Annotated in this window: 56 protein-coding genes and 1 riboswitch (1 of these 57 running past the window's edge); of the genes, 53 read left to right on the top strand and 3 right to left on the bottom strand. The window is 47.8% G+C overall.

Features of this window, described 5'->3' with window-relative positions; all coding sequences use genetic code 11:
* Nucleotides 1–453, top strand: partial view of a tRNA1(Val) (adenine(37)-N6)-methyltransferase gene (locus AMS66_RS00295; protein ID WP_053778938.1) — the 3' portion only. 327 nt of this gene lie to the left of the window's left edge; only the last 453 of its 780 coding nucleotides appear in the window; the start codon falls outside the window, past its left edge; the stop codon is at nt 451–453.
* Entirely contained in the window at nt 454–1,335 is an 882-nt protein-coding gene (gene rsmI / locus AMS66_RS00290) for a 16S rRNA (cytidine(1402)-2'-O)-methyltransferase (protein WP_053778937.1), read from the top strand.
* Nucleotides 1,336–1,619: 284 nt separating this feature from the next.
* Here rsmI and AMS66_RS00285 read toward each other — a convergent pair whose 3' ends face one another.
* Nucleotides 1,620–1,874, bottom strand: coding sequence for an AbrB/MazE/SpoVT family DNA-binding domain-containing protein (locus tag AMS66_RS00285; protein WP_024633700.1), 255 nt, complete (start codon nt 1,872–1,874; stop codon nt 1,620–1,622).
* A gap of 318 nt (nt 1,875–2,192) precedes the next feature.
* On the opposite strand from AMS66_RS00285, the gene AMS66_RS00280 reads away from it, so the two are divergent.
* The 13 genes from AMS66_RS00280 to AMS66_RS00220 all read left to right on the top strand — a co-directional run bounded on the left by AMS66_RS00280 (nt 2,193) and on the right by AMS66_RS00220 (nt 15,183).
* A complete protein-coding gene (locus tag AMS66_RS00280) occupies nt 2,193–3,473 on the top strand; it encodes an HD domain-containing protein (protein ID WP_053778936.1) in 1,281 nt (426 codons plus the stop codon).
* A gap of 331 nt (nt 3,474–3,804) precedes the next feature.
* Complete coding sequence (locus tag AMS66_RS00275; protein ID WP_181014074.1) at nt 3,805–4,575, top strand: TatD family hydrolase; 771 nt, start codon at nt 3,805–3,807, stop codon at nt 4,573–4,575.
* Nucleotides 4,576–4,816: 241 nt separating this feature from the next.
* A riboswitch (cyclic di-AMP (ydaO/yuaA leader) is annotated at nt 4,817–5,070 on the top strand.
* A 273-nt stretch (nt 5,071–5,343) separates the two neighbouring features.
* Entirely contained in the window at nt 5,344–6,528 is a 1,185-nt protein-coding gene (locus AMS66_RS00270) for a 3D domain-containing protein (RefSeq protein WP_053778935.1), read from the top strand.
* Between the two features lie 155 nt (nt 6,529–6,683).
* Nucleotides 6,684–7,229: a ribonuclease M5 gene (rnmV, locus tag AMS66_RS00265; protein ID WP_053778934.1), complete on the top strand. Its 546-nt coding sequence runs from the start codon at nt 6,684–6,686 to the stop codon at nt 7,227–7,229.
* Nucleotides 7,230–7,233: 4 nt separating this feature from the next.
* Entirely contained in the window at nt 7,234–8,136 is a 903-nt protein-coding gene (gene rsmA, locus AMS66_RS00260) for a 16S rRNA (adenine(1518)-N(6)/adenine(1519)-N(6))-dimethyltransferase RsmA (RefSeq protein ID WP_053778933.1), read from the top strand.
* A gap of 59 nt (nt 8,137–8,195) precedes the next feature.
* The gene (gene yabG / locus AMS66_RS00255) at nt 8,196–9,092 is read left to right on the top strand and encodes a sporulation peptidase YabG (protein ID WP_053778932.1); all 897 of its coding nucleotides are present in this window, start codon (nt 8,196–8,198) and stop codon (nt 9,090–9,092) included.
* Nucleotides 9,093–9,245: 153 nt separating this feature from the next.
* Nucleotides 9,246–9,521, top strand: coding sequence for a biofilm formation stimulator Veg (veg, locus tag AMS66_RS00250; protein WP_053778931.1), 276 nt, complete (start codon nt 9,246–9,248; stop codon nt 9,519–9,521).
* A 245-nt stretch (nt 9,522–9,766) separates the two neighbouring features.
* The gene (locus AMS66_RS00245) at nt 9,767–9,943 is read left to right on the top strand and encodes a small, acid-soluble spore protein, alpha/beta type (RefSeq protein WP_053778930.1); all 177 of its coding nucleotides are present in this window, start codon (nt 9,767–9,769) and stop codon (nt 9,941–9,943) included.
* A gap of 149 nt (nt 9,944–10,092) precedes the next feature.
* Complete coding sequence (gene ispE, locus AMS66_RS00240; protein ID WP_053778950.1) at nt 10,093–10,947, top strand: 4-(cytidine 5'-diphospho)-2-C-methyl-D-erythritol kinase; 855 nt, start codon at nt 10,093–10,095, stop codon at nt 10,945–10,947.
* Between the two features lie 98 nt (nt 10,948–11,045).
* Nucleotides 11,046–11,873 (top strand): pur operon repressor, encoded by an 828-nt coding sequence (gene purR / locus AMS66_RS00235; RefSeq protein ID WP_053778929.1) that lies wholly within the window; start codon nt 11,046–11,048, stop codon nt 11,871–11,873.
* 188 nt (nt 11,874–12,061) lie between these two features.
* A complete protein-coding gene (gene spoVG, locus AMS66_RS00230) occupies nt 12,062–12,346 on the top strand; it encodes a septation regulator SpoVG (protein WP_017691372.1) in 285 nt (94 codons plus the stop codon).
* 390 nt (nt 12,347–12,736) lie between these two features.
* Nucleotides 12,737–14,128 (top strand): bifunctional UDP-N-acetylglucosamine diphosphorylase/glucosamine-1-phosphate N-acetyltransferase GlmU, encoded by a 1,392-nt coding sequence (gene glmU, locus AMS66_RS00225; protein ID WP_407944513.1) that lies wholly within the window; start codon nt 12,737–12,739, stop codon nt 14,126–14,128.
* Between the two features lie 101 nt (nt 14,129–14,229).
* Nucleotides 14,230–15,183 carry a ribose-phosphate diphosphokinase gene (locus tag AMS66_RS00220; protein ID WP_053778927.1) on the top strand — a complete coding sequence of 318 codons (954 nt, stop codon included), beginning with the start codon at nt 14,230–14,232 and terminating at the stop codon, nt 15,181–15,183.
* A 107-nt stretch (nt 15,184–15,290) separates the two neighbouring features.
* Here the strand turns inward: AMS66_RS00220 and AMS66_RS00215 are convergent, their stop codons facing one another.
* The gene (locus AMS66_RS00215; RefSeq protein ID WP_024633712.1) at nt 15,291–15,491 is read right to left on the bottom strand and encodes a hypothetical protein; all 201 of its coding nucleotides are present in this window, start codon (nt 15,489–15,491) and stop codon (nt 15,291–15,293) included.
* A gap of 139 nt (nt 15,492–15,630) precedes the next feature.
* On the opposite strand from AMS66_RS00215, the gene pth reads away from it, so the two are divergent.
* The 37 genes from pth to AMS66_RS00030 all read left to right on the top strand — a co-directional run bounded on the left by pth (nt 15,631) and on the right by AMS66_RS00030 (nt 56,111).
* On the top strand, nt 15,631–16,191 hold the full coding sequence (gene pth / locus AMS66_RS00210; RefSeq protein ID WP_053778926.1) for an aminoacyl-tRNA hydrolase: 561 nt from the start codon (nt 15,631–15,633) through the stop codon (nt 16,189–16,191).
* 98 nt (nt 16,192–16,289) lie between these two features.
* On the top strand, nt 16,290–16,520 hold the full coding sequence (locus AMS66_RS00205) for an anti-sigma-F factor Fin family protein (protein WP_024633714.1): 231 nt from the start codon (nt 16,290–16,292) through the stop codon (nt 16,518–16,520).
* A 278-nt stretch (nt 16,521–16,798) separates the two neighbouring features.
* Nucleotides 16,799–20,326: a transcription-repair coupling factor gene (mfd, locus tag AMS66_RS00200; protein WP_053778925.1), complete on the top strand. Its 3,528-nt coding sequence runs from the start codon at nt 16,799–16,801 to the stop codon at nt 20,324–20,326.
* Nucleotides 20,310–21,455: a peptidylprolyl isomerase gene (locus AMS66_RS00195; RefSeq protein ID WP_053778924.1), complete on the top strand. Its 1,146-nt coding sequence runs from the start codon at nt 20,310–20,312 to the stop codon at nt 21,453–21,455. Before mfd ends, AMS66_RS00195 begins: the two co-directional genes overlap by 17 nt.
* A 320-nt stretch (nt 21,456–21,775) precedes the next feature.
* Complete coding sequence (spoVT, locus tag AMS66_RS00190) at nt 21,776–22,318, top strand: stage V sporulation protein T (protein WP_053778923.1); 543 nt, start codon at nt 21,776–21,778, stop codon at nt 22,316–22,318.
* Between the two features lie 173 nt (nt 22,319–22,491).
* Entirely contained in the window at nt 22,492–24,192 is a 1,701-nt protein-coding gene (locus AMS66_RS00185) for a putative polysaccharide biosynthesis protein (RefSeq protein ID WP_053778922.1), read from the top strand.
* A gap of 254 nt (nt 24,193–24,446) precedes the next feature.
* The gene (yabN, locus tag AMS66_RS00180; protein ID WP_053778921.1) at nt 24,447–25,940 is read left to right on the top strand and encodes a bifunctional methyltransferase/pyrophosphohydrolase YabN; all 1,494 of its coding nucleotides are present in this window, start codon (nt 24,447–24,449) and stop codon (nt 25,938–25,940) included.
* A 425-nt stretch (nt 25,941–26,365) separates the two neighbouring features.
* A complete protein-coding gene (locus tag AMS66_RS00175; protein ID WP_017691362.1) occupies nt 26,366–26,638 on the top strand; it encodes an HU family DNA-binding protein in 273 nt (90 codons plus the stop codon).
* Complete coding sequence (locus tag AMS66_RS00170) at nt 26,638–26,916, top strand: RNA-binding S4 domain-containing protein (RefSeq protein WP_024633720.1); 279 nt, start codon at nt 26,638–26,640, stop codon at nt 26,914–26,916. The genes AMS66_RS00175 and AMS66_RS00170 overlap by 1 nt, the downstream gene beginning before the upstream one ends.
* A gap of 178 nt (nt 26,917–27,094) precedes the next feature.
* A complete protein-coding gene (yabP, locus tag AMS66_RS00165; RefSeq protein WP_053778920.1) occupies nt 27,095–27,379 on the top strand; it encodes a sporulation protein YabP in 285 nt (94 codons plus the stop codon).
* Entirely contained in the window at nt 27,376–27,945 is a 570-nt protein-coding gene (yabQ, locus tag AMS66_RS00160; RefSeq protein WP_053778919.1) for a spore cortex biosynthesis protein YabQ, read from the top strand. Before yabP ends, yabQ begins: the two co-directional genes overlap by 4 nt.
* Before the next feature lie 12 nt (nt 27,946–27,957).
* Nucleotides 27,958–28,293, top strand: coding sequence for an FtsB family cell division protein (locus AMS66_RS00155; protein ID WP_053778918.1), 336 nt, complete (start codon nt 27,958–27,960; stop codon nt 28,291–28,293).
* Between the two features lie 198 nt (nt 28,294–28,491).
* On the top strand, nt 28,492–29,022 hold the full coding sequence (locus tag AMS66_RS00150; protein ID WP_053778917.1) for a S1 domain-containing RNA-binding protein: 531 nt from the start codon (nt 28,492–28,494) through the stop codon (nt 29,020–29,022).
* Nucleotides 29,023–29,524: 502 nt separating this feature from the next.
* Complete coding sequence (gene spoIIE, locus AMS66_RS00145; RefSeq protein WP_181014073.1) at nt 29,525–32,032, top strand: stage II sporulation protein E; 2,508 nt, start codon at nt 29,525–29,527, stop codon at nt 32,030–32,032.
* Nucleotides 32,033–32,117: 85 nt separating this feature from the next.
* Entirely contained in the window at nt 32,118–32,870 is a 753-nt protein-coding gene (locus AMS66_RS00140; protein ID WP_053778916.1) for a vWA domain-containing protein, read from the top strand.
* Nucleotides 32,854–33,801: a serine/threonine protein kinase gene (locus tag AMS66_RS00135; RefSeq protein ID WP_053778915.1), complete on the top strand. Its 948-nt coding sequence runs from the start codon at nt 32,854–32,856 to the stop codon at nt 33,799–33,801. Before AMS66_RS00140 ends, AMS66_RS00135 begins: the two co-directional genes overlap by 17 nt.
* A gap of 44 nt (nt 33,802–33,845) precedes the next feature.
* Nucleotides 33,846–35,285: a tRNA lysidine(34) synthetase TilS gene (gene tilS, locus AMS66_RS00130; protein ID WP_053778914.1), complete on the top strand. Its 1,440-nt coding sequence runs from the start codon at nt 33,846–33,848 to the stop codon at nt 35,283–35,285.
* Nucleotides 35,286–35,338: 53 nt separating this feature from the next.
* Nucleotides 35,339–35,878 carry a hypoxanthine phosphoribosyltransferase gene (gene hpt / locus AMS66_RS00125; RefSeq protein ID WP_024633729.1) on the top strand — a complete coding sequence of 180 codons (540 nt, stop codon included), beginning with the start codon at nt 35,339–35,341 and terminating at the stop codon, nt 35,876–35,878.
* Nucleotides 35,879–35,979: 101 nt separating this feature from the next.
* On the top strand, nt 35,980–38,025 hold the full coding sequence (ftsH, locus tag AMS66_RS00120) for an ATP-dependent zinc metalloprotease FtsH (protein WP_053778913.1): 2,046 nt from the start codon (nt 35,980–35,982) through the stop codon (nt 38,023–38,025).
* 296 nt (nt 38,026–38,321) lie between these two features.
* Nucleotides 38,322–39,260, top strand: a complete 939-nt coding sequence (nadA, locus tag AMS66_RS00115) for a quinolinate synthase NadA (RefSeq protein WP_024633731.1) — start codon at nt 38,322–38,324, stop codon at nt 39,258–39,260.
* Nucleotides 39,261–39,296: 36 nt separating this feature from the next.
* Nucleotides 39,297–40,916: an L-aspartate oxidase gene (nadB, locus tag AMS66_RS00110; RefSeq protein WP_053778912.1), complete on the top strand. Its 1,620-nt coding sequence runs from the start codon at nt 39,297–39,299 to the stop codon at nt 40,914–40,916.
* On the top strand, nt 40,913–41,779 hold the full coding sequence (gene nadC / locus AMS66_RS00105) for a carboxylating nicotinate-nucleotide diphosphorylase (protein ID WP_053778911.1): 867 nt from the start codon (nt 40,913–40,915) through the stop codon (nt 41,777–41,779). The genes nadB and nadC overlap by 4 nt, the downstream gene beginning before the upstream one ends.
* Before the next feature lie 6 nt (nt 41,780–41,785).
* Nucleotides 41,786–42,556, top strand: coding sequence for a type III pantothenate kinase (locus AMS66_RS00100; RefSeq protein WP_024633734.1), 771 nt, complete (start codon nt 41,786–41,788; stop codon nt 42,554–42,556).
* A 95-nt stretch (nt 42,557–42,651) separates the two neighbouring features.
* Nucleotides 42,652–43,542: an Hsp33 family molecular chaperone HslO gene (hslO, locus tag AMS66_RS00095; protein ID WP_269084516.1), complete on the top strand. Its 891-nt coding sequence runs from the start codon at nt 42,652–42,654 to the stop codon at nt 43,540–43,542.
* Between the two features lie 24 nt (nt 43,543–43,566).
* On the top strand, nt 43,567–44,517 hold the full coding sequence (locus AMS66_RS00090; protein WP_053778910.1) for a peptidyl-prolyl cis-trans isomerase: 951 nt from the start codon (nt 43,567–43,569) through the stop codon (nt 44,515–44,517).
* A 340-nt stretch (nt 44,518–44,857) separates the two neighbouring features.
* On the top strand, nt 44,858–45,796 hold the full coding sequence (gene cysK, locus AMS66_RS00085; RefSeq protein ID WP_053778909.1) for a cysteine synthase A: 939 nt from the start codon (nt 44,858–44,860) through the stop codon (nt 45,794–45,796).
* 141 nt (nt 45,797–45,937) lie between these two features.
* Nucleotides 45,938–47,509, top strand: coding sequence for an anthranilate synthase component I family protein (locus tag AMS66_RS00080; RefSeq protein ID WP_053778947.1), 1,572 nt, complete (start codon nt 45,938–45,940; stop codon nt 47,507–47,509).
* Between the two features lie 66 nt (nt 47,510–47,575).
* Nucleotides 47,576–48,151, top strand: coding sequence for an aminodeoxychorismate/anthranilate synthase component II (pabA, locus tag AMS66_RS00075; RefSeq protein WP_053778908.1), 576 nt, complete (start codon nt 47,576–47,578; stop codon nt 48,149–48,151).
* A gap of 2 nt (nt 48,152–48,153) precedes the next feature.
* Complete coding sequence (locus AMS66_RS00070; RefSeq protein ID WP_053778907.1) at nt 48,154–49,038, top strand: aminotransferase class IV; 885 nt, start codon at nt 48,154–48,156, stop codon at nt 49,036–49,038.
* Nucleotides 49,035–49,898, top strand: a complete 864-nt coding sequence (folP, locus tag AMS66_RS00065) for a dihydropteroate synthase (RefSeq protein WP_053778906.1) — start codon at nt 49,035–49,037, stop codon at nt 49,896–49,898. The genes AMS66_RS00070 and folP overlap by 4 nt, the downstream gene beginning before the upstream one ends.
* 102 nt (nt 49,899–50,000) lie before the next feature.
* Nucleotides 50,001–50,363: a dihydroneopterin aldolase gene (gene folB / locus AMS66_RS00060; RefSeq protein ID WP_053778905.1), complete on the top strand. Its 363-nt coding sequence runs from the start codon at nt 50,001–50,003 to the stop codon at nt 50,361–50,363.
* 9 nt (nt 50,364–50,372) lie between these two features.
* Nucleotides 50,373–50,921 carry a 2-amino-4-hydroxy-6-hydroxymethyldihydropteridine diphosphokinase gene (gene folK / locus AMS66_RS00055; protein ID WP_053778904.1) on the top strand — a complete coding sequence of 183 codons (549 nt, stop codon included), beginning with the start codon at nt 50,373–50,375 and terminating at the stop codon, nt 50,919–50,921.
* A complete protein-coding gene (locus tag AMS66_RS00050) occupies nt 50,873–51,076 on the top strand; it encodes a helix-turn-helix domain-containing protein (RefSeq protein ID WP_053778903.1) in 204 nt (67 codons plus the stop codon). Before folK ends, AMS66_RS00050 begins: the two co-directional genes overlap by 49 nt.
* 129 nt (nt 51,077–51,205) lie before the next feature.
* Entirely contained in the window at nt 51,206–52,225 is a 1,020-nt protein-coding gene (gene dusB / locus AMS66_RS00045; protein WP_053778902.1) for a tRNA dihydrouridine synthase DusB, read from the top strand.
* 243 nt (nt 52,226–52,468) lie between these two features.
* Complete coding sequence (gene greA, locus AMS66_RS00040; RefSeq protein ID WP_053778901.1) at nt 52,469–52,945, top strand: transcription elongation factor GreA; 477 nt, start codon at nt 52,469–52,471, stop codon at nt 52,943–52,945.
* A gap of 121 nt (nt 52,946–53,066) precedes the next feature.
* Entirely contained in the window at nt 53,067–54,584 is a 1,518-nt protein-coding gene (gene lysS / locus AMS66_RS00035; RefSeq protein ID WP_053778900.1) for a lysine--tRNA ligase, read from the top strand.
* 189 nt (nt 54,585–54,773) lie between these two features.
* Complete coding sequence (locus tag AMS66_RS00030; protein ID WP_053778899.1) at nt 54,774–56,111, top strand: TrkH family potassium uptake protein; 1,338 nt, start codon at nt 54,774–54,776, stop codon at nt 56,109–56,111.
* Between the two features lie 161 nt (nt 56,112–56,272).
* Here AMS66_RS00030 and AMS66_RS00025 read toward each other — a convergent pair whose 3' ends face one another.
* Nucleotides 56,273–56,872, bottom strand: coding sequence for a TetR/AcrR family transcriptional regulator (locus AMS66_RS00025; RefSeq protein ID WP_053778898.1), 600 nt, complete (start codon nt 56,870–56,872; stop codon nt 56,273–56,275).
* 77 nt (nt 56,873–56,949) lie between these two features.
* On the opposite strand from AMS66_RS00025, the gene AMS66_RS00020 reads away from it, so the two are divergent.
* Complete coding sequence (locus AMS66_RS00020; protein ID WP_330219271.1) at nt 56,950–57,507, top strand: hypothetical protein; 558 nt, start codon at nt 56,950–56,952, stop codon at nt 57,505–57,507.
* Nucleotides 57,508–57,671 lie beyond the last annotated feature (164 nt).

The raw sequence follows: 57,671 nt of genomic DNA, 5'->3' as shown, positions 1-57,671 counted from the left end.
CTTGTGAAAGAAACAGGCCATGCGGTATACGATGCTATAACGGTTAATCCTCCTTATATGCCGCTGAATGGAAGTGATCTTAAGATGAACAATCATCAGGCAATGGCGCGCCATGAAATCGGGTGTACGCTGGAGGAAGTCATTCAGGCCTGCAATCGTCTGGTACGCAATGGCGGTAAAGTATCCATGGTTCATCGCCCGCAGCGTCTAGGCGAGATCATCTCTCTGATGCGTGAGTATAAACTTGAACCGAAACGGATTCGGATGGTACATCCCCGTGCTCATTTGGAAGCCAACATGGTGTTGATTGAAGCACTGAAGGATGGGAAACCGGAGGTACGCATGCTTCCACCACTGATTGTCTACAATGAAGAGGGGAAATACTGCGAAGAAATCATGGACATATATTACGGTGCACAGCCTGCACAACGTACAACGGAAGGAGGGCTATAGATGACATTGCATATTCAGAAGAGCTACGCGGAGCAGTCAGGTGACGCCGGGAAATTATATCTGGTAGGAACACCGATCGGTAATCTGGACGATATGACATTTCGAGCAATCAAGACATTGCAGAGCTGTGACATCATTGCGGCGGAAGACACACGCCAGACCCGAAAGCTGCTCACCCATTTTGAAATCACACCATCGATGTTGTTCAGTTACCATGAGCATAATAAGGGAGCCAGTGGGCCTGAACTAATACGCTATATAATAGAAGGAAAAAATTTGGCGCTTGTCAGTGATGCCGGTCTGCCGGCCATTTCAGACCCTGGTTCCGATCTTGTAAAACTTGCACTTGAAGCTGGAATTACGGTCATACCCATTCCTGGAGCCAATGCAGCGTTATCAGCTCTGATCGTATCCGGTTTACCGACGGAGCGTTTCACATTCGGCGGTTTTTTGCCGCGGGAGAAAAAAGACATGCGAAAAGTGATGGAAGCTTTTAATGAGTCTAACGGTACTTTACTATTTTATGAGTCCCCTCACCGTATTCGCAAAACTTTGGGCTATCTCGAAGAGATTCTCGGTGATCGGTCGATTGTACTGGCACGTGAGTTGACGAAACGTCATGAGGAGTTCGCAAGAGGCAGTATCCAAGAGTGCATAGACTGGCTTGAGGAACATCCGCCACTTGGGGAATATTGTTTGCTTATAGAAGGTATCAGGGAAGAAGAGCGTAAGGCGGAGCGGGAAGCCTGGTGGCAACTGCTGTCTTTGGAGGATCATGTGAGCCATTATGAGAATGAAGGACTTAGTCGGAAAGATTCGATGAAGAAAACAGCAACGGATCGGGGTTTGACGAAACGAGATGTATATAACGCTTTAATCTAATAACGAATCAACAAAATATGCTGGAATAGGGAACATAAACTTAAAGGAACCTTAGATCCAATCTTAATGGAATATTAAAACGAGTAGAGCGGAGAAAAAATATTACGAACGTCACCGCTCTTTTTTTGGAGTTAAACAGACTCGAAGCTGGATCTTTTGGGTAATGAAAACCAATAAAAGCAAAAAAAAACCTTCCAGCGGTGGGGTTCACACCGGGAAGGCGATCAAGGAATATAAAAAGGTTAGAAATAACAATTTAATAAGACCATTATACCTGGAATTTCTTATTTTGTCACAGGTGCAGGGATTTCGGAAATACATTCGTTACAAACAATTTTACCTTTGAAATAAGTAACGTTCTCTGCATTGCCACAGAAGATACAAGCTGGCTCGTATTTTTTCAACATGATGCGCTCGCCATCAACATAGATCTCAAGAGCATCTTTTTCACCAATACCGAGCGTACGGCGCAATTCAATTGGAATAACTACCCGTCCCAGTTCATCCACTTTTCTTACAATACCTGTTGATTTCATCATTATAATCAGTGCTCCTCTCAGCTAACGATCATTGTCATTATTCGACATTATTTTATGTTTTATGATACTCATCATACCAACGATTCCCAAAACAGTCAACCTTAAAATTAGCTTAAAATAAAGGCTGTTTTTGATAAGATTACGAGTGGTAAGGGATTGGAAGCCGTTTTTCGTATTTAAACATGAATGTCAGCTTTGTCGATTTGGAAAACGACAAAACTACCTTATTCGACAAGATTCGTCAAAGAATGTCGAATCCTTGGTGGTATTATACTTAAAAGCGACAAATACAAACGATATTTAAAGGAGTGAATAGACATGGAACAGCGTTTAACGGAAGAAAAGGTGTTTAAAGATCCGGTACATAATTATATCCATGTGCAAGATCCGATTATATGGCAGTTGATCAACACGCCCGAGTTTCAACGTTTACGTCGAATCCGTCAATTGGGAACATCATTTCTTACTTTCCACGGTGCAGAGCACAGTCGCTTCTCACATTCCTTGGGTGTCTACGAAATTACGCGTAAGATTATTTCCCAATTCGAAAGAAGTCACTATTCAGATTGGCCAAAGGAGGAAAAAACGGTAGCCCTTTGCGCAGCATTGCTCCATGATCTTGGACATGGGCCATTCTCTCACTCTATAGAAGAAGCTTTCGATATGAATCATGAGGATTGGACTTGTAAGATCATTACAGGTGATACCGAAGTAGGGGCGATCTTAAGACGGTATGCTCCTGATTTTCCCGAGAAAGTGGCTTCTGTTATTCAAAAAACGTATGAAAAGCCCATTGTCGTTAATTTGGTCACCAGTCCGCTGGATGCGGACCGCATGGATTATTTGCTGCGGGATGCCTACTTTACAGGTGTCAACTATGGGACGATCGACCTTGACCGCATCCTGCGTATGCTGCGTCCATATCACGGACGAATCGTGGTTAAGGAGTCGGGCATGCACGCCGTGGAGGATTACTTGATGTCCAGGTACCAGATGTACTGGCAAATTTACTTTCATCCGGTCACCCGAAGTTCGGAAATTATATTGCGGCAAATCTTTAAGCGGGCGAAAAGTCTCATACAGCAAGATTTTCAATTCCGCTTCATGATCGATCCACTACCCCAGTTATTCAATGGAGATCTATCGGTGGATGAATATTTGCAACTGGACGAAGCTCTGATTCAGACGGCATTTATGCAGTGGCGCAAAGAGGACGATGCTGTTCTAAGTGAGTTATGCGAACGTTTTATAGATCGCAAATTATATAAGTATGTAGAGATTGAACAGATCGACGTAAACATGATTGAAGAGATTCGGGAAGCCTTCACCTTAGCAGGTCTCAATCCCGAGTATGATCTTGAAATTGATTTTCCAACGGATAATCCGTATGATGTGTTTCGTCCGGATGAATCGACGGACAAGCAGATCCTATTACTTGATCGGCAAGACAAGTTACATGAGTTGTCAGAGGTGTCCGACATCGTCCGTTCAATCAGTGGCCTTCACCGCGGAAAGCATCACTTGTATTATCCGCAAAATAAGGTAGATGCGATTGTCCATGAATTACCGTCCCATATACGCCCCTATTTCTCACATTAAATGATATGCAATGCTGTTTATGAGTCATGATGCAAAAAGCTTTCTAAAAGAGCTATTTTTCATAATACAGTAATCTGCTTTAATGGAGAGTACATGTAGATCGACATAATTTTGTAATCAGAGCAATTAGAATACAACCCGAGAGACTAAAAATAAGCAACATATAGATAAGAAGGAACTTGTTCGCTCTACATGTTGTGCTCAATGAACTAATGGAATGAAATATAGAAAAAAGCATGATCCATTTAGTAATATTTATGTTCTGGTTAAGATCTGCAGGATAGATTAAAAAGAGATAGTCGTTTATTCGACATGAAGGGAGAAATACAGCATGATGTTATTCGACACACATACCCACCTGGATGCACCACAATTCGACGAGGACCGCGAGGAAATGATTCAGCGTGCTGTGGATGCAGGCGTTGGCCGCATGATTAACGTGGGCTTTAACCGGGAGACTATCCCATCCACGATGAAGCTGGCTGAGACCTATGATTTTATATATGCTGCGGTAGGCTGGCACCCTGTGGATGCAATCACGATGCAGGAGGGTGATCTGGAATGGATTGCATCTTTATGCAAGCATGAAAAAGTGGTAGCCATCGGTGAAATTGGTCTAGACTATTACTGGGATACTTCACCAAAAGAGGTTCAACATCGCGTATTGCGACAACAGATTAGTCTGGCCCGGGAGTTGAATATGCCAATCGTCATTCACAACCGGGATGCGCATGAGGATATTGTGAGGATTCTGCGTGAAGAGAAGGCCGGAGAAGTAGGCGGTGTCATGCATTCGTTCTCTGGCAGCTGGGAAACGGCGAAAATGTGCCTGGATCTGGGCTTTCATCTTTCCTTCGGAGGGCCAATTACGTTCAAAAATGCGAAGCAGCCGAAAGAGGTGCTTGAGAAGGTTCCTATGGACCGATTTTTCATTGAAACGGACTCTCCTTATTTGACACCCCACCCTTATCGTGGAAAACGTAATGAGACAGCGCATGTACGTCTGGTTGCAGAAGCAGCTGCGGAAATTAAAGGCATTTCGGTAGAGGAAATTGTAGCAATAACGACCAAAAATGCCATGGAACGATTTGGGATTCGTTAAAATATCGAGCAAAACGGGTGAAAAAGTGAGTAAGGCGGAGTTAATTTGCTTTTTGACCTAAATAAATCAAGAATATTACAATATTTTAACCAAATATTTAGAAAAACGTACTTGAACAACGCTTTACAACATGCATAGAAACAGGATATCATCTTTTCAGTGAATTGTTGTGCGGAAAATTGGACAGATGTTCGGGGGATGAACAAAGGGACACTTTCCGATGAAACAACATTACTTTCATGAATCAGTCTCGCTGAGTCTCCGTTAACGGAGAGCGGGGGAACCAATAGGGCTTAAACATCGGTGATTGCAGCCGATGCGCAACATGCGCTGACCCAAAAGCAGCGTATGAATCTGCGAAGTCGTATTTGATTTCTTCTTTGGGTCTCGGGGTGAATTCAAGGGCGTCCGCCATGAGCGGATGACCGGAGATAGGGCGGCTCTCTTTCGCCCGAACCCGACAGCTAACCTCGCAAGCGGAAAAAGAGAGGCAACCTCGTGCATGAATTTCCGATATTCAGAATCATTCGGAAGCCACGAAAGAGTTCCTCTTAAACTCTTTCTTTGGCTTTTTTGTTTTTGAATAAAAGAAATACTGTCATCATACGGTAAGTATTCAGGAGGATGACATCATGTTGCGAAGAGTGATTCATGGTGCAGAACCGGATTATGTTGGTCCGATCTGTGTTCTGTAGAAAATTTGGTATAGTCGCGTCAAAGACATCATGCATTACTTTAGACGGCGAGGCTATGAAGGAGGACGGAGAAGTGGGCACATTCCAACCAGAAGAGACCCATGAGTCACGATCATCCAGTAAGTCTTTCGCGTTGCGGTGGAAGCATGAGAACTTGCGTCAAATGGCATTGATCGCGATTTTCTCAATTGCGCTTACAATCATGATCTTGTTAGTCGTTTACGGTCAGGCCGGGAAACAAATTTCACTGGTTATTGATGGCAAAGCTCAGGCGGTAGAGACTCGTACAGGAATGCTTCAGGAAATGCTGGAGGAGCAGTCAATCACAGTCAGCCCTCACGATCAGGTATCCATGCCCTTGAACGGGGCAATCACAGATGGAGACCGCATCGTTATTGAGCGGGCCGTTCCAGTTAAGATTACGGCAGACGGAGACACCAAGACTCTGTATACAACCGATTCTTCGGTAAAAGATGCGATTCACAAATCAGGTATTCAGATTGCAAGTGAAGACAAAGTATATCCTGCGCTTGGAACCACTATTGAAGCGGATATGAAAATCCGTGTAGTGCGCGTAACAAAGCGTACGGTGGAAGTGGAACAGCCAATTGCTTATAAAGTGATCAAAACGGCTGACCCTAGCTTGTACAAAGGCGACAATCGTGTCGTTGTGAGCGGTAAAGAAGGCACACTTGTACAGCATATTGAAAAGGTGTTCCAGGATGGAGAATTGGTCTCCAAAAAAATGGTCGGCAAATCGATTGCAACGAATCGCGTCGATAAAGTTATCGCCGTTGGTACCAAAGCCAAACCTGTTGTGAAAGAGCCGGTGATTCAGACAGTATCGGCGCAGACTTCCACGACAAAAACAGCAACAACCACGAACTCGAAGAAAACCGCTGCCTCGGGCAGCAAAGTAATTACCGTCTCAGGCAGTTCTTTTAAATATTCTAAAGTTTTGAAAAATGTATCCATGACGGCATACTCTTCTGAAGAGCCCGGTATCGGCACAAAAACAGCATCAGGTACTCGGGTAACCGAGGGACGTACCATTGCGGTTGATCCCAAAATCATTCCGATTGGCTGGTGGGTGTATATCGAGGGCCTTGGCTTCCGGCGTGCGGAAGACACAGGTGGTGCCATTAAAGGCAACAAAATTGATGTGTATTATGATAGTGTGAAACATGCCCTGAACTTCGGACGGAAGAAAGGCAAGACGGTATATGTGATTGGTCCGGTGAAGCCGGAAGCGAACTAAAATCGTTTTACTTTGATATGGGAATGCTATAAAATATAAGCATGAATGATTCATGCGGAATATGCGGCGGAGGGGTCTGAATTCAGTCTCCCCCGCCGTTTGGCAGAGAAGAGGATATTCCTCTTCTTTTTGCGTTAGAAAGGAAGAAATGGAACATGATAAAAGAAGTGATCGTGGTGGAAGGCCGTGACGACACCGTAGCCATTCGCCGTGCGGTACAGGCAGATACGATCGAGACCGGTGGGTCAGCCATCAATCAGCGTATTCTAAAGCGGATTGCACTTGCTCAAGAGAGACGTGGTGTCATCGTGCTAACAGATCCGGATCATGCGGGTGAACGTATTCGTAAAATCATCGCCAATAAAGTACCTGGTTGCAAGCATGCTTTTATTCCGGAGGCGGATGCTACGCGTAAAGGCGACATCGGAGTGGAGAATGCCTCACCGGAGGCCATTCGTCATGCACTGGCACGTGTGCACACGTCTTATGAAGGCGCACCAAGTCTGATTGATTGGGAGGATCTGATTGCAGCGGGACTGATTGTGCACCCACAGGCTGCTGCACGCCGTATGGAGATAGGCAATCTGCTGGGCATAGGGTATTGCAACGGCAAGCAGTTCCACAAGCGGTTGAGTGTATTCCAGATTACCCGGGAAGAATTCTCCGAAGCATTATCGCAAATTGAACGTGAAGGATTGTGAGCGTATGAAGGGCATGGAAGAAACCGTAGAGATCGCAACACCCAAACGAACCAAAGAAATTATTCAAAGACACGGATTTTCATTTAAGAAGAGCCTAGGTCAGAACTTTCTGATCGATCAAAATATATTGAACAAAATTGTAAATGCAGCTGATTTGGACGAGTCCAAAGGCGCACTTGAGATCGGACCGGGTATTGGCGCACTCACAGAACGTCTGGCTCGGGTAGCCGGGCCTGTAACGGCTGTAGAGATAGATCAGCGACTGTTGCCGATTCTGGGGGAAGTGATGCAGCCTTATCCGAACGTTCGTGTGCATCACGGGGATGTACTGAAGCTGGATCTGGCTGAGTTATTCCGCACGGATTTTGGAACAGTAGATAAAGTGAGTGTTGTAGCCAATCTGCCTTATTATGTAACGACACCAATCATGATGAAGTTGCTCGAAGAGAAGCTGCCTGTGGACAGCATTGTGGTCATGATCCAGAAGGAAGTGGCTGAACGTATGGCTGCTGCACCAGGATCAAAGGACTATGGCAGTCTGAGCATTGCGGTTCAGTACTACAGTACGCCGGAATTGGTCTGTATTGTGCCGCCTACAGTCTTTATTCCGCAGCCTAATGTGGAATCGGCTGTAATTAAGTTAAAGGTGCGTGAGCAACCGCCGGTTGAAATTCCCGACGAGGCACATTTCTTCGAAGTGGTACAGGCTTCTTTCGCTCAGCGTAGAAAAACGATCTCGAATAATCTGAAAGCTCGTTTCTTCACGAAGGAGAACAGAGAACAGGCTGATCAGCTATTGGAGCAGGCCGGTATTCAACCTTCGAGACGAGGAGAAACATTGAGTCTGCAGGAATACGCGACACTCAGTACCGTAATGTGGGAAGCTGGGGTACGCGCAGCTCTGTAAAATTCGGATGAACCAATCCGGGTTTCTGCCCATACGATGGGGTAGAGGTGATTATGTTGATGAATATCGGAGACTTGGTCGTTCGAAAGTCATACGGAGGAGATGTGACTTTCCGGGTGGAAGGCCTCCAGTCGGACGGTGCCATCATTAAAGGGACCGAGTTCCGGCTGTTAGCCGATTCCCCTGTGGACGATTTGATACAGGTTCCTTATGAACCGCAGAGTGCCAAGACAAGGCAGGCCCATGTGAAGGCACATCAGACGCTCTCACGCCTGCAGCAGAATCGGATGGAACAGGCCGAGCGCAATCGTGAAGGTATAGTTCAGGAATGGTCTGTTCAACAAGACCCGGCTTATTTCGAGATGCCTGGCAAAGTGCTGCACCTAGATGGTGATCCTAATTATTTGAAAAAAAGCATGAACCTTTATGAGCAACTTCGTGTTCCCGCAGAGGGGCAATATGTGCACGAGGCTGCCATGGCGGACACTTTATATCGTCTGCTGCCCAAAGTTCGTCCGGATATTGTCGTCATTACTGGCCATGACGGGGTACTCAAAACTCGTCAGCCCTATGACTTATATAGTCTGGGAAGCTACAAAAATTCACAAAACTTCGTATCAGCTATTCAGGTAGCTAGGCAATATGAACGTCATCTGGATGCGCTCACGATTGTAGCTGGCGCGTGTCAGTCCCACTTTGAGGCCTTACTACGGGCTGGCGCGAACTTCGCCAGTTCACCAGGCAGAATTCTCATTCATGCCTTAGATCCAGTCTATGTGGCAGCCAAGGCGGCCTTCACGTCGGTGCGAGAAACGGTGAACATGAACGACGTTCTGCATAACACGATCAGTGGTAGCCAGGGTGTGGGCGGCGTAGAGACACGGGGAAGTTATCGGGTAGGTCTACCGGGATTGAATGATTTATCCACGTTAAAAGTGAATCCGTCAGCCGTCTGAAGATGACGGAATAAAGTCCCATTTAGTGGCTTTTTTTCTTCGCAAAAAAATTCATTGACAACAACTTTTTGATACTGATATAATAATTAGTTTTGATTTGACAATGACTGTAAAATCCGGTATAATGGACAAGAAAAGAGGTGGTCGTCGACAATGGCTAAAAATACGCTATTGGATATCAAACGCAATCTCGATGCACATATTGGTCAGAAAATTATGCTGCGGGCTAATGGTGGCCGCCGTAAGACCATTGAGCGTACGGGTGTATTGGAAGAAACGTACCCTTCTGTTTTTATTGTCAAGCTTGATGAGGAGCAAGAAACTTTCAAGCGAGTATCCTACAGTTATGCTGATATACTTACGGAATCGGTGGAAGTCATGGTATTTGATCCAGGCAGCCAGACGCATAGCTCCTACATGGAGACGTAAGTATCGATTTACGCGATTCTGCCCTTTGGGCAGAGTCGCTTTTTTTATTTTTTTGGAAGTCACCCTTGATTCAAGGGGAAGCCATATATGATCAGGAATGAGTCTGGGGAAGAAGCGGCATACTATTTGGACAGGTTTAAGGCATTTTCCTGGGGTAGATCAAAGGAATGAGCTTGGCCTGGGGGCAAATAGTCCCGGATACGAATGGACTTATCATGAATGAACATTTTGGAGGAGGATGATCCATGAGCCGGAGAAGAAGAAGTGTAATGTCGGATGAACTCAAGAATGAACTGGCAAAAGACCTGGGGTTCTATGATACCGTTCAGCAGGAAGGTTGGGGCGGGATCAAAGCAAAGGATGCTGGCAATATGGTGAAACGGGCCATTCAACTTGCGGAAGAAGCGGCACGCAAATCATAATCCGGTTCAATCGGTTTGGAGAGCGGGGCAATCCGGCAGGAATGACCTCGCTTTTTCCCCATGGATGCGGAATAGAAATGACTTGACAGCCCCATTTTGATATAATATGTTAAGTTGTCTTAGGGAAAAGGTGAGGACGGGTGAACGCCTTGAAAATTTACGAAAAAGCGCCTGCTAAAATCAATTTGATGCTAGACGTTTTACATAAAAGAAGAGATGGATTTCACGAAGTTGAGATGATCATGACGATGGTTGATCTTGCCGATCGACTGGAGATGTCTGAGCTTCCTCGTGACACGATCTTTATCTCCAGTCAGGCGGGATATATTCCCCTGGATGAGAAGAACTTGGCTTTTCAGGCAGCCAGGCTCATTAAAGAGCGTTATGACGTGAGAACCGGAGTTCATATTCATCTGGACAAAAAAATCCCGGTGGCCGCTGGACTTGCTGGTGGCAGTAGTGATGCAGCAGCAACGCTCCGTGGATTGAATCGCCTCTGGCGTCTCAACATCCCGGATCAAGAGCTGCAGGAGCTCGGAGCCGAACTGGGCTCTGATGTGCCTTTTTGCATTACAGGTGGAACAGCACTCGCCACAGGCCGCGGGGAGAAGCTCACACCGATGCCCAATCCCCCGCAATGCTGGGTGATCTTAGCCAAGCCGCCGATTAATGTGTCCACAGCCGACGTATATGGACGTTTCCGCAGCGACAAGATTGTTCGACATCCGAGTGCTGCCAAAATGGAGCAGGCCATTCGCAACCAATCCTTTACCGAAGTGTGCGGACAGATGGGGAATGTTCTTGAAGACGTAACATTGAAGCTGTATCCGGAAGTCCAGCATCTGAAAGATGCCATGATTCGGCTCGGAGCAGACGGAGTATTAATGTCAGGTAGTGGTCCAACCGTGTTTGGGCTGGTCTCCAAGGAGTCCAAAGTTGCCCGGATCTACAATGGACTACGAGGCTTCTGTAAAGAAGTGTATGCTGTACGTATGCTAACTTAAAATTCGCTTTTATAATGTACAAACACGTATAAAGGTGGTATATTTTTAAATAATTATTCGGATTTGGATGTTTTCCGTGATCGTGAGGATGGATCTCTGTGAAGAAATTAAAACGAAGCGCAAGGCTGGTTGAAATGACGCAGTACTTATTGTCTAGACCGCATACGGTTATTCCGTTGACTACATTTGCCGAACGCTATGGAGCTGCGAAGTCGTCGATCAGTGAAGATTTGGCGATTATCAAGGAAGTGTTCGAAGAAGGTGGTTCGGGAGAACTGCATACACTGGCTGGAGCAGCCGGGGGAGTAAAGTGGATTCCAAAGGTGTCCAGGGAACTGGCACTGGCTTTTGCAGAACGACTTTCTACCCAGCTCGCGCAGCCAGATCGGATACTCCCTGGTGAATACCTGTACATGTCCGACCTGCTTGGACAGCCCGCATTGATGAATGAAGCCGGCAAGATTTTTGCAACGGCCTTTGGCAATATGGATATTGATGTGGTGATGACGGTCGAGACTAAAGGGATTCCGCTTGCTTATGCGACCGGAGCCCAGCTTAACCTGCCTGTTGTGCTCGTGCGCAGGGACCATCAGGCTACGGAAGGATCGGCCGTAAGTATCAATTATGTATCCGGGTCCCATAAAAGCCTACATACCATGTCCCTATCTCGCAGGGCAATGCGTGAGCACTCCAGAGTGCTTATTGTAGATGATTTTATGAAAGCCGGGGGAACCGTGCAAGGGATGATCGACCTATTGGCCGAGTTTAATGCAACAGTGGCCGGGGTAGGCGTATTAGTAGAATCTGGTTCGGTTGATTCGGAAGAACGACTGCTGACGGATTACATATCTCTGGCAAAGCTGACGGCGGTTGATGCGAAGAGCAGACACATCTCCGTCAAGCCTGGCAACTATTTCGACCTGTAGAACCATGACGAATTACATGTCGGGAAAGGTTCTTTTTCATCGACCTGGCACTAACGTTGTCGAATTGTGTATTAAATAAAAAAATTCCTGAAATTAGGACATTTTTGTGGTTATAAAAAGAAGGAGTTCGTATAGGCTGTGTGGAATTATACACCAAGTTCTGATGGAAAAAGGTGGTGAACACACACATGCAAATTACGGATGTCAGACTCCGCCGTGTTAACTCTGAGGGGAGAATGAAGGCTATCGCATCCATTACCATCGATAACGAATTCGTCGTTCATGACATTCGCGTCATCGATGGCAATAACGGAATGTTTGTTGCTATGCCGAGCAAGCGGACTCCTGACGGAGAATTCCGTGATATCGCCCACCCGATCTCTTCCGGTACTCGCGAGAAGATTCAAGCAGCTGTTTTGACTGAGTATGATCGCGCAGCAACTGAGGAAGAAGTCATTGAAGAAGGTGCCTGAGAACATTATTGGGGTTCGAAGGAAAAGAGAGCCATGTCTTATGGCTCTCTTTTCTTTTTGACCGGAATAAGATATATTCAGTATTGAGTTTATTCACAGAGGAGCATTTTCGCAGCTTGAATGTTGCAAAATGTTGAAAGAACAAAAAGCGCAGCGTGCGCTTGGTAACAGGGCGGCATCTTAGGAATCATGGGATTCGGTTAAGCTCGCAGGTACACGGCGTATACATATAGGTCACGATTTGTTGGTGTCCGCTGTTACGCGTGATTACAGAGACAGCAGGCGATGAACAAGACCGGCAAAAGCCGGCTGAACGTTACTCATCGGATATATACAGGTAAGGTCAAACGATGGGTTTTTCAGAACAGGAGGTCGTAAATTTTGAAAAGAATGGCAATCGTTCTTGCAGCAGGACAAGGCAAACGGATGAAATCGAAATTGTACAAGGTACTGCATCCCGTATGCGGTAAACCGATGGTGGGTCACGTGCTGGATGCAGCTCTTCGCGCAGGCGTTGAACGCAGCGTCGTCGTGGTCGGCCACGGTGCCGAAGCGGTGCAGTCATTTTTGGGTTCCAGAGCAGAGTACGTGCTTCAGGCCGAACAATTGGGAACAGGACATGCGGTAAAACAGGTTAAATCCCTACTTGGCAGTGAATCAGGGTCAACCATTGTTGTCTGTGGAGATACACCACTTGTGACCAGCGAGACGCTGGAAGGACTGATGAAGCTTCATGAGAGTCGCGGAGCAGCAGCAACGGTACTCACAGCTGAACTCGATAATCCCAAAGGGTACGGCCGCGTCATTCGAGGAGAAGATGGTTCTGTACAGCGTATTGTGGAACAGAAGGATTGCACGGAGCAGGAAGACGCTGTGAATGAAATCAACACAGGTACGTACTGCTTCGATAATGCCAAGTTGTTCGCTGCATTGGAGAAAGTGACGAACCAGAATGCGCAGGGAGAGTATTATCTCACTGACGTCGTTGGTATTTTCCGTAATGATGGAGAAGTGGTAGAAGCCTATATGTCAGATGACATTGCGGAATCCATCGGGGTTAACGATCGGCTTGCTCTTTCACAAGCAGAAGCGTTCATGCGTGAACGTTTGGCGGTAAGACATATGTTGAACGGTGTTACGATCATCGATCCGGCATCGACATATATCGGGGCGGATGTTACCATTGGATCAGATACGGTATTGTATCCGGGTACCATACTCAAAGGTATGACTACCATTGGTGAAGCATGCCATATTGGTCCGCAGGCAGATATCGAAGATAGTATCATTCAGGATGGGGTTACAATCAAACATTCTGTACTGTCACAGGCTGAGGTTGGATCAGAAGCAACCGTAGGTCCATTTGCTTATTTGCGTCCAGGCACCAAACTGGGCCGCAACGTAAAAATTGGTGACTTTGTTGAAGTGAAAAATGCTACAATTGATGAAGGCTCCAAAGTATCTCATCTCAGTTATATTGGGGATGCTAAAGTTGGGAAAAACGTAAATGTTGGATGCGGGGCAATAACGGTGAATTATGATGGATATAATAAAGCTGTAACGACGATTGAAGACGATGCGTTCGTAGGCAGCAATGTCAATCTGATTGCACCTGTCACGGTAGGAAAAGGCGCATATGTTGTTGCGGGCTCTACCGTTACCCATTCTGTTCCCGACAACGATCTTGCGATTGCCCGCCCACGCCAGGAGAACAAACCTGGGTATGCGGAGAAAATTCGCGGTCGTGCCAAAGCCAAGAAACAAAATGCCAAACCCGAATAAGGGGTATTGATATTAAGAATTGCCTTCCGAACATCGGGGGGTGCCGACATGTCGCAGACGCTTATAGATTCCAATGAACCAGCACGGAGGGTTTTTATTTTATGACTTATTTTGATTCGAAATTAAAAATATTTACTTGCAATTCTAACCCCAAGCTTGCCCATCAAATTGCTGATTATATCGGAATTCCTATGGGTGAATCTCACACGACCAGCTTCAGTGATGGTGAGATCCAAGTGAAACTCTCTGAGAGTGTTCGGGGCTGTCACGTCTATATCGTGCAGTCTACTTGCTTGCCGGTTAATGACAACCTGATGGAAATGCTCGTTATGATTGATGCGCTTAAACGGGCATCTGCCAAGACGATTAACGTCGTCATTCCGTACTATGGTTATGCCAGACAGGACCGCAAGGCCCGTTCGCGTGACCCGATTACAGCCAAACTGGTTGCCAATCTGATCGAAAAAGCGGGTGCAACCCGTGTAATTGCGATGGACTTGCATGCAATGCAGATTCAGGGATTCTTCGACATTCCAGTCGATCATCTGCTCGGCGTGCCGATTTTGGCTCAATATTTCCGCTCGAAACAGATCGAAAATCCGGTTGTTGTATCACCTGACCACGGCGGCGTAGTGCGCGCTCGGAAACTGGCGGACTTCCTGAATGCACCTCTCGCAATTATCGATAAACGTCGTCCAGAGCCGAACGTCAGCGAAGTGATGAACATTATCGGTAACATCGAAGGTAAAACAGCAATTCTGATCGATGACATCATTGATACAGCGGGAACGATTGTACTGGGAGCGAATGCTCTGATGGAAGGCGGCGTGAAGGAAGTATACGCTTGCTGTACTCACCCGGTATTGTCCGGACCTGCGATGGAACGCTTGGAGAATGCACCGCTGAAGGAAGTCATCGTAACGGATACCATTCCGATTACGCACGCTAACCCGACAAGCAAACTTACAGTGTTGTCTGTAGCACCTTTGCTCGGAGAAGCCATTATCCGGGTTCATGAGGAATTGTCAATCAGCAAGTTGTTTGAAATTGAATAAGGATGTCTGCATAAAGTAGTAGAGGGGTTACGTTTTCCGGATCAACGGAAAATGTAACCCCTGTCGGCGTGCCGTTATATGAGAAGTGAAACAGTGCCTGCCGAATTTCAGTATCCGGGGCGGGAGATAAAACGGAACCGTCGCCGATGAAAAAGAGTGTCGGCAATTTCGACAAATTGATTATCGAAACGTGTGATTAGTCCGATCTCAATATGGGTGTCGCGGTCATATACCTGTACAGGTACGTGATATTCCAGATGATAGATAAAATCGCTATGTTGAGTCAGTTGTCCGTTGTCTTCGCGCAAAACCCGCTCACCTTCCTGGGTTGATGAATAAAAGCTGTGAAAATGACCGTAAACAGGAACTTCACTTTGTTGATATTATATGAAATATAACAATCGAAGTCTATGCTTCACCTTAGGCTGATCCGAAGGAGGGAACAAGATGAAGTGGATTGTCGGCCTCGGGAATCCAGGCCCGAACTACGCTAAAACCCGTCATAATATCGGCTTTATGGCACTTGATCGACTTGCAGATCGTCATAATATCTCCATAACGCAGAGCAAATGCAAGGCGCTGATTGGAGAAGGTGTAATTGGTGGCGTCAAAACGGTGCTGATTAAACCAATGACGTTTATGAACCTGTCCGGCGAGTCGGTAAGGGCTTATATGGATTTTTATAAAGTTAGTCTGGAAGACCTGATTGTCGTCTATGACGACATGGACACGGAAACAGGAAAAGTCAGATTGCGATACCAGGGCAGTGCAGGTGGTCACAATGGAATCAAATCCATTATCCAGCATACCGGTACACAGCAGTTTAACCGGGTACGGATGGGAATATCCCGACCGGAACCGGGACATGCCATTGTAGACTATGTACTTTCGAAATTTATGAAGAATGAAAAGGAAGCGCTCGATCAAACGATCGAACAGACTTGTGATGCATTGGAGCATAGTTTGGATCATACGTTTGAGCAAACAATGGCCAAGTTCAATGGGTAAACCGCTGCAAGTGACGTTGGAAAAATGATCAAGATTCGGGTTCGATTCGGTCTTAATGGGCATACTGAACGTATAAACCATGTTCAGGAGGCATAAACATGTCAGTGAATTATGTGTGCAGGCATTGCCGTACTTTTATTGGACGAATCGATTCTGCCCGGATAACGGAAGCGCAACTGGGCTTTCATTTCTTGACCCCCGACGAGCGGAGGGATATAATAGCGTATAATTCCGGTGGCGATATTACTGTCCGGATTACATGCGATTATTGCAAAGAAGCTCTGGAATTCAATCCTGAGCTGAGTCTGCTTGCGAGTCCGCTTCAATAGCTATCTCGCACTGCAGCAAGAACTTATGACAGATGATGGCGGCTGCGGAATACCGCTCCACCTTTATAGCCTTGGCAGCCTGCTGAGGCTTCTTTTCAGTTGGAACGAAACCTGACTATGTTTAAATTCGCGCTCAGCCACATCAAACCGATGTGGCAAAGTAGCGATTAATCCTTTATGATGAAACAGGACAAAAAGGAATTTGTATCCAATTTTAATATGGTAAACCTGCGCGCAGGCGTGAGATACTCAAGTAAGTTATAAGAGAGGTGCCCCTTTTGTTACAAGCACTTATACAGGCTTTTTCCAAAGATCCGGACTTCGGGTCCATTACGTCCGGAATTACATCCGGCATGAAGGAGCAATTGGTTTCGGGCTTATCCGGATCGGCGCGTCAGATTATGCTGGCTGCCCTACATCAGGAAATGAACCGACCCCTGCTCGTTGTGACACACAATATGTTTTCCGCTCAAAAAATCGCAGAAGATTTACAGGAAGCGCTTTCACCCAATCAGGTACTGCTCTATCCTGCCAACGAACTTGTTGCCGCAGAAGCTGCGGTATCCAGTCCGGAAACATTGGGTCAGCGTATTGATGTGTTGGTCCGTTGCGCCCAGGGATTCAGGGGCGTTGTTGTTATTCCATTTTCCGGGGTACGGCGCTATGTTCCACTTCCGGAAGTGATGGCTAATGCTCAGATTACAATTAAACAAGGCAACACGCTTGAGCTGGATTCATTCCTGTTGGAGATGGTGAAGCTCGGATATGAACGCGTGGAGCGTGTAGAGTCACGCGGCGAGATGAGTGTACGTGGGGGGATTATTGATTTCTATCCAGTCACATCGTCCATTGCGTATCGTGTGGAATTATTCGACGATGAGATCGATTCCATTCGGACATTTGATCCGGCAGACCAGCGTTCCATTGAACGAATTGAGGAAGTTACGGTACTGCCGTGCAAAGAGTTAATTGCAGATCGTGAACGCATGGAGAAGGCTGCGGATGCAGCCGTTATTTTGCTTGACCAACAGTTGGAGAAAATGACGGACCGGCAGGCGAAGCTGCGCCTGCGAGAAGAAATTCATCGCGAGATCGAACTTCTGCGGGAGCATGTGTACTTCTCCGAAATGTATAAATATATTTCACCCCTCTATCCGGAGAATAAGACGATTTACGACTACATGCCAGAAGATACGTTGCTTGTACTCGACGAGCCAGCAAGGCTGGCGGAGACATCGAAACAGCTTGACCGGGATGAGTCGGAGTGGAATCTGCATTTGATGCAAAATGGGAAGACCCTTCCTGATCTGCATCTGTCGGCCGATGGGGATGATCTGATATATGAACGTCCTTTCCAAACGCTGTTTATGTCCATCTTTTTGCGTCAGGTTCCTCATATCCAACCACAGAACATCCTCAACTTTATCAGCCGCGGTATGCAGGACTTCCATGGTCAGATGAACGTGCTCAAAGCAGAGATGGAGCGCTGGCAGAAAGCCGGAGTTAAGGTGCTCATGCTGGCCAACGGTGAGGAAAGACTCGATCGCATGCGCCGGGTACTCATGGATTATGATATACCTGAGCCGGAAATGCTGATTGGCCATTTGCAAACCGGATTTGAGATGCCCTCTATTCATCTGGCTGTCGTTACCGAAGGCGAGATGTTCTCGCAGAAGCAGCGCAAAGTGCGCAAACCGATTCGCAATGTGGACAATGCTGAACGAATTAAATCCTATAGTGAGCTGAAAGTGGGCGATTATGTCGTTCACCAGAATCACGGGATTGGTAAGTATCTCGGGATCGGCACACTTGAGGTTGGCGGTATTCACAAGGACTACATGCATATTCTCTATGCGGGTGGAGACAAACTGTCTGTACCGATTGAGCAGATTGATCTGATTCAGAAATATGTCGGTTCAGAAGAGAAAGAGCCGAAAATATATAAGCTGGGCGGCAATGAGTGGACACGGGTTAAAAATAAAGTCCGCACATCTGTACAGGATATTGCTGATGATCTAATCAAGCTTTATGCGGAACGCCAGACGTCCAAAGGTTTTGGCTTCGACAAAGACTCTGCGGAACAGCAGGAGTTCGAGGACATGTTCCCTTATGATGAGACACGTGATCAGGTGCGTGCAATCGAAGAAATCAAGAAGGATATGGAACAAAATCGTCCGATGGACCGTTTATTGTGTGGAGATGTCGGTTACGGTAAAACCGAGGTCGCTATTCGTGCTGCATTTAAGGCTGCCATTGAAGGGAAACAGGTTGCTGTGTTAGTCCCTACAACCATTTTGGCACAGCAGCATTATGAAACGTTCCGTGAGCGATTCTCCGGTTATCCATTCAACATCCATGTACTTAGTCGATTCCGTTCACGTAAAGAACAGAATGAGACGGCCAAAGGTATTAAGGCAGGTACCGTCGATATCGTCATCGGTACTCATCGATTATTGTCACAGGATCTGGTCTTCAAGGATCTTGGATTGTTAATAGTAGATGAAGAACAGCGCTTCGGTGTAACACACAAGGAAAAACTGAAAAAGCTGAAAACAAACGTGGACGTGCTGACACTGACAGCGACGCCGATTCCGCGTACCCTTCACATGTCCATGTTGGGCGTTCGGGATCTGTCGGTTATCGAGACACCGCCAGAAAATCGTTTTCCGGTGCAGACTTACGTTGTTGAACACAGTCAGGCGCTTGTTCGCGAAGCTATTGAACGTGAATTGGCTCGCGGCGGTCAGGTCTACTACCTGTATAACCGTGTGCAGGGAATTCAGGAGATGGCCGCGGAGATATCTGAGTTGGTTCCTGAAGCCAGAGTTGGTGTGGGACATGGCCAGATGTCGGAAACGGAGCTGGAGAAGACCATTCTGGACTTCCTGGATGGTGAATATGATGTGCTCGTCAGCACAAGCATCATTGAGACCGGGGTGGATATTCCAAACGTAAATACCCTGATCGTGCATGACGCAGACAAAATGGGGCTCTCCCAGCTGTATCAGCTACGCGGACGGGTAGGTCGTTCCAACCGGATTGCGTATGCCTATTTCACGTACCAACGGGATAAAGTGCTGACCGAAGTCGCTGAGAAACGTCTGCAATCGATTAAGGAATTCACCGAACTGGGTTCCGGATTTAAGATCGCAATGCGCGATTTGTCGATCCGCGGCGCGGGAAATCTGCTCGGAGCTGAGCAGCACGGCTTCATTGCTTCCGTCGGATTCGATCTGTATTCTCAGATGCTGGCAGAGGAAATCAACAAACGCAAAGTTACGATGCTTGGCGAAGAGCCAGTGCCATCCGATCAGTGGAATACAACGCTGGATCTCAGTATCGATGCGTACTTGCCGTCTGATTATATTTATGACAGTATTCAGAAGATTGAGATTTACAAAAAAGTGGCGGTTATCGCCTCCTTCGATGATGCGATGGAACTGGAAGATGAATTGGTTGACCGATTCGGTGATCTTCCAGAAGCCGTGATTAATCTGCTGGCAGTGGCCAGACTGAAAGTCTATGGCAAGATCTACGGCATTGAGTCGATTTCCCAACGCGGTGACGATCTAACAGTGAAGTTCTACGAAGGCCGTGAACATGCCTTTGAGCTCTCCAAAATTGCGCACATTGGAAATCAGTTCGAAAGACGTGTACAATTTGAACAAGGACCCCATATGCTTATTCATGTCAAAGGCAAAGGGCTTGGGGACAAGCAACTGATGGAGCTGGTAGAGAAATTTCTAGAGTCCATGAAAAGTGCTTTTAAATCAAAGGGGGAACTAAAGGATGTTAGCAAAGTATAAAAAAGTAGGGAAAGTACTGTCTGTGAGTATGGTCGCAGTACTGTCCTTATCACTTCTTGCTGCGTGTGGCAAGAAAGAAGAAGCGAAAGCACCGGAAACGAAGGATACAAGCGCTGTAGTCGCAACGTATGATGGCGGTACAATTACAGCCAATGAATTTGACATGGAGCAACGGGTCATGAAATTCCTCTATCCGGAATATGCACAAATGATGGATATGGATGATTTCAAGGAATACCTGGTGAAACAGGAAGTTGCTTATGAATATTTGAGTGGAAAAGCAAGTGATGCAGCCAAAACCGAGGGTGCCAAAACAGCGACAGAGCAATTCGACAAAATGAAAGCTTCTGTTCAAGCTGATCAATGGACTGAGATGCTGAAAGCTCAGAATCTTACAGACCAGAACATCAAGGATTACATGACTCGCATCATGACGGTAATTAAGGACAAAGAAACTGGCGTTACGGAAGATGCGATTAAAGCTGAATTTGAGAAAAATAAAGATCAGTTCACAACGGCTTCCGTTCGTCACGTACTGATCAACTTTACTGATCCAAAAACGCAAAAAGAGCGTAAAAAAGAAGATGCACTGAAACTTGCGAAAGAAGTGAAAGCAAAATTGGATGGCGGAGCAGACTTTGCTGAAATTGCGAAGAAATACTCCGAAGATACAGGTTCTGCAGAAAACGGCGGCTTGTATGAAGATACACCTGTAGCCAGCTGGGTAGATGCGTTCAAGGAAGCGGCCAAAACGCTGCCATTGAACAAAATCAGTGATCCTGTAGAGACTGAATATGGTTATCACGTCATGAAGGTAGAGAAACGTACAGAAGCGGATTACACGAAATTGACTGCTGAACAAAAAGAAACACTGAAAAGTCAATTGGCTGCTGCTGAGATCGACACATTTATGACCAGCGAACTGGACAAAATCGTAAAAGAAGTAAACCTGCCGAAAACAGACAAGGCTGAAGAAGGCACGACTGAAGGTACAACCGGTACAGGAACGGAAAAGGGTACTGAGGGTGAAAAAACCGATGCGGGTACAGATACCAAAACGGATCAAGGAACAACTGGAACTGAAAAGGATACAACAACAGGTGAAGGTACAGATACAAGCGGCAAGTAAAGATAGCGGGTGCATACATTCAGCAAATACGTTTGTCTGAGTGATACACTAAACTGTTCAAATATGGACAACCATACAGAAAAGCAAGGGGGGGACTAAAGGCCTCCCTCTTGCTTTTCCTTGTATCTATGGAGCGAAGTGGGTACATGGTCGCCTTCTGTGGAAGTTTACACAACTATATTCTCCAAAGTATGTATAAGGAAATGGGAACAGATGAATACTATTGTCAAGATATCACACTAAACGTTCTGGGACTTTCCTCTACCCATTAAGGAACAGTAGTTGAAAAATCTTCTCGAGAAAGTGGGGCAACATGTGAAATGAAAGCTACTGGTATTGTCCGCCGTATTGATGACCTCGGTCGAGTGGTCATTCCGAAAGAAATCCGCCGTACGTTACGTATCCGTGAAGGCGATCCACTTGAGATTTTTGTGGACCGCGATGGAGAGGTTATTCTTAAAAAATACTCGCCGATTGGCGAACTTGGTGATTTTGCCAAAGAATATGCAGAATCGCTGTATGAAAGCACAGGCCATGTAACGATGATCTCTGACCGTGATACGATTATTACGGTGGCAGGTGGCTCCAAGAAAGAGTATCTGGACAAGCAGGTAGGGCCACTGCTGGAGAGTTGCATGGAAAATCGCAAGACGATCATGGAGACCAACAATGGTTCTTATGAGCTTAGCAAAGATCATGACGAGACGTTATCATCGTTTGTTATTGCCCCGATCATTTCGGGTGGTGACCCCATCGGAACGGTTATCCTTTTCAACAAGGATGAATCGGTGAAGATGTCTCAGATGGAAATCAAAATGTCCGAGACGGCTGCCGGGTTCCTTGGCAAACAGATGGAGCAATAAATAGCAGATCAACTCCTGGTGCCCTGAGGGTATACAGGAGTTTTTTGCATTTTAGGAAAGCTGTAGACATTCTGAGTGATATCCTGAAGGGTTAGTCTGTGTGCCTTTGGACAGGTATAATAGTTAGGTATACGTTGAAGGGAAGAATGCATGGACATAAGCAGGAGGGACATATGAATCAGTCGTCTACAGGCTCAAGATTACTTCATGGTGCATTTGTGCTTGGGCTTGCCGCCATTATATCCAAAATCATTGGTGCTTTTCAGAAGATTCCGCTACAGAATCTGGGGGGAGACGGTGTTTTTGGCATCTACAATACGGTGTACCCGTTCTATATGCTCATCATTACCGTTGCTGCTGCCGGGCTGCCTGTGGCTGTATCCAAATTCGTAGCTGAGCAGAATGCTCTTGGCAGACCGGAGGAAGGCAGAAGAATTATCCGTTTGTCCTCGATGCTGCTCGGTGGGATTGGACTGGTCTTGGCTTTATTGATGTATACAGGCGCACCGCTTATTGGCAAATGGATTGGTAACGGAAGTGTCGTTACGTCTATTCGGGCAGCTTCTATGGCTTTGTTGTTTATACCGGTGATGACAGGGCTACGCGGATATTTTCAGGGTTTGCAGAAAATGGTGCCTACAGCAGTATCCCAGGTGGTGGAGCAGACCGTTCGGGTCGCCGTGATGATTGTTCTGTTGTTGTGGCTCATGGGGCGGGATGCTTCATTGGAGACCATTGCAGCTGGAGCCATGATTGGCTCAGTGGCAGGCGGGTTTGCCGGATTAGTTACGATGCTTGGATATGTGTACCATCATCGACGAAAAAATGGCGAACGGCTCGCAGTTATGCAAGGTGCTAAGACAGCTGAGCAAGTAGAAAAAACCAAAGAACACCGAAGCGGGGGAAGCAGCCTTCTGTCCGAGGAGCGGCGATCCAACGGAGAATGGGTTCGGACGCTGTTAATCTATGCTATTCCGGTCTGTCTCGGATCACTGGCTGTGCCATTGATGAATCTGGTGGATACCTTTACGGTGCCTCGATTGTTAAGAAGAGAAGGGCTGGATGAGCTTCAATCCATGGTGTCCTTCGGAATTTACAACCGTGGCTTGCCGCTGGTTCAGTTGGTGACGATGCTTGCCACATCGCTGTCTGTGCTCTTTATTCCGGCGATGGCCGAAGCCCGGCTGAAGGGAGGGCCAGAAGCCGTGAGACAGCAAGCAGGCCTCGCGCTGCGCTGGTTCTGGTTGATCGGTCTGGCGGCATCCGCAGGTCTGGCGGTGCTGGCAGAGCCGATTAACCGCATGCTGTACGGGGATGCCGCAGGCACCGAAGCTCTGCGGTACATGGCGCTGACGGCTGCAGGCAGCACCGTCAGCATTATTGCGGCGGCGCTGCTGCAAGGCCTCGGCGCCGTGCGCGCACCCGCGTTCAGCATGCTGGCCGCCGCAGGCGTCAAGGCGTTGCTGAACGTTATGCTTGTGCCGGCGCTGGGCATCAGCGGCGCGGCCCTGGCAGGCGCAGTCGCCTATATGCTGGCGGCTGGCCTGAATGTAGCGCTGCTGGCGCGGCTTGTCGCCCTGCGCCCGGCCCCTGGCGCCGTCCTGGCGAAGCCGGCGCTGGTGATCGCCGCCATGAGCCTGGCGGCGGCAGGCATGGCCTGGGCCGCCGAAGCAGTGCTCGGCGGCATCGGTATCGCGGCCGATCGCCGGCTGGCCGCGATGGGCGTGAGCCTGCTTGGTATAGCCTCAGGCTCGGCCGTGTTCTTGCTGGTAGCGGCCCGGACGGGGCTATTGACCGCCGCAGAGCTGGCGGCCGTGCCCAAGCTGGGGCCGCTTCTAACCAAGCTGCTGCGCAGACTGCGTGTTCTGCGCTAGATCTTACGCCGCTCGCTGCTACACTTAGCACCTGGCGCTCATGATCCATTCATCCCAATTGGCACAGTCTTAAGCTGTGCGGCGGGCTTTGATGGATCTAGCAGGGAAATATGCAATTATAGGATAACGTCTAATTCTGGTATAATACGTGTAATTATAGAGCCCTGTTCTGCATTGTGTATGGCCCAAAGCTATTGGTTATGTTCAAGGGTGGGCACGTCGGAACAGGAAGGTTCGGATGGAGGCTTATAAAGATGAGTGCAGCTTTGACAGTAGTCGGTCTTGGATCTGGAGATGCAGATCAGCTGACGGTAGGAATCATTAAAAAAATGAAACATGCAGCGACGCTGTATGTGCGCACACTGGATCATCCCGTATTGAATGATCTGAAGCAGGAAGGGCTGGAGATGACATCCTTTGATGCCATCTATGAGGCGAAGGATTCTTTTCCGGAAGTGTACGACGAAATTGCAGACCGGCTGATTGAGGCCGCACGTAAGGGCGAGCAAGGTACCGAGATCGTTTATGCCGTGCCAGGACATCCCATGGTCGCTGAAGCGAGCGTACGCCTGTTGAAGGAGCGCTGCCCACAAATGGGAATTTCGCTGCGTGTCATGGGTGGGGAGAGCTTCCTCGATGAAGCGTTTATTCGTCTTGGATTCGATCCTATTGAAGGTTTTCAGCTTCTCGATGCCAGCAGTCTCAATACGGAACTGGTGCAGCCACAGCTTCATACCTTGATTGGACAAGTATATGATGTGTTTACCGCTTCTGACGTAAAACTGTGTCTGATGGACGTTTACCCTGACGATTATCCGGTATTTGTCGGACATGCCTTGGGTGTACAGGGACAGGAGACCATTCACAAAGTACCTCTGCATGATCTGGACCGGATTGACGGGTACGGTAATCTCTCATTGATATATGTTCCGAAAAATACGGATGACGCGCTTCGTCGGCGCTCCTTCGCACGACTGCATGAAATCGTGAATATCCTTCGCAGTCCAGGCGGCTGTCCATGGGATCAGGAGCAGACCCACCAGTCGATTCGCAAAAACCTGATTGAGGAAACCTATGAAGTCATTGAAACCATTGATGAAGATGACCCTGATCACATGAAGGAAGAGCTAGGTGATCTCCTGTTGCAGATTTTGCTGCACTCCCAGATGGAAGAAGAGGTTGGCACGTTTAACGTGTACGACGTTATTGAAGGATTGAACGACAAGCTAATTTTCCGTCATCCGCATGTATTCGGCGAACAACAGGCAGAGAATGCGAATGAAGCGTTGCAAAACTGGGAACAGATGAAGGCAGAGGAGAAAAAGCGCAAGGGACAGGATCTGCAGCAGACTTCCGTGCTGGACGGTATTCCCCGCGACTTGCCTGCCTTGATGAAAGGGTACAAATTACAGAAAAAAGCGGCCAAAGTGGGCTTCGATTGGGATGACGTAGAAGGTGTCTTTGCCAAGATTGAGGAAGAACTGGCAGAGCTAAAAGAAGCGGTACAGCATAATCAGTCGGCTGAAGAGCGGAAGCTGGAACTGGGCGATTTATTGTTTGCAGCTGCCAATGTAGCGAGATTTATTGATACAGATCCGGAGGAGGCGCTTGCCGCCACGAATCGGAAATTCATTCAGCGTTTCCAGTATATCGAGGAGCGTCTGCGTGAACAGGGAAGAACTCCGTCAGACAGCAATGTCGATGAAATGGAGCAATACTGGCAGGCAGCGAAGAAATCTGGATTGTAAAGGGCTCTGGCATTTTGGGCTCTGATCCGATATCATTCACATAGGTGAGCATTTTGCATAAATCTAAAGAGCGTCTTTCAATCAGCAAGATATAGATCGAAATGCTTATATTCGTCTATATCTTGTACCCGGGAGCGAGATGATTCGAATTATGCAAAATTGCATAGTGCATCATGCGTTTCGTGTCGTCGAAGCATCTCGGGCGGGTTGCACGAGAAAGCGTGTGATTAGCGGAGAGGTGTTTCGGGTACTGGACTTAGACTGTTCTTGGGCAGGACCGACAAAAAGTGAAAAAAGTCGAAGACCGAGGCAGGATTTCAGATGCCAAGCCAGAATACATGTGTAGTAACCTTGCGCGAGCCAGCAGCAGATGTGTTGTCACGGATTCGCAGATACTTTTTTTTCAATTTGGGAGGCTTTTAAAAATGAACAAAACAGATCTGATTAACAACATTTCCACCAAAAGCGGTTTGACTAAAAAAGACGTTGAGTCCGTATTGAACGGCTTTTTGGGAGAAATTACAGATGCACTTGCCAGCGGAGACAAAGTACAACTGATCGGCTTTGGCACTTTTGAGACCCGCAAACGTTCCGGTCGTACCGGACGTAACCCGCAAACAGGGAATGAAATCGTGATTCCTGAGTCCACTGTTCCTGCGTTCAAAGCAGGCAACAAACTTAAAGAAGCCGTAAAATAATGCGTCTTGATAAATTCCTGAAGGTCTCCCGCCTGATCAAACGCCGCACTGTAGCCAAGGACGTCTCCGAACAGGGACGTGTGCTGGTGAACGGACGTGAAGCGAAGCCCAGCGCCGCTGTCAAAGTGGGCGATGAGCTGACGGTTCAGTTCGGTCAAAAGCTGGTCACCGTGAAGGTGGAACGTCTTGCTGAGAGTACCAAGAAGGATGAGGCGAGCAGCCTCTACACCTTGGTTAAGGAAGAGCCGATCGCCAAGGATAACGGGCTGAACTGGTAACAGGGATGCCTGATATACTTTTGTACCCATTCATTGCAAAATGAAGAGAAACGCCTTTCCCGTACAGGGAAGGGCGTTTTTGGTTGACTCGTTATCCAGACATTCGCTTTCATCCAACCTTGGTTCTATTCTGCACTTCTGATCCATAAGCTAGGGTTAAGAAGGAGGGGTACATGCCATGGTTGAGCAAAGTAAGACGAAACAGCATCATCTGAGCATGCAGAATAGGAAACTGCTGGATCTGACGGGTGTCTCCAATGTGGAGAGCTTCGACAGTGAGGAATTTTTGCTGCAAACTGAACTTGGGCATCTGACCATCCGGGGGCACAATTTACATATCAAAAACCTGAGCCTGGAGGACGGTTTGTTATCCATCGAGGGCACAGTCAGTTCTCTCCAATATCTGGACCCCGGTTCCCAGTCCAAAAACGGTAAAGGCCTGTTCGGCAAGATGTTCCGATGAGTCCGGATACTCAATGGATCACATTGATGTGGATGCTGATGTCGGGAGCCGTGATGGGGATGGCCTACGACAGTTACCGGGTACTGTCCGGTCAGCTGCGGTTCCCGAGATGGAGCGTCCACACGCTAGATCTGTTGTATTGGGTCGCTTCCGCGCTGTTCGTCTTCCGGATGCTGTATGCCGGGAACCACGGACAGCTGCGGTTTTATGTCTTTTTGGGGCTGATTATAGGGGTTTGCTTCTATTTTTGGCTTTTAAGTGTTACAACCCAGCGTTTTGTGGTAATGTTAATTAAACTCGCAAGAACGCTGATTCATTGGTGTGGACATATCCTTAACATCCTGATCGTTATGCCCGCTAAAGGACTTTACAAGTTAGTGCGCGTATTAATTGGTTTTGTACTCGCCATACTGTTATTCCTGGGTAAGCTGGTGCTGCAATGTTTGGTACCTTTCGGCAAGTTGTTCCGCTGGATGTTTAGGCCAATCCTGAAACATTGGGTTACGCCACGTTGGATGATCCGTGCGGGTTCAAGTATCGCAGCGATGTGGAAACGCTGGTTTTAAGGAGGTCCGATAATGGGTAAAACACCTATGAGCAAATCAAAAGCTCCAGCAGGCCAAGGAAAATCTGCAGGTGCCAAAAGGCGTCTCATGCTCTGGATGACTTTTATGGTAGTGTTTATCATTTGGGCAGGATATACGTTCCTTGTGCAGACTGCGCAAATTTCGGACAAGAACTCTCATCTGGCTGCCCAGCAATCTTCAAAGGAAGAGACATTGAAGAAGCTGGATCAATTGAAATATGAAGTCAGTCGGTTGAAGGATCCCGAATACATAGGACAGCTGGCTCGAAAAAAAGGATACTATCTGCCTGAGGAAACACCAATTCAGGTTGAAGAGTCAGGGAACTGATGTAATTTGGCTCATTATCGAGCAAGGATTGTTATCTATATGTCTGAAGCCGTTATACCGGAAAAAATAGGCTGCCTTAAGGGGTAGTGCTCAGTTGACCTTGGTTTGCGGCATAAGGTATAATTAAATTAGCACAGCATTGATTTTGGCATTCAAAAAATCGGGTTGTATATTTTTAAGGGAGGATCATTTTATTCTATGGCAATTGAAGTGGGCACCAAGTTAGAGGGCAAGGTGACAGGCATCACGCATTTTGGAGCATTTGTGGATCTGTCAGGAGGTGTCACGGGTCTCGTTCACATCTCGGAAATCGCCGACAATTATGTCAAAGATGTCAACGACCACCTGAAGCTTAATGACCTCGTTACCGTTAAGGTCATCAACGTTGACAAGGATGGCAAGATTGGGCTTTCCATTAAGCAAGCTGTTGACAAACCGGTTGAGCAACAAACACAGTCCAGACCCCCAAGAGCTCCTAGACCGGAACGCAGTGGAGGAGATCGCGAACGATTCAGCGGCGGAGGCCCAAGTGGTGGCCAAGGTCGTGGCGGCGGTGGTGGTGGTGGATTTAACCGTGACCGCGGAGGCCGTTCTTTCAAGCCCGCAGCAGGCAAACCTTCATTTGAGGATAAAATGTCACGCTTCCTGAAAGATAGCGAAGAACGGATTTCTTCGTTGAAGAAGAACACAGAAGGCAAACGTGGTGGCCGCGGAGCCAAGCGCGTGTAATCTGTATCAACCTGATTAAAAATATAAGAAAAACCGTTAGCCTTGGGGCTGGCGGTTTTTTTGCGTTTGTTTTTGATTTTGGAGTTTAATGGGTCAGTTATAGACAATAGACCGGATTCATAGCCGTTTTTGTAAAGTGAAGCTCCATATCCCCAGCTTTTCTGCACAGGAAAAAAATTACATAAGAACATTTGTCGTCTACCATTTTTTACCGACAGGTTTCCGTGGCATTCCACAGGTATCCTGCTCAAATCGTGGCGAAGACGAAAGGCTTCCAGTTCAAAATCAGACAAGTGCCTTGTCGGCGGGGTATCTGCCAAATGGATGAAACCACAATAAGGCCGGGGGTTCCGCACCACCGCGCCGCGTCTGTTTCTTTTGTCGTAAAGTTTTTGGAGCCTGCCCACCAATTCTGACAAACTACGTCTTCTAATCTATCTATAATCAGAACCATCGAGAACGAAACACGAAAATTAAATTAATCGAATGGGGTGCCTTGAGGATGATGGAAAAGTGGAATGTCATTCAATTTCCGGGAATGAAAGCTGGTAAAGGAGGTACGGAAGCTCGGGAGGAGCTGTCGGTACGTCTCAAACAGTGGATTATCTCCCGCAAGGCCATCCAGATCGTAGCTGCACGTAAATGGGTGCTGCTTCTCACCTTTATGGGGTTTTTGCTGGGAAAGGCCATGATTCTGAATGAATTATCGCCCTTTGCGATTGCTTACTTTGCGGTAATAGCCTTCATGCGCAGGGATTACATTATTCCGGTAGGTGCAGCGTTGCTGGCAGGCAGTCTCTTCGCCCCGTTTCCAGTTCCACTGATTGTTGCTTCGGAGATCGCCATCTTCTATCTGCTGTTCAGAGGACTGGAATCTTATGACCGCGCTGAATTATCTTATGCACCAACGATGGTGTTTACGACTACTTTTATGGTCAAATTATTCGCCGTCGTTATTGGGCCGTCTTTCAGCTGGTACGCCATGCTAATGCTCACTATGGATTCCGTACTCAGCTTTGTGCTTACTCTGGTTTTCATACAGGCCATACCGATCTTCACGTATCGCAAAAAAAAATTCAATCTAAAGAACGAGGAGATCCTCTGTCTGATCATCTTGTTGGCCTCCGTAATGACGGGGGCGGTGGGCTGGACGATCCAGTCCCTGTCCGTAGAGCATATGCTTTCCCGGTATCTTATTCTGATCTTCGCGCTGGTGGGCGGAGCCCCCCTTGGAGCCTCAGTTGGAGTCATTACTGGCCTCATTCTGAGTTTGGCCGACATGTCGGCAGTATATCAGATGAGTCTGCTTGCTTTTGCTGGCATGCTTGCGGGAATGCTCCGGGAAGGAAAACGTGCAGCGGTCGCATTAGGTATGTTACTGGGCTCATCCATTCTATCCATATATCTGGGTGGTCCGGGAGATGTCATGAACTCCTTATGGGAAACGTGTGCAGCCATTGTTCTGTTTATGCTGACGCCAAAAAGCATGCTGACGGCCATATCCAAATATGTTCCTGGCACGCAGGATCACACGAAATCGCAGCATGAATATGCGAAGAGAATACGGGATATCACCGCAGAACGGGTTACCCGCTTCTCACAGGTATTTCGTCAGTTGTCACGCAGCTTCGATCAGATGTCCGGGGCGGGGGAGCCGGTACAGAACGAAGGCGGGATGGAGCATTTCATGAATGCTGTAGCCGAAGGTACATGTTCGGGTTGCTTTAAGAAGGCCCAATGCTGGGATTCGAAGTTTATTCAAACCTATAAATATATGACGGATGTGATGAGTTCCATTGAAGCCAACCCGGAGATGTCAGGCAAGCAGATTCCGGTGGAATGGAACAGAGTATGTGCGAAACCGGAAGAGGTACTTGAAGTGATGCGTGCCCAGTATGGTTTGCATCAACATAACATGCAATGGAAACGTCAGATTATAGATAGTCGACAGCTGGTTGCAGAGCAATTATCAGGGGTATCCCAGGTGATGGAGGACCTGGCAAAAGAAATTCAACGGGAAAGTGAGGAGATGGTGCAGCAGGAGGAACAGATTCGGGATGCGCTTGAATCGTTAGGTCTGTCCATACATTCTATTGAAATCATTAATCTGGAAGCGGGTAATGTGGAGATTGAGATTGTTCATGCGTATACACGGGGATTTGATGAGTGCCGGAAAATGATCGCTCCGCTGATCTCGGATGTACTGGACGAGCATATTGCCGTCTTGAACGAGACGATGCTCGACCCTCGCCAAGGGCTGGCGACAGTCACCTTTGGCTCTGCCAAAACGTTTGAGATAACAACGGGTGTTGCTGCCGCTGCCAAAGGGGGAGATGTGATGTCCGGGGACAGTTTCAGTACGGTTGAACTGGGCAATGGCACCTTTGCGGTTGCGCTTAGCGATGGCATGGGGAATGGGGAACGGGCACGTATGGAGAGCAGTGCTGCGCTAAATATACTGGAGCAGTTGTTACAATCGGGCATGGATGAGAAGCTGGCGATCAAATCGGTGAATTCCGTTCTGCTGCTGCGTTCTCCTGAAGAAATGTATGCAACGGTGGATATGGCTCTGATCGATGAATATACGGCAGAGACCACGTTTATGAAAATCGGATCGACTCCAAGTTTTATTAAACGAGGGCAGGAGGTTATCCAGGTTTCGGCAAGCAATCTGCCGATTGGAATTATCAAAGATATTGAGGTGGATCTGGTAACCGTACAGCTTCAGCCAGGGGATGTTTTAATTATGATGACAGATGGCATCTATGATGCACCGGGATATGCCGTCAATAAAGAGCTATGGATGAAGCGTCTCATTCAGGAAATTGATAGTGATAATCCTCAGGAGGTAGCAGACTGCCTGCTTGAAAGTGTTATTCGTTATCAGCAGCATGAGATTTATGATGATATGACTGTAATTGTAGGCAAAATAGAACATTATCGCCCGGAGTGGGCCACATTGAGAGTACCTGGAATAAGCCGGATGGAACGTCCGCGTACCGTCAGTTAATTGCATATTCCTCTGTTTGAAGTCTCTTCATTCTGGCAATGCTAGTCATAGAGTTGGAGAGTAACCCAAAACGGAGGGATATCGGATGAAACAAATCTTGTTGATCACCGACGGTTGTTCCAATGTAGGAACAAGTCCGGTGCTGGCTGCGGCGGAAGCCCGGGAAGAGGGAATTACGGTCAACGTGGTCGGTGTTATTGATTATGGAACCATTGGTGAGTTGGGCAGTCGGGAGATCGAGGATATTGCCAAAGCCGGAGGTGGAATCAGCCAGATTGTAGGCACAAGACAGCTTGCTCATACGATGCAGATGATGACAAGAAAAACGGTGGTTCAGACCATTCAGCAGGCGGTTAATAGAGAGTTAACACAAATTCTGGGAGAGCACGAGCCGAAAACGGTAACAGACCTTGAACCGGCGAAACGTGCGCAGGTCGTTGAAGTGATGGATGATATGGCCGAGACAACGCCACTTCAGGTCATCCTTCTCATTGACGTAAGTGCCAGTATGAAGCCGAAACTTGCTGCTGTGGAGGAAGGGATTCGGGATTTAATGCTTAGCTTGCAGGCACGTATTGGTCAGAGCCATCTTTCCGTATTTCATTTTCCTGGACGTCATAGCGGAGAAGACGCTGTCATGGATATCGACTGGACAGTTGATCTGAGCCGTGTTCGTTCGCTATTTGGACGTTTGCAAATGAAGGGAGCGACGCCGACAGGTCCTGCGATTCAAAGGGTGATTGATTTTTACCGTTATGGTACACTGGAGGGACAGCAGGAAATAGAAGGGAACTATCGCATTGAAAGAGAAGGGATGCTCGGTGACAACGTTGTCTGACGCCTCTTTCCCGCCAGGAACAGTCATAACAGGGAAATGGAATCGCAGCCGTTATACGATTCGGAAGCTGCTGGGCAAAGGAGCCAACGGCATCGTTTTTCTTGTCCAGCGCGGTGAGAATGGCAAACATTATGCGCTTAAAATGGGATTTGACCCTGTGGATCTGCAATCGGAAATAAATGTGCTCAAATCTTTTCAACTACAGCGTAATCATGAGGCCCTTCGGCAGAGCGGCATTCCTTCCTATCTGAAAGATGTGGATGACTACGCCATTCGTGGTCGTGACATTCCCTTTTATGTGATGCGTTACGTTCGGGGGGAGTCTCTGCACCATTTCATTCGGCGACAGGGAACGGAATGGACACTTCTGGTTGGGCTCAGACTATTGCAGAAGCTGGCTCAATTGCATCAGGCTGGATGGGTATTTGGCGATCTTAAACCCCAAAATGTACTGGTATCGGATTATGGGCAGGTAGAGCTTATCGACTATGGCGGAGTGACTTCAATCGGCCGGAGCGTTAAGCAGTTCACTGAATGGTATGATCGCGGATTCTGGAATGCGGGCAGCCGGACAGCAGATGGAACTTATGATGTGTTTGCTTTTGCGCTATTACTGATTCATGTACTTGAAGCCGATGCACTCAAAGCGCTGGCTGCAGAAGGATTACCACAATTGCGAAGTGTGAACCAGCTCACAGCTCTCGTGGAGCGCAGCGAACGTCTCCGCCCATTTCGAAACTGGACCATTCAGGCATTACGAGGTCAGTTTCAGGATGCCGGACACGCCGCTAAAGTCTGGAAAGAGATGATGGCACGCCCTTCTTCTCTTCGTCGCCGTTCCAAAAGTACAACACCGCGTTGGCTCAAAAATGCATTTGCTGTATCCGTTATATTACTTATTGGGGTACTCATCTATGCACTGCGATTCTGACCTGTGAGAGTGCATATACATAACGTAAGGAATGAGGAACAGGTATGGAGGCTTTACGCTGGAACAAGCTGGTGAATAACGTGCTGGATGCAGCGGAAGAGCATCAGTTATGGGTTCCCGGGGATCGGATTGTCGTCGCAGTATCGGGCGGACCGGACTCGGTAGCTTTTTTGCATATCATGCATGAAATCAGTACCAGGCATGTCCCGCTGGAATTGATTTGCGCCCATGTACATCATGGGTTTCGGATTGAATCAGATCATGAAGCCGAGATGATGAAGGAACTTGCGCACCGGCTTGGCATTTCATTTGAATGGGTGAAGGCCGATGTACCTTCTCATATGAAGCTTACCGGTCAAGGTCCTCAAGAGGCCGCGCGCAACAAGCGATATGAGTTTTTGCATGAAGTGGCTGCCAAATACGATGCGGCGAGCATTGCACTGGCCCATCATGCTGACGATCAGGCAGAGACGGTGATGCTCCATTTGTTGCGTGGTAGTGGTCTTTCCGGACTCGCGGGAATGAAGTTTAAAAGACGAGAAAAAAATGTGGAACTTATTCGTCCATGCCTTCGTATAAACAAGACAGACCTTGTAGAAGCTTGTAATACCCAGGGTTTTCTGTATTTTAATGATGAAAGTAATTCCCTGCGTAAATATCGGCGTAATGCCATTCGCTTGGATGTGCTTCCTTTTTTGGGGCAATATAATGGACAGTTGACGCCGTCTTTGAATCGACTTGCCGAAATTGTGGGCGATGAAGACGATTTCATGGAACAAGGTGCATATGACGCATACAGGTGTCTAGTGCAGGCGAACGGCGGAAGGCAAACCTTTGAGGTGCCTTCCTTTTTGAAGTTACATGTCGCTTTACAACGAAGGTTGATTAAACTAATATTGAATTATCTGCCTTTGGACAGTGATTTTGTCGACTTTACCCGTATTGAAACCATTCGCCGCAAGGTAATTCAGCCTGACGCGACGACCTGGAGCCTGGATATAGGACAGACACTCGCCTGCACCCGGGAGTATGATCTGATCTCTTTCGGCATACGGACTGACGTACAGGATCAATCTTACGAATATCGTCTTGCTCAATGGAGCGGAACTTATGAGCTTTCTCTCGCGGAAATCGACCGGCATGTTCGGCTCGTTCCGATGAGTCCCGAGGACTATCATGTACCGGAATCGGCGGATCATGCCGCGTTTGATGCGGATCAACTGCTTATGCCGCTGGTTGTGCGTTCACGGTTACCTGGAGATACCATGAAAGTGATGGGATTAAACGGAAGCAAAAAGGTGAAAAATATTTTCATCGATGAGAAAATTCCCCCTTCTGTCCGTTCACGGGTTCCCGTGGTATGTGATGGAGCAGGCAATATCATCTGGTTACCGGGTGTTCGCCGGTCTAGTGTAGCTCCTGTCAGGGAGGATACTTCCGCAATCCTGTACATGACTGTAGGCGATTCAGCGATTCAGGGGTAGTGGTTATGGTTCAGGTAAGGCTTTCATATGTATAACTTAGGAGGTTCGCACAGTTGCAGAACGACATTCAGGAAGTATTGATCAGTGAAGAAGAGATTCAGAGTAAAATCAAGGAATTAGGCGCAACAATAAGTGCCGAATATGCAAATCGCAATCCTTTGGTCATTTGTGTGCTCAAGGGTGCGTTTATATTTATGGCTGATTTGGTTAAGAACATTACGGTACCTGTTGAGATGGATTTCATGGCAGTATCGAGTTATGGCGCTTCCACCAAATCATCTGGCGTTGTTAAAATCATTAAGGATCTGGATGAATCCGTTGAGGGACGCGAGGTTCTGATTGTAGAGGATATTATTGATAGTGGACTCACGCTCAGTTATCTGATCGAACTCTTGCAGAACCGCGGCGCTGAATCCGTCCGTGTGGTTACGCTGTTTGACAAGCCTTCAGGTCGCAAGGTTGAACTTGAAGCTCATTACACCGGCTTTGACATTCCGGACGCATTCATCGTTGGCTATGGCCTGGATTATGCCGAGAAGTACCGGAACCTCCCTTACATCGGGATTCTGAAACCGGAAGTTTACAGCAACTAATGCTTAAGCTAGTTCCAAGCCCATATCTGTTGGTGGCTTCTGTTGAGAAGCCATGTCGGGCTATGTTAAAATAATTAAAGTGTCTCGAGAGGAGGTAGGGGATGAATCGGTTCATCCGGAATTCTGCTTTTTATTTAATTCTTTTTTTAGTTGTGGTGGGGATAGTCCAGTTCGTCAGCAATGGCGGCGAAGCCACCGATAATCCTAGATATGATCAGTTGCGCGCGGCGATCAAGGCCAATAACGTCTCTGAATTGACGGTTCAATTCAACGGTCAGACGTACCTCGTGACCGGTCAATACAGGGAGACGCCTGACGGAGCCAAATCAGAAAATTTCTCAACGTATATTCCTCCTACGGATGAGGCAATTAGTGAGCTTGTAACTGCAAGCGAAACAAACAAATTCCAATATCATCAGGAGCCTATGAAAGGTGACAGCATCTGGTTGACGTTGCTGACTTCCTTTATTCCTTTGATCATTATGTTCCTGCTGTTCTTCTTCCTGTTTAATCAGGCTCAAGGCGGCGGCGGTAAAGTAATGAACTTTGGTAAAAGCCGTGCCCGTCTTTATAACGAAGAGAAGAAACGAATTACGTTTGAAGATGTTGCGGGTGCTGACGAAGAGAAACAGGAGCTTGTTGAAGTCGTGGACTTCCTCAAGGATCCTCGTAAATTTGCAGCAGTAGGTGCACGAATTCCTAAAGGCGTATTGCTTGTAGGTCCTCCAGGTACAGGTAAAACCTTGCTCGCTCGTGCTGTTGCCGGTGAAGCAGGTGTACCATTCTTCAGCATTTCCGGTTCTGACTTCGTTGAAATGTTTGTCGGTGTCGGTGCATCTCGTGTACGTGACTTGTTTGAAAATGCGAAGAAAAACGCCCCATGTATCATCTTTATCGATGAGATTGATGCTGTAGGACGTCAGCGTGGTGCTGGTCTTGGTGGTGGTCACGACGAACGTGAACAAACACTCAACCAGTTGCTCGTTGAAATGGATGGTTTCGGAGCCAATGAAGGTATTATCATCGTTGCAGCAACGAACCGTGCAGACATTCTGGACCCTGCCTTGCTGCGTCCAGGACGTTTTGACCGTCAAATTACGGTTGATCGCCCTGACGTGAGAGGCCGTGAAGCAGTTCTGAAAGTACACTCACGTAACAAGCCACTTACCAAAGATGTGAAGTTGGACATCATTGCAAAGCGTACTACCGGATTCTCCGGTGCAGATTTGGAAAATCTCCTGAATGAAGCGGCGTTGATTGCGGCACGTCGTAATCGTAGAGATATTTCCATGAAAGAAGTTGATGAGGCGATCGACCGTGTCATCGTTGGTACGGAGAAGAAAAGTCGTGTTATCAGTGACCGTGAGAAACGTATTGTTGCTTATCATGAAGCAGGCCATACCATTGTAGGTTACTTCCTGGAACATGCCGATATGGTACATAAAGTTACCATTATTCCGCGCGGACGTGCGGGTGGATATGTAATCATGTTGCCAAAAGAAGATCGTATGCTTGTTACCAAGCAAGAATTGCTGGACAAAATTACTGGACTCCTTGGCGGCCGTGTTTCCGAAGAACTGTTTATCGGTGAAATCGGTACTGGTGCATATAGTGACTTCCAACAAGCGACGGGTATCGTCCGTAGCATGGTTATGGAGTACGGTATGAGTGAGAAGCTGGGACCTATGCAGTTCGGTAGCTCGCAGGGACAGGTATTCCTGGGACGTGATATCGGTCACGAACAGAATTACTCAGATTCCATTGCTTACGAGATTGATCAGGAAATGCAACGCTTCATTAACGAATGCTATGAGAAGTGTAAAGACTTGCTTGTTAAACATTCGAAAGAAGTGCATCTGATCGCTCAAACGTTGCTGGAAGTGGAGACATTGGAAATGGATCAGATCAAGCAATTGATCGAAACAGGTTCCCTGACTCTGCAAGATGAGAACAGCAACGATGGAGAAGGTACGCCTAGTGAAGGCGGAGAGGCGATCATCGACAACATCGGCGATGTGCGCGTCCGTATCCAAGGCAAAGATGAAACGCCTGAACCACCAGCCGGAGATATTCCTAACGAAGCTCCGAATCTGGACAAAGGAAGCAGCAATGACCCGGATGATGGTGGGACGAAGCCAACATCTTAATTTATAACAACCGTCTGTCTATAGTGACAGATGACAAAGAGAGCCTGCGGGCTCTCTTTTTTATGGATTAATTCAAATTGTAGAGATAATGATAACCGGGAGCTTTAGGGCGTACTACGTAGGAAATGGGCGGTTATGCCCTTGTTCTGGGGCGTTTTCATTTATTGACAGAGTCGTGAACGTTGTGTACATTAGGTGTTAAACCGCTTGTGATTCGTTTCTCAAGCGAAAATAACGACATGGATTTGCCATATGAAACAGCGTATGAGGCTGTCCCGATAAGGAGAGGATCACAGGTGGAAGCTCTGGCTTTAGAGCGCAAGGCTGAGATGAACCGGGAGCTGCGCGAGCGGCTGATGGAGTTGAAGAAGGAACGGAATGCCATTATTCTAGCCCATTATTATCAACGTGACGAGGTGCAGGAGGTCGCTGACTTCCGGGGGGATTCGTTCCTGTTGGCTCAGAAGGCAGCACAAACCGATGCGGATGTTATCGTTTTCTGTGGGGTTCATTTTATGGGTGAAAGCGCTAAAATTCTTGCTCCTAACAAAACGGTGATTATCCCTGACGAGCGTGCAGGCTGCCCAATGGCAGACATGGTGAACGTTGAAGGCTTACGTAAATTGAAAGCACAGCACCCGAATGCCAAAGTTGTAACGTACATCAATTCATCAGCTGAAATCAAGGCGGAGACCGACATCTGTTGTACATCGGCCAATGCTGTCAGAGTCATTCAATCTGTTGATTCCGATGAAATCATCTGGGTGCCAGATAAAAATCTGGGACATTATGTGCAACAACATACAGACAAGAAAATGATTATCTGGGAAGGTTACTGCAATACCCACGATATGCTGACGGTCAAAGACGTGGTTGAGATGAGAGCGAAGCATCCCAATGCTGAGTTCGTTGTTCACCCGGAATGTCGTCCTGAGGTTGTAGAGATGGGAGATTTCGTAGGTAGCACAACCGCTATTCTGGAATATTGTAAGAATTCTTCCGCTAAAGAATTTATTGTAGGCACCGAAGATGGTACAGGATACCAGCTGCGTCTCGATAGCCCGGACAAACAATTCCACTTTGCTACCAAGTTCCTCGTATGTCCGAATATGAAGGTTAACAACTTGAAAAAGCTGGTTAAATGCCTGGAAACGATGAAGCCGCAAATTTACGTGCCGCCAGCCGTTGCCGACAAAGCCAGAGAATCACTAGAGCGCATGTTACTGGTGAAGTAGCATGCGCTACTCTTGCTCCAAGACAGGTGAAATAACATGATACCGCAATATTTAGTGGATTTTGATCTGTCCGCGCTGCCGATGGTGGAGACGGATGTGCTGGTTATTGGTTCGGGCATTGCTGGTTTGTTTACAGCTATCAAGGCTAGTGAACAACGCAGTGTGTTGATGATCACGAAGAAGTCGTTACTGGAAAGTAACACCCGGTATGCGCAGGGCGGAATTGCTGCGGTTATTGCTGAGGATGATTCACCTGCCTACCACTTGCAGGACACACTTGTTGCAGGAGCGGGATTATGCCGCTCCGAAGCAGTAGAAGCATTGGTGAACGAGGGCCCGGACGGAGTGAAGGAACTGATTCGACTGGGTACTTTGTTTGATCTGGAGAACGGCGAGTTGGCATTGACGCAGGAGGGTGCGCACAGCCACCGCCGTATTTTGCATGCCAATGGGGATGCAACAGGATATGAGATTGTGCGTGCGCTGGCTGCACAGGCGAATGAACATCCCGGGATTGAAGTTTGGGATGAGCATTTTGTCATTGACCTGATTACAGAGCAGGGAGAATGTGTAGGTGCGCTGATTCAGAAGGCTGACGGTTCGCAAGTATTTGTGAAGGCTGAGGCAACCGTACTATGTTCTGGCGGGGCGGGACAGTTGTATCGATACACGACCAACCCGGAAGTGGCTACAGCAGATGGTGTGGCTATGGCCTATCGTGCTGGAGCGGTTGTCCGGGACATGGAGTTTATCCAGTTCCACCCGACCTCCCTTTGTTATCCGGGGGCGCCACGTTTTCTGGTGTCCGAGGCTGTACGTGGCGAAGGAGCCTATTTGCGCAATGTGAAAGGCGAGCGCTTCATGGAACGGTATCATGCGCAGCTTGAACTGGCACCACGTGATATCGTTGCCCGCGCAATTGTCAGTGAGATGGAATCGACCAACAGCACCTTTGTATACTTGGATATCACCCATGAGCCGGCGGAGATGATTAAGCATCGATTTCCTACCATCTATGAGACCTGTATGCGATACGGATTGGATATGACCACAGACTGGATTCCGGTCGCTCCTGCTGCACATTACATGATGGGCGGAGTGAAGACGGATCTTAGCGGAGAGAGTAGCATCGGCCGGTTATTTGCCTGCGGGGAAGTATCTTCTACAGGAGTTCATGGAGCTAATCGCCTGGCGAGCAATTCTCTGTCTGAAGCGATCGTATTTGGACGGAGAATCGTTGATCGTATTCAATCCCTTCCTCCGCTTGCTTCACTGCAGACAAGGGTTCCCACATCAATAAGCACACGCAGTATCATAAAGGAAGAGCAGAAACCGGTGTCCGAAAGACGCTTGCGTCTGCAAAAAATGATGGTGCGTCAAGTGGGGCTGCGCCGGAATGGCGCAAACCTGCAAGGCGCAATGGAGAAATTGCAACAGGAACTGCAATTTTTTGATCAGAAGTTTACTCACAAAGAAGAGATGGAATATGCCAACCTGTTGACCTGTGCTTGGTTGGTTACCACTGGAGCATTACACCGTGAGGAAAGTCGGGGAGCCCACTACCGTGAGGATTTCCCGCAGCGTGACGATGCAATATGGCAGAAGCATAGTCTGCAGCAGCGAGAACAAGCGATTGTGGAGGAATTGATGTCATGATACTGAACGGATATAATGAAGGACTCATCGAATCAATCAAAAACTGGCTTCGTGAGGATGTCGGTGCAGGGGATGTCACAACAAATGTGACAATTCCCGCTGGCAGTCAGTCCAAGGCCGTTATACATGCCAAAGACAATGGGATCATTGCAGGAATTATGGTAGCAGAACTTGTATTTCAGGTAGTGGATCCTAGCCTTGTGTTCACACCGATGGTAAAAGACGGTGATACAGTTACGCATGGTACGATTTTGGCTGAGGTAGAAGGCAGCACCCATAGCCTGCTGACAGGAGAGCGACTCGCTCTTAACCTGCTGCAGCGCATGTCGGGTATCGCTACCCGTACACGTACTTATGTTGATGCGTTGGAAGGCCTTTCTACACGACTGGTCGATACTCGTAAAACAACACCGGGACATCGCTTGCTTGAAAAATATGCAGTGCGGGTTGGTGGCGGAGCAAATCACCGATTCGGCCTCTATGATGCCGTCATGATTAAGGATAACCACATTAAGGGTGCAGGCGGGATCACTGAAGCGGTACAGCGTGCGCGGGCTGTCATTCCACATACGATGACCATTGAAGTCGAGACCGAAAACCTGGAGCAGGTCAGGGAAGCCTTGCAGGCTGGGGCAGATATCATTATGCTGGATAACATGCACCCGGATCGGATGCGTGAGGCTGTTACTCTTATTCGTGAGCAGGCTCCGCATGTGAAGGTTGAAGCATCGGGCAACGTCTCGCTAAATACCATTCGTGGTATTGCAGAGAGCGGAGTGGATGTAATTTCAGTTGGCAGGTTAACCTACTCTTTTGAGAGTCTGGACATCAGCCTGGATTTAAACGAAAAGAAAGAGGGGTGAACCTCTTTGATTCTTGTAGTAGACGTGGGCAACAGCAATATCGTACTCGGCGTGTATCAAGGCCGGGAGTTGCTCCACCATTTTCGCCTGAGCACATCCCGTCAGTCGACAGTGGATGAATATGGCGTATTGATTTATAATTTATTTCATATGTCAGGTATTTCAACACGCGACATTGAAGGTGTGATCATCTCATCCGTGGTTCCGCCACTGGTGAATGTGATTGAAGCCATGTGTGAGAAATACGTAGGCAAAAAACCGCTACTCGTTGGGCCAGGTATTCGAACCGGCCTGAACCTGCGGTATGAGAATCCGCGTGAAGTTGGCGCGGATCGCATTGTTAATGCAGTAGCCGCCGTTGAGAAGTATGGCGGCCCTCTCGTTGTGGTCGATTTCGGTACAGCGACCACATTTGACTGTATTGACGAGAAAGGAAATTATCTGGGCGGTGCTATCGTACCCGGCATCCATATTGCAACCGAAGCCCTCTATGAACGGGCGTCCAAGCTACCTCGTATTGAATTGGAGAAGCCCAAGAAAGTCATTGGTCGCAACACTATTCATGCGATGCAGGCCGGAATTATTTATGGTTATGCAGGACAGGTGGACGGCATTGTGGAGCGTATTCGTGAGGAAATGGGAGCCAAACCCAGAGTTATTGCAACCGGAGGCCTTGCCAAGCTGATTGCAGAAGAAACACGCAGCATCGATGAAGTGGATCCGCTGCTTACGCTTGAAGGGCTGCGTATCGTTTATGAGCGGAACCGGGAAAGGTAAGAACAGAGACGGCAAACAGCGGGCTGAGATTACAGTCTTATATGTTATGCCGTTTTTTCTATAACTGGCGATTACGCCAAAGGAGGCTGAATGACTTGGAAAACAACAACAAACAAGACCGGTTAATTCGCGGTACAGCAATGAACGGACGAGTTAGAGCCTTTGCTGTCCAGACGACGGAACTGGTTGAGGAACTGCGCAGAAGACATGATACGTTTCCCACGGCTACAGCAGCTATGGGGCGTACGGTTACAGCAGCATCCATTATGGGTGCTATGCTTAAGGGAGAAGAGAAGCTGACTATTCAGGTCAAAGGCGACGGTCCCATCGGACAGGTTGTTGCCGATGCTAATGCGAAGGGGGAAGTACGTGGCTATGTAAGCAATCCGCATGTACATCTGCCAAGCAACAGTATGGGCAAACTGGACGTTGCTGGCGCGGTCGGAACAGAAGGATTCGTGAACGTAACCAAGGATCTGGGGCTAAAAGAGCCTTATCGCGGCAGTGTACCGATTATCTCGGGAGAACTTGGCGAAGACTTTACGTACTATTTTGCCAAATCGGAGCAGACGCCCTCTGCCGTAGGTGTTGGTGTACTGGTGGATACCGACAATTCGGTGATTGTAGCCGGTGGATTCATTGTACAGTTGCTGCCAGGTTTGACGGATGATGAGATTACCGTGATTGAAAAGGCCATCGGTACGATGCCGCAGGTAACGTCTCTGCTGGATGAGGGTCATGGACTGGAAGAGTTACTTCGCCGCGTACTGCCTGATGTACAGATCATGGACGAAATGGATATTCATTTCCACTGTGAGTGTTCACGTGAGCGGGTAGAGAAAACGTTGATCAGTCTGGGTCAATCTGAGATGGAGCAATTGATTGAGGAAGAAGGCCAGGCTGAAGTGGTCTGCCAATTCTGTAACGAGGCTTACGATTTCAACAAGGAACAACTTGAGACCATCCTAGAGCAAGCCAAGAACTGATTTTATGCGGGGACGGGACGCGGAATGACAAGACAGGAAAAAGGGCTATGGACGGCTGTAATTGTCTTGACGCTTGGAATGCTGGTGATGGGTTCGGTTATGATTGTACAAGGCTTACGGACTGGACGTGATGGAGCAGATTCGTCTCAGGACGCCAATCAGGAAGATGGAAGTGCCGTAGCAACGATTAATGGCGAGGTCATCACTGACAAGGAATGGACTGAGGCCTTGAAACGGCGCTATGGCAGTGAATTGCTGCTTCAGATGCTTAACCGCAAAGCTGTTTATGCAGAAGCGGTGGACCGTAATCTGACGGTGACTCCCAAGGAAATTGCGAAGGAAATTGCCGCGGCCATGGATGGATATGACTCGGAGAAGGCTTATTTTAACGAAATGCAGTCCCAGCTCGGTTTATCCAGGCAGGACCTTGAGTTGGAGGCGGGGTACAGGCTTTTGCTTGAGAAAATTGCCACAAGCGGCATCCAGATCAAGGATGCAGATATTGAACATTACTGGAACGAACACCATGAAGACTATGTTTCCCCTGAGAAATACGATCTGTCCATCATTATGCTGAAGGAAGAGGAGCAAGCAGAATCGGTACTGGATGCGCTGGACAAGGGAGCAGACTTTGAAGAAACCGCACGTAATGAATCGACGGACAGCTACTCTCGCGATGCAGGCGGTCGCCTGGGCTGGATTGAGCAGAACGATCCGTTTCAGTCCGAAGCAATCCTCAAACTTGCAGCTCAATTGGACGTTGGCGATATTGCAGGGCCAGTGAAGGTGGAAGAGGGCTACGCGATCATTAAAATGAACGACAATCAAGAGCGTCAGGTGCAACCCGCAGAAGAGGTTCGCGAAGAGATTCGGATGCAGCTGGCCCTCAGCCAGGCTGATCCCCTGCCCCAGGTGGAGGAAAGGCTGCGCAAAGAGTATGAGGCTGTCATCATCGCTGAAATTCCGGCATCCTGATATCCTGCAAACGAATGTCCTGCTGCATCTTGATAAAAATACTCTGTCTACGGCCTTAGGGCCCAGGGCGGAGTATTTTTTTGAGTACTCATATTGACAATAGGGTATAACGTTGATAAGATAAAAATAATCAAAAACCTACTCATTTACTCGGAATAAAACCATTTATATGAACAAAGAAATCTTCGGAAACCCAGACTCTGTCCGGTTTGTTGCAGACGGAATGGACTCAATAACGGATTTCCGTAGTTCTTTTATAACATCTAGAGGCTGCTTCGGCCGCACATGTATATGGCAACAGGACTTAAGTAGTATTCATCCCACTAAGGAGGGCATTCATATGGCTAAAGTAGTTAATAACGTAACAGAACTTATCGGAGGTACTCCGCTTGTTCGTCTGAACCGTATCGTACCTGAAGGCAGTGCTGAAGTATTCGTGAAACTGGAATACCAGAATCCAGGTTCAAGCGTTAAAGACCGTATCGCGATTAGCATCGTGGAAGAAGCGGAAAAAGAAGGCAAGCTGAAACCGGGTGATACCATCATCGAAGCAACAAGTGGTAACACAGGAATCGGACTGGCTATGGTGGCTGCAGCCAAAGGCTACAAGTCTGTTATTGTTATGCCGGAAACGATGAGCATGGAGCGTCGTAACCTGCTTCGCGCCTACGGAGCTGAGCTTGTGCTCACGCCGGGAGCCGAAGGTATGAATGGTGCAGTTAAAAAAGCTGAGGAATTGCTTAAGGAAAATCCATCTTATTTCATGGCTGAGCAATTTAAAAATAAAGCCAACGTGAAGATCCACCGTGAAACGACTGGCCCTGAGATTGTTGAAGCAATTCAATCTGTAGGCGGTACGTTGGATGCTTTCGTTGCAGGAATCGGTACAGGCGGAACGATTACAGGTACAGGTGAAGTGTTGAAAGAAGCCTTCCCTGGGATTAAAATTGTTGCCGTTGAACCAGCAGCTTCGCCAATCTTGGCAGGCGGTAAACCAGGTCCTCACAAAATCCAGGGGATCGGTGCCAACTTTATCCCTGAGATTCTGGATCAGGAAATCTATGACGAAATCATTCACATCGAAAATGATGATGCATTCGAGACTGCTCGTCAGGTAGCGAAGGAAGAGGGCATCCTGTCCGGTATTTCTTCTGGTGCAGCCATTCGTGCAGGTCTGCAAGTGGCTAAACAGCTGGGTGCAGGCAAACGTGTTGTGGTTATCGTACCAAGTAACGGCGAACGTTACCTGAGCACACCACTTTACAACTTTGAATCTTAAGGTTAACAAGGGATGAAACAAATCCTCCTTGCCCGCGTGCCGGGTGTGGAGGATTTTTTGCTGAATGCTTTTAAAAGCAGCGGTGCTTTAGTATACTATCAGACAATAGAACTAGCGACAGATGGAGGGCGGCAAACCGCAATGACACACCTGATGACAACATACGCCGACTGGACAGAGTGGGCCGGAAAAGGTTGGACCATGATGCCATATATGATCAAGTCGGATAAGGGACCGTATCATGGCGGTTTACCGTTAACGTGGGAAGCGGCCTGGCAGCAGGCATCTCCTTATGCAATCGTGCTGGAGAACGGTAAGGGGGGGAGGTACACCTTCCTCGGATTACACCCTGTATCCGTTATTTCCGGCAAAGGAAATGAAGCTGTTATTCACGACCTGAAAGAGGGATCGACGTCGACAGACAACGGTAAACCTCTCGAAGTATTAAAAAGGTGGGCTGCACCATACCGTGCACCAAAGGTGATTAATGCTCCGGATTTTGGCGGCGGATGCGCAGGCTATCTCAGCTATGACGTAGCCAGATCGCTGGAGAAGCTACCGACACTGGCTGAAGATAACCCGGCTCTGCCGGATTATTGGTGGATGCGTTTTGAAGAAGTGTGGGCGTATGATCATGAGCAACAGGCCTTGTTCTGTATGGTGCACATGCCTGTGCAGCCAAATCAGGTGGAGGCCGATCTGCGCAGACTTTACACGGAAGCAGAGGAGCGAGCAGCTGCCATGCAGCAACGCTGGCTGCATATTCTAGGATTTGCACAGGCAGAAGATCAACAGCAGGCACTGGAGCATCGCAACAGTCAGATCCATCGTACTCCACAGACAGCAGATTCGGAGCGGGAAACCGAAGGATGGCATACCTCTTTTCCCCAAGAAGATTTCGAGCAGGCAGTACGCACCGTGCAGGAATATATCCGGCAAGGGGATGTGTTTCAGGTGAACTTGTCCCTGCGGCAGGAGAAGCGTCTGAAGTCCAGTCCCGAACATATCTATGAGTGGCTTCGACTTGTGAACCCATCTCCCTACATGGGAATGCTGCGCAGTCCGGATTTCCAACTGGTGAGCGGTTCGCCTGAGTTGCTTGTCAAAGTAGATCATGGCAAGGTGAGTGCTCGTCCGATCGCAGGCACACGGAGAAGAGGCCGTGATGAAGCTGAGGATGAGTTGATGGCGGCTGAGTTGCTGAACAGTGAGAAGGAGCGGGCAGAACATATTATGCTGGTCGATCTGGAGCGGAATGATATCGGGCGAATTGCAGCTTATGGATCAGTCCATGTGCCTGAACTGATGACGATCGAGAAGTATTCGCATGTCATGCATCTGGTTTCTCAAGTCGAGGGAACGCTGGCAGACGGGCTATCCGTATTTGATGTGATCGCAGCGACGTTCCCAGGTGGAACGATTACGGGTGCACCCAAAGTTCGAACAATGGAAATCATTGAAGAACTGGAGCCTGTGCGTCGTGGACCGTATACAGGTTCGATTGGGTGGATGGATTACAGTGGTAACATGGAGCTGAACATCGTCATTCGTACACTTTCCATTAAAGATGGAGTGGGATATGTACAGGCAGGAGCAGGCATTGTTATTGATTCCGATCCCTATCGGGAATACAGGGAGTGCCGCAACAAGGCAAGGGCCATGATGAGGGCTGTGAATTACAGTGAGGAAGCTGAAGCTGTTAAATTAAAATAATCAAGCAACCGTCCCCTGTGTGGACGGAAGAAGAGGAAGAATAGGAAGAATAGGAGGAACAAGGATATGATACTGGTCATCGACAATTATGATTCCTTCACATACAACCTGGTTCAATATCTGGGTGAACTGGGGGAGACGGTGGAAGTTCACCGCAATGATGAAATTGATCTGGCAGGCATCGAGGCATTGGCACCTGATCATATTTTGATCTCACCCGGTCCTTGTACGCCAAATGAGGCAGGCATCAGTCTAGCGGTCATTGATCATTTCAAGGGCAGTATTCCGATATTTGGCGTTTGTCTGGGACATCAGGCGATTGGACAGGCATTCGGGGGCCATGTTATTCGTGCGGAACGCATGATGCATGGCAAAACATCCGAAATGCATCATAACGGAACATCCGTATTTAGCGGATTACCATCACCTTTCACGGCAACGCGATATCACTCTCTAATCGTTGAGCGCAGCAGTCTGCCAGATTGTCTGGAAGTTACGGCCGAGACGGCGGAGGGCGAGATTATGGGCTTGCGTCACAAGGAATATGCGATTGAAGGTGTTCAGTTCCATCCTGAATCCATCATTACGGATCACGGTCATCAAATGCTGCGTAACTTCCTGTCTCAGCAGGTAAAGGTATAGAGATGAAATATGCCGCGATAAACGGAGAATTGGTCAATATGGCGGCAGCCGTGGTTCCGGTGACGGATCACGGCTTTTTGTACGGACTCGGATTGTTCGAGACGTTTCGAACGTATCAAGGAGTTCCCTTTCTACTGGAACGTCATTTGGAACGTATGGCTTCAGGGTGCCGTGAATTGGGCATTCCTTTCACAGCAACAGCAGCGGAGGTAACGGACTGGATTAGACAACTGTTGCTTGCTAACGAACTCCAGGATGCCTATGTCCGCTATACGGTATCTGCGGGTGAAGCCCCGCTCGGGCTGCCTTCGGGGGATTATGTGAAACCCAATTATATCGTATTGGCAAAAGCACTACCCGAACCCTCTCCATCTCTATACAAAAACGGAAAAATTCTTCAACGTCTGTCGACGCCCCGTAACACGCCTGAAGGAGAAGTGCGGTTCAAATCGCTGCATTACATGAACAGTATTCTGGCGAAACGTGAACTGAACGGATACGGACAGTATGTGCAAAGTGCGGAAGGGCTGCAATTAACCCGAGATGGGTATGTAGCTGAGGGGATTGTCAGCAATGTGTTCTGGGTGAGACAGGGCGTACTATACACGTCAGCACTTGCGACTGGGATTTTGCCGGGAATCACCAGAGCCGTTGTACTGGAGCTTGCAGCTCAGCAAGGAATGCTTTGCCAGGAAGGTTTGTTCCCTTGGGAGGAACTGCTGCAGGCAGATGAAATCTTTTTGACAGGCTCTGTTGCTGAACTCGTTCCAGTTACTACATTGCGGGATCAGGATGGAACAGAAACGGTAATCAGCAGCGGACATATAGGCCCGGTTACAGAAGCGCTTCTGGGTATGTACCGGCAGAAAGCGGGGTATACTTCATGACACTTACACCAGTTATATATGAACGGAATTATGCGTGGGGGCCAGCAGAGCTAAAACTTGGCACACGTACACTTATTATGGGCATTCTGAATGTCACACCGGACTCCTTCTCCGATGGGGGACGTTACACCAGTGTGGAGCGAGCGGTGGCTCACGCCATTCAGATGATGGAAGACGGCGCGGATCTCATTGATATTGGCGGGGAATCCACACGTCCGGGTTCAGAGATCGTTGGCGCTGATGAAGAGCTCAGACGGATCATTCCAGTCATTGAAGCACTGCGGCAGCAGGCTCCACATATTCCAATATCGGTAGACACCTATAAGGCGGATGTCGCTCGTCAGGCCATTCAGGCTGGAGCGCACATCATTAATGATGTGTGGGGTGCCAAGGCTGACCGGGAGATGGCGCATACTGCGGCAGAACTGGGATGCCCTTTGATCCTAATGCACAACCGGCAAGAACGAGACTATACCGACTATTTGGTTGATGTAGTTAGTGATCTTCAGGAGAGTATACAGATTGCGTTAGAGGCTGGAGTACATCCTGATCGGATTATTTTGGACCCGGGCATTGGCTTTGTGAAAGATCTGAACGAAAATCTCGTGCTCATGTCATCGCTCGGACTGCTCAATGAGATGGGGTACCCCGTTCTGCTGGCAACCTCGCGTAAAAGGTTCATCCAGAATACTTTGCAGGTGCAGGCAGATGATGCGCTGGAAGGTACAGCCGCTACGGTTGCTCTTGGCATAGCCCAAGGATGCCAGATGGTCCGGGTTCATGACGTGAAGCCGATTCGGCGCACGGTGGACATGTGTGATGCCATGCTGTATGCATCTCCAGGCTTGCGGAGGAAATGATGCTGACGGGTCCTGTGACCCGTCCAGTAGAAGCGCAGCGTTTTGCAATAGGAACAAACATCGAACCATGAAGTCATTATATATAGAGGGCAGGCGGAACTTATGGATAGAATGGTAATGCATCGAATGGAGTATTACGGATATCACGGCGTATTTGCCGAGGAGCGGAAGCTGGGGGCGCGTTATTATATTGATCTGGAGATCGATATGGATCTGGGTGAGGCTGGGCGTAACGATGATCTGACCAAAACCATCAATTATGCAGAAATCCATGAGCTGGTGAAACAGATCGTTGAAAATAAATCATTCCAGTTAATTGAAGCTTTGGGCGAACATATTGCATCTTCTTTACTAGACACTTATACTATTATCAATGCATTGACAGTCAAGGTGACGAAGCCGCATCCGCCGTTCGATATTCATTTTGGGGGCGTAACTGTAGAGCTTCGCCGCACAAGAAAGTGAGAACCGATCATGATTGCACATTCGACCTCTGAATCTTCAGAGGCTTATATTGCTTTAGGGGCTAATTTGGGTGACCGGGAACAGACGCTACTTGAGGCGTTAACGTTGCTGGATGCACATCCTCATATATCCGTCCTGCGCTGTTCTGCGCTATATGAGACGGAGCCGGTAGGTTATGTGGACCAGCCAGCGTTTCTGAATATGGCAACTGCGGTACAGACTACACTTTTGCCGGAGCAGCTGCTCACGGAACTGCTGGAGATTGAAACACGGCTTGGACGGGTTCGTGATATCCGTTGGGGCCCTCGTACAGTCGATTTGGATCTGCTTTGGATGGATGGAGAGACGAGTGATACGGAACGGCTGCAATTGCCGCATCCACGGATGGGTGAACGGGCGTTTGTATTGGTGCCACTGGCTGACATCGTAACCGAAGATGAGCATTCAGGTTTGTATACCTTCGTACAATCATCGTTGTCTGTACTGGATGGAAAGGATGGAATACAGCTTTGGAAAACGTGCAATTGGCCAATCGAATCCGGGCTTTCCGGAAGCTGAAAGGTTTAACACAACAGGAACTTGCTGCTGAGACGGGCATATCGCTGGCCATTCTGGGTATGATTGAACGAGGCAACCGCAAAGTTGCTGAACGGGAGCTGAATCTCATTGCAGGAGTACTGTCGATCAGTATTGAGGAGTTGCAGGGGAACTAATGCCGCTTTTTACTAACAAGAAAACATTGTCATTATCCGTTGATTTTATACAGCAAGAAGCATTTGAGAAACTAAACACGACCAGGATTCATGCAAAAGTCGGATTTAAAAAGGAGTGGAACGACTACCGTGCTTAGAATTGGTGATATTGAAATGAAAAACCAGGTCGTACTTGCGCCGATGGCTGGCGTGTGTAATCCGGCTTTTCGTCTAATTGCAAAAGAATTCGGAACAGGCCTCGTATGTGCGGAGATGGTGAGTGGCAAAGCCATCGTGCATGGTAACAAGCGGACACGTGAGATGTTGTTTGTAGATGAGCGTGAGAAACCGCTGAGCCTGCAAATATGGGGGGGAGATCGTGAAGCCCTCGTAGAAGCAGCCAAAATTGTGGACAAAGAAACCAATGCTGACATCATCGACATCAACATGGGATGCCCTGTGCCAAAGGTGACGAGCTGTGATGCAGGTGCACGCTGGTTGCTTGATCCGAACAAAATTTATGATATGGTATCCGCTGTAGTGGACGCGGTAGATAAGCCGGTAACAGTCAAGATGCGGATCGGCTGGGATAACGAGCACATCTACGTGGTTGAGAATGCACTTGCGGTTGAACGCGCTGGCGGACAGGCGGTAAGTGTGCACGGCCGTACGCGTGAACAGCTCTACACAGGTACAGCGGACTGGTCACATATCAAAGATGTAAAAGACGCTGTCTCTATCCCGGTTATCGGGAACGGAGATGTATCTTCACCGGAAGATGCCCGTCGTATGCTGGATGAAACGGGTTGTGACGGAGTTATGATCGGTCGTGCCGCTCTGGGTAACCCATGGATGCTGTATCGTACCATTCAATACTTGAGTTCCGGCGAATTGCTTCCTGACCCGAATGGGGAAGAGAAGATTCGGGTTGCCATTCTGCATATGGATCGTCTGATTGCACTGAAGGGTGAGGCTGTTGCTGTGCGCGAGATGCGTAAACACCTGGCTTGGTATCTGAAAGGTCTGAAAGGATCTGCCCGCATCAAGGACGTTATTATGGAAGAAACCAAACGTGATGAGATGGTGCATATTCTGGAGAACTTTGTAGGTCAGCTGCATATCGAAGGCAATCTGGAGTCAGAACCGGCAGTAGCCGAAAATGCATCTTGATCTGGGGCTGTAAAACGTTTACAGCTGTAGGGGCGTAACATTGACTTTTCGAGACCGTTACCCTATAATTTCACAGTATAAATTCGCCATGTGCGTCATAAGGCTAGTGCATCAGGAGGAACGTTCTGTTTCTCCGGAGAACTTCATATAGTTTTGAAGATGTATGCGGGCGGAGCTCTGTAAACAGCACTGGTTCCGTTGCCGTGCAATCAAATTATTCCCATGACAGGAGAATCGGTTGAGATGAGCGATAAGGAAGTTATCCTTACACCAGAGGGACTTAAGAAGCTTGAAGAAGAACTGGAAATGCTGAAATCGGTGAAGCGCCGCGAAGTGGCTGAACGGATTAAGGTAGCCATCGGGTATGGAGATATTAGTGAGAACTCCGAATACGAAGACGCGAAGAACGAACAGGCTTTCATTGAAGGCCGCGTTATTACTTTGGAGAAATTGCTCCGGAACGCACGGATTATCAACAGCGACGAGATCGATACCGAAGCCGTAAGCGTGGGTGCAACAGTTACTGTAGAAGATCTGGAATTCGGTGATATCACGGAATATACGATCGTAGGTTCTGCGGAGTCCAATCCGCTGCAGAACAAAATATCGAACGAAAGCCCTGTTGGTAAAGCCATTCTGGGCAAGAAAAAAGGTACGGTTGTTGATGTAAGTGTGCCTGCTGGCGTAATTCAATATAAAATTGTAGACATCAAGAAGTAATATAAGCAATGAAGCAGTCGGGTACTGAGACAAAAGCTTCCTTAGGGAAGCTTTTTTCAACATTTGAGGCAGAATACCTCGGAAGATGCCTGCAATGTAAATAAGGAGATGAATATAGATCATGACGGATGAAGTCTTGAATCAGGAAACCGAAACCGAACTAAGTGAGCTTTTACAAATTCGCCGCGACAAATTGGACGAGCTCCGCAAATTGGGGATCGACCCTTTTGGCCAAAAATACGTACGTACGGAAGAAGCCGGCTCCATTCTGAAGAAGTATGAAGAACTGACCAAGGAAGAGCTGGAAGAGAAGCACATCGAAGTCAGTATTGCCGGACGGATTATGGCGAAGCGGGGAATGGGTAAAGCGAGCTTTGCACATATTCAGGACCTGAGCGGCAGAATCCAGATCTATGTTCGTCAGGATACTGTACCGGAAGACAAATACGCCGCGTTCAGCCTGCTCGATCTGGGCGATATTGTAGGTGTTTCTGGAGTAATCTTCAAAACTAAGACAGGTGAAACTTCGGTTAAGGTTCAAAATCTCGAAGTATTGTCCAAGTCACTTTACCCCCTTCCGGATAAATATCATGGACTAGCGGATGTAGAGCTGCGTTACCGTCAGCGCTATGTTGACCTGATTATGAATCGCGAAGTGCAACAGACCTTTGTTACTCGTTCCAAAATCATTCAGTCTATGCGCCGTTACCTGGATTCCTTAGGCTATCTGGAAGTGGAAACTCCGACGCTGCACACCATCGCTGGTGGAGCGGCTGCGCGTCCATTCATTACGCATCATAATGCGCTTGATATGGAACTGTACATGCGTATTGCGATCGAGCTTCACTTGAAACGTCTGATTGTAGGCGGTCTGGAGAAGGTATATGAGATCGGCCGTGTATACCGTAATGAAGGGATGTCGACACGTCATAACCCTGAGTTCACGATGATTGAACTTTATGAGGCATATGCCGATTACCAGGATATTATGCGTTTAACTGAGAATCTGGTTGCTCATATCGCACAGGAAGTACTTGGTACGCAAGTTGTCCAATACGCAGACTATCAAGTGGATCTTACGCCACAATGGCGCCGTGTAACGATGGTAGACGCGGTTAAGGAAGTTGTAGGCGTAGACTTCTCCGTGCATATGACGGACGAGGAAGCTCACCGTTTGGCGAAAGAACATAAGGTTCCGGTTGAAAAACATATGACATTTGGTCATATTCTGAATGCATTCTTCGAACATTTTGTAGAAGAGACGTTGATTCAGCCAACCTTTATCATGGGACATCCGGTTGAGATTTCTCCGCTGGCGAAGAAAAGCGATGTAGATCCACGCTTCACGGACCGCTTTGAGCTGTTTATCGTTGGACGTGAGCATGCCAATGCCTTTACAGAGCTGAATGATCCAATTGATCAGCGTCAGCGCTTTGAGGCACAATTGCTGGAGAAAGAGCACGGAAACGACGAAGCACACGAAATGGATGATGATTTCATCCGTGCGCTCGAATATGGTATGCCACCAACAGGTGGACTGGGTATCGGTATTGACCGTCTGATCATGTTGTTGACTAATTCGCCGTCTATTCGTGACGTACTGCTCTTCCCACACATGCGTCCTCGTACACAGGATTAAATAAGGAACATTTAACTCGTTCATAATAAAAGAGGAACCTGCCGTTCAGTATGATGCTGGTGGCAAGTTCCTCTTTAGGTTTACATAGGCATCGAAGTGACAGATTCGTCGAAACAACATGGCTGCCATGAATATGGTGACAAATCTTCTTGCCTACCTGTTTGTATTACGTTAAAAGAGGTGCCCTTCATGAAGTTTAGGCTTCACATTGCTAAATTCCTATCACCCCCATTGATCCTGGTTGGTGGTTTCATGCTTATTATCACGATCGGTACGATTCTGCTCATGCTGCCCATCTCCAATCAAAGCGGCGAGCATTTGGCGTTTATTGATGCACTGTTTACGTCTACCTCTGCTGCTTGCGTGACCGGGCTGGTCGTTGTGGATGTAGGGACGACCTTCAACCTGTTCGGTCAAATCGTGATTATGGTGCTTATGCAGCTAGGCGGACTTGGCTTCATGACCATCGCAACGTTGTTTGCGTTAGTATTGGGCAAGCGAATCTCGCTTAAGGACAGGCTGCTGCTGAAAGAGGCTATCAACGCTGACAGTATGGAAGGCATTGTACGTATTATCCGCAAGGTGCTGATCTTTTCGTTTACCATTGAAGGAGTGGCTGCCGTTATATTGGCACTACGCTGGGCAACGGAGATGCCTTTTTGGCAGGCGGTGTACTATGGTGCTTTTCACTCGGTTTCATTATTTAATAATGGTGGTTTCGATCTGTTCGGCAATAGTTTTCAGTATTATACGGGGGACTGGTTGTTTAACGTAACAGCTTCCGTGCTGGTTGTATCCGGGGGACTCGGCTTTGTGGTGTTGAATGATTTGTTTGAGTTCCGCAAGCGTCGTCGCTTATCGTTGCAGTCCAAACTGGTGTTGTCCGTGTCAGGTGCGCTAATTGGTATCGGTGCAATTGTACTGTTTGTATTTGAGTTCACCAATGGGCACACACTGGCTTCTCTCAGTTGGAGCGAAAAGATCTACGCCTCGTTCTTCCAATCTGTCTCTACACGTTCGTCGGGTACGAGTACCATTGATATTACCCAGATGAGGCAGGCTACCCAGTTCTTCTTCATTCTGTTGATGTTTATTGGGGCATCTCCGGGATCAACCGGGGGTGGGATCAAGACGACAACGTTCCTGATCATGATTGGAGCGGTGTATGCCATGATTCGTGGCAATAAAGATATTGTATTTTTCCGTCAGCGTGTTCCGAAAGAGTTGCTGATGAGAGCATTGACGATTATTATGGTTTCCTTGATTATATTCATGGTTGTGGTAATGCTACTACTTACGACAGAGGATGCGCCGTTCCTTTCACTCATGTTTGAAGCGGCCTCGGCGATAGGGACAGTAGGTCTGTCCGTGGGAGTAACGCATGAATTAACGGTATGGGGAAAAGTGATCATTGCTTTCACGATGTTTATCGGACGTATTGGACCGCTAACCATCGCATACGCCCTTCGTCCGCGCAAAGAGAAGAAGCTGTATCGCCATCCGGAGGGTCGGATTATTATTGGATAAAAAGAAAAAAACCGTCACGCATCTAGGAGACTAACCCTATTATGGATACATAGGGTAGTCATAACTAATGCCTTGCGGTTTTTTTTTTGTTTCATAAGAAGCATTTACTCGGCCCCTGCTGTGCGAAGGATAGAGCTGAATTAAACTTGTGACGGAATCTCTTATTCTGCATCCCGGCATAACGTTACAAGATGCATGGTAAGGATGTCCTCCATGATCTTGGTGTTCATCTGGTCAGGACGAAGAATCGCATGAATTCCCAAACCGTCGACCAGTGCGTATAGCCGTTCAATTTCCAGCTCCTTATCGAGGCCTGTTCGGGAGAGATTGAGATCCATGAGGTAGGTGATAACCGTCGCCATCGCGTGTCTGAGTTCATCATAGACTTTGTAGGCATGCTCTTTGAGAGCGGGTTCGGTCTTAGATTTGGCTGTAAAAGCGTACCACACCTCCATTTCGGCCATTTTTTCATCCGTACTAGGCAAGAGCTCTAACAGCAGAAGCTTCATATTCTCCAACGGGGAAGCATCAAAGGACATCCGTGTGATTCGATTCGATACCCGTTCGGATACTAGATTCATTGCGTATAGGAGTAGTTCCGATTGGGTTGAAAAGTAGTGGCGCATAGACCCGGCCGATATTCCAGCTTCTACCGCAATATTTCGAACGGAGGCCTGTTCCATGCCATCTTTTCGGATGACACGCCAAGCCGCTTCGGCTACGAGCAGACGTTGTTTGTCGTGATCAACTATTTTAGGCATAAAAGGATTATATCATTGTTGATTATTATAATACAAATGTGTTAAATTGTATTTAATACATTTGTATTATAAAAGGAGTGAATCATTTGATTGTCTATTTTATTATTGGATGTGAGATTGCCTTCTGGGTATTTGTCGTTGCAGGTCTGAGTGTGCGTTATCTGCTCGGGATGAAACGAACGGGGATAGCTCTGTTAATGGCAACGCCAATTGTGGATGTTCTTCTATTGATTGCTACGGTAATGGATCTTCAGCGGGGAGCTACAGCAAGTCTTGTTCATGGTATTGCTGCGATATATATAGGAGCAAGTATTGCATATGGTCATCAGATGATCGCTTGGGCAGATCGATATTTCCTATATTGGTTCAAAGGTGGAGAAAATCCTCGTAGCAGAAAGGTATACGGCAGTGAACATGCGAGTCTTGAAAGAGTTGGCTGGTCTAGACATCTATTGGCCTGGTGTATAGGCTGCCTGTTTCTGCTCACAATGATCTGGTGGATAGGTGACGCGGAACGTACTGCTGCTTTCTCTAACCTGATCAGAATTTGGGGGATCGTACTGGGGATCGATTTTATAATCAGTTTCAGTTATACCATATGGCCGAGGAAGATGCCTGTGAAGAGAATGAAGTAACACGTAATTGTATTAAGCAGGGATCACGCGGGTCATCCATGGAAGAAGGGGTGATCCTGCACGTTACAGGAGAGAGTGTTACGGATGAATATTTGGGCTCTGAGATTGACGGAATAATTAAATGGGCAAGTTGATAAACTTTATTGAAAATAAAGCTTGCGTTC

Source organism: Paenibacillus xylanivorans, from assembly GCF_001280595.1.
GTDB lineage: Bacteria > Bacillota > Bacilli > Paenibacillales > Paenibacillaceae > Paenibacillus > Paenibacillus xylanivorans.
Note: the sequence above shows the minus strand (reverse complement) of the source record. Positions and strands in the feature narration are given on the sequence as shown.

Coding starts and splice junctions, on each gene's coding strand:
- rsmI (WP_053778937.1), top strand. CDS start 454: ATGACATTGCATATTCAGAAGAGCTACGCGGAGCAGTCAGGTGACGCC.
- AMS66_RS00285 (WP_024633700.1), bottom strand. CDS start 1,874: ATGATGAAATCAACAGGTATTGTAAGAAAAGTGGATGAACTGGGACGG.
- AMS66_RS00280 (WP_053778936.1), top strand. CDS start 2,193: ATGGAACAGCGTTTAACGGAAGAAAAGGTGTTTAAAGATCCGGTACAT.
- AMS66_RS00275 (WP_181014074.1), top strand. CDS start 3,805: ATGATGTTATTCGACACACATACCCACCTGGATGCACCACAATTCGAC.
- rnmV (WP_053778934.1), top strand. CDS start 6,684: ATGATAAAAGAAGTGATCGTGGTGGAAGGCCGTGACGACACCGTAGCC.
- rsmA (WP_053778933.1), top strand. CDS start 7,234: ATGAAGGGCATGGAAGAAACCGTAGAGATCGCAACACCCAAACGAACC.
- yabG (WP_053778932.1), top strand. CDS start 8,196: ATGAATATCGGAGACTTGGTCGTTCGAAAGTCATACGGAGGAGATGTG.
- veg (WP_053778931.1), top strand. CDS start 9,246: ATGGCTAAAAATACGCTATTGGATATCAAACGCAATCTCGATGCACAT.
- AMS66_RS00245 (WP_053778930.1), top strand. CDS start 9,767: ATGAGCCGGAGAAGAAGAAGTGTAATGTCGGATGAACTCAAGAATGAA.
- spoVG (WP_017691372.1), top strand. CDS start 12,062: ATGCAAATTACGGATGTCAGACTCCGCCGTGTTAACTCTGAGGGGAGA.
- glmU (WP_407944513.1), top strand. CDS start 12,737: ATGGCAATCGTTCTTGCAGCAGGACAAGGCAAACGGATGAAATCGAAA.
- AMS66_RS00220 (WP_053778927.1), top strand. CDS start 14,230: ATGACTTATTTTGATTCGAAATTAAAAATATTTACTTGCAATTCTAAC.
- pth (WP_053778926.1), top strand. CDS start 15,631: ATGAAGTGGATTGTCGGCCTCGGGAATCCAGGCCCGAACTACGCTAAA.
- AMS66_RS00205 (WP_024633714.1), top strand. CDS start 16,290: ATGTCAGTGAATTATGTGTGCAGGCATTGCCGTACTTTTATTGGACGA.
- AMS66_RS00195 (WP_053778924.1), top strand. CDS start 20,310: ATGTTAGCAAAGTATAAAAAAGTAGGGAAAGTACTGTCTGTGAGTATG.
- spoVT (WP_053778923.1), top strand. CDS start 21,776: ATGAAAGCTACTGGTATTGTCCGCCGTATTGATGACCTCGGTCGAGTG.
- AMS66_RS00185 (WP_053778922.1), top strand. CDS start 22,492: ATGAATCAGTCGTCTACAGGCTCAAGATTACTTCATGGTGCATTTGTG.
- yabN (WP_053778921.1), top strand. CDS start 24,447: ATGAGTGCAGCTTTGACAGTAGTCGGTCTTGGATCTGGAGATGCAGAT.
- AMS66_RS00175 (WP_017691362.1), top strand. CDS start 26,366: ATGAACAAAACAGATCTGATTAACAACATTTCCACCAAAAGCGGTTTG.
- AMS66_RS00170 (WP_024633720.1), top strand. CDS start 26,638: ATGCGTCTTGATAAATTCCTGAAGGTCTCCCGCCTGATCAAACGCCGC.
- yabP (WP_053778920.1), top strand. CDS start 27,095: ATGGTTGAGCAAAGTAAGACGAAACAGCATCATCTGAGCATGCAGAAT.
- yabQ (WP_053778919.1), top strand. CDS start 27,376: ATGAGTCCGGATACTCAATGGATCACATTGATGTGGATGCTGATGTCG.
- AMS66_RS00155 (WP_053778918.1), top strand. CDS start 27,958: ATGGGTAAAACACCTATGAGCAAATCAAAAGCTCCAGCAGGCCAAGGA.
- AMS66_RS00150 (WP_053778917.1), top strand. CDS start 28,492: ATGGCAATTGAAGTGGGCACCAAGTTAGAGGGCAAGGTGACAGGCATC.
- spoIIE (WP_181014073.1), top strand. CDS start 29,525: ATGATGGAAAAGTGGAATGTCATTCAATTTCCGGGAATGAAAGCTGGT.
- AMS66_RS00140 (WP_053778916.1), top strand. CDS start 32,118: ATGAAACAAATCTTGTTGATCACCGACGGTTGTTCCAATGTAGGAACA.
- tilS (WP_053778914.1), top strand. CDS start 33,846: ATGGAGGCTTTACGCTGGAACAAGCTGGTGAATAACGTGCTGGATGCA.
- ftsH (WP_053778913.1), top strand. CDS start 35,980: ATGAATCGGTTCATCCGGAATTCTGCTTTTTATTTAATTCTTTTTTTA.
- nadB (WP_053778912.1), top strand. CDS start 39,297: ATGATACCGCAATATTTAGTGGATTTTGATCTGTCCGCGCTGCCGATG.
- nadC (WP_053778911.1), top strand. CDS start 40,913: ATGATACTGAACGGATATAATGAAGGACTCATCGAATCAATCAAAAAC.
- AMS66_RS00090 (WP_053778910.1), top strand. CDS start 43,567: ATGACAAGACAGGAAAAAGGGCTATGGACGGCTGTAATTGTCTTGACG.
- cysK (WP_053778909.1), top strand. CDS start 44,858: ATGGCTAAAGTAGTTAATAACGTAACAGAACTTATCGGAGGTACTCCG.
- AMS66_RS00080 (WP_053778947.1), top strand. CDS start 45,938: ATGACACACCTGATGACAACATACGCCGACTGGACAGAGTGGGCCGGA.
- pabA (WP_053778908.1), top strand. CDS start 47,576: ATGATACTGGTCATCGACAATTATGATTCCTTCACATACAACCTGGTT.
- AMS66_RS00070 (WP_053778907.1), top strand. CDS start 48,154: ATGAAATATGCCGCGATAAACGGAGAATTGGTCAATATGGCGGCAGCC.
- folP (WP_053778906.1), top strand. CDS start 49,035: ATGACACTTACACCAGTTATATATGAACGGAATTATGCGTGGGGGCCA.
- folB (WP_053778905.1), top strand. CDS start 50,001: ATGGATAGAATGGTAATGCATCGAATGGAGTATTACGGATATCACGGC.
- folK (WP_053778904.1), top strand. CDS start 50,373: ATGATTGCACATTCGACCTCTGAATCTTCAGAGGCTTATATTGCTTTA.
- greA (WP_053778901.1), top strand. CDS start 52,469: ATGAGCGATAAGGAAGTTATCCTTACACCAGAGGGACTTAAGAAGCTT.
- lysS (WP_053778900.1), top strand. CDS start 53,067: ATGACGGATGAAGTCTTGAATCAGGAAACCGAAACCGAACTAAGTGAG.
- AMS66_RS00030 (WP_053778899.1), top strand. CDS start 54,774: ATGAAGTTTAGGCTTCACATTGCTAAATTCCTATCACCCCCATTGATC.
- AMS66_RS00025 (WP_053778898.1), bottom strand. CDS start 56,872: ATGCCTAAAATAGTTGATCACGACAAACAACGTCTGCTCGTAGCCGAA.